Genomic DNA, 57671 nt, shown 5'->3' with positions numbered 1-57671 from the left:
GCGCTATATGTGCCCTTCCACGACGCCATTCGGGGGCTGATCCGCGACCGGCGGGCGAGGGGACAGGACAGCATCATCGTAACGATGCACAGTTTCACGCCGGTCTATCATGGCCGGCAACGCGCCGTCGAACTCGGCATATTGCACGACGAGGACAGTCGGCTCGCTGACCGGATGCTTGATGCCGCGGCCGATGCGCCGCTTTACAGGACTGAACGCAACCAGCCTTACGGGCCCGAGGACGGCGTGACCCACACGCTGATCCTGCACGGGCTTTCGAACGGCTTGCGCAATGTGATGATCGAGGTCCGAAACGACCTCATCGCAGACGATAGCGGCCAAGGGGTCATGGCAGACTATCTGACAGGGCTTCTCCAACAAAGCCTGGAAGCCTGACATAAAAAGAAGACCTAAGGGAGCAGTTATCTGCGGACGTCCGCATGGCGAAAATGCCGCGGGCAATTGGTACTGAACAGGCCGCAATCCCGCGGCCATCGTCAACAGGGGGAAGTCATGTCGGATTATACCGAATTGGACAAGAAGCAGGATGTTCACATCCTGCATTCGATGGGCTATGCCCAGGAACTCGAACGGCGAATGAGCTCATTCTCGAATTTCGCCGTATCGTTTTCCATCATCTGCATTCTCTCCGGCGGCATCAATTCGCTGGCGCAGGCGACCGCCGGTGCCGGCGGAGCGGCGATCGGCATCGGCTGGCCTGTGGGATGCTTCATCTCGCTCGTCTTCGCCGTCGCCATGGCACAGATCAGCTCCGCCTATCCGACGGCCGGCGGCCTCTATCACTGGGGTTCGATCCTCGGCAACCGCTTCACCGGCTGGCTGACCGCCTGGTTCAACCTGCTCGGTCTCGTCACCGTGCTCGGCGCCATCAACGTCGGCACTTATTATTTCTTCATGGGGTCCTTCGGCACCACTTATCTCGGTCTGACGGACACGATCACGGTGCGGATCATTTTCCTCATCATCATCACCGGTGCGCAGGCGCTGGTAAACCACATGGGCATCGGATTGACCGCGAAGCTGACCGATTTTTCGGGTTATCTGATCTTCGCGACCTCGATCGCGCTGGCGGTCGTCTGCCTCATCGCGGCCCCTTCCTATGAAATCGGCCGCCTCTTCACCTTCGCCAACTATTCCGGCGAAGCCGGCGGCAATGTCTGGCCGTCCACCTCCGGTGCCTGGGTCTTCCTTCTCGGCCTGCTGCTGCCGATCTACACCATCACCGGCTATGACGCCTCGGCGCATACGTCTGAGGAGACGGTCAAGGCCGCCCATTCCGTCCCACGCGGCATGGTGGCCTCGGTCCTGTGGTCAGCGCTATTCGGCTATATCATGCTGTGCGCCTTCGTGCTGATGCTGCCGAACATGGACGATGCGGCAAAACAGGGCTGGAACGTGTTCTTCTGGGCGATGGACAGCCAGGTGAACCCGGTCGTCAAGGATCTCCTATATCTTGCGATCTTCGTCAGCCAATGGCTGTGCGGCCTTGCGACCGTCACCTCGGTCTCCCGCATGATCTTCGCCTTCTCGCGTGACGGCGGCCTGCCGGCCTCCAAGGCGCTGTCAAAGGTCAGCCCGCAGTACCGTACCCCGGTGGCCGCGATCTGGACGGGCTCGATCCTGTCGGTGCTGTTCGTCTGGGGCTCATCGCTGGTTACGATCGGCGACACGCCGGTTTACACGATCGTCGTCTCGTGCACGGTCATCTTCCTGTTCTTCTCGTTCGCGATACCGATCACGCTCGGCCTCTTCGCCTGGGGCACGTCGAAGTGGGACAAGGTGGGCCCGTGGAACCTCGGAGAGGGCGTCTTCAAGCTCTTCGCGGTGCTGTCGATCATAGCGATGATCCTGATCTTCATTCTCGGCATCCAGCCGCCGAACCAATGGGCGCTCTATATCACCGTCGGCTTCCTCGTGGTCACCGGCATCGTCTGGTTCGGCTTCGAGAGCCGCCGCTTCAAGGGACCGCCGATCGGCGCCGACGTGGCGAAGCGCCAGGCCGAAATCGCAGCAGCCGAGGCGGCCGTCGGCGAAAGCGGCGAACGCTAAGCATCGAGGCTTCCCTCTCAACCGGCGGGGCCGCATCCTGCGGCCCCATCACCGGTTCAACGAAAAGGCATCGGGCCACGGTTCCGGCCGAGCGTATGCGATTTCGTTGCCCCGATTTTCTTCAATTCCAATCTCAGGCGGATCAATCATGAGCAGCAGCTACACAATCGACGATCTCAGGAAGGACGTTGCCGAAGGGCGCATCGATACGGTTCTCGCCTGCCAGGTGGACATGCAGGGCCGGCTGATGGGTAAGCGCTTCCAGGCTGAATATTTCGTCGAAAGCGCCTGGAAGGAAACGCACAGCTGCAACTACCTGCAGGCGACTGACATAGAGATGGAAACCGTCTCCGGCTACAAGGCAACGAGCTGGGAGAAGGGATACGGCGACTATACGATGAAGCCGGATCTTTCGACACTGCGCCGCATTCCCTGGCTCGAGGGTACCGCGCTGGTGCTCTGCGACGTGCTCGACCATCACACTCATGAAGAGGTCGCCCATTCGCCACGCGCGATCCTGAAGAAGCAGGTGAAGCGCCTCGAAGACATGGGCATGAAGGCCTATATGGCCTCGGAGCTCGAATTCTTCCTGTTCGACCAGAGTTATGAGGCCGCGCATGCTTCGGGCTACCGCAATCTGAAGCTCGCCAGCGCCTATAACGAGGACTACCACATCTTCCAGACCACCAAGGAGGAAGAGGTGATGCGGGCGATCCGCACCGGCCTGCAGGGTGCCGGCATTCCGGTCGAGAACTCCAAGGGCGAGGCCTCGGCCGGCCAGGAGGAGATCAACGTGCGTTACGCCGATGCGCTCGCCATGGCCGATCGGCATGCGATCATCAAGAATGGCTGCAAGGAGATTGCCTGGTCGAAGGGCAAAGCCATCACTTTCCTTGCCAAGTGGAACTACAATGCCGCCGGTAGCTCCTCCCATATCCACCAGTCGCTGTGGAGCCTTGAGGAAAAGCCGCTATTCTTCGACCATACCGGCAAATACGGCATGTCGCCGCTGATGCACAATTACGTTGCCGGACTTCTCGCCCATGCGAGTGAGATCACCTATTTCCTGGCGCCTTACATCAATTCCTACAAGCGCTTCATGGCCGGCACCTTCGCTCCGACCAAGGCGATCTGGAGCAAGGACAACCGTACCGCCGGCTATCGCCTTTGCGGCGAGGAGACGAAGGGGATCCGCATCGAATGCCGCGTCGGCGGCTCCGATCTCAATCCCTATCTCGCATTCGCAGCGCTGCTCGCCGCCGGCATCGACGGGATCGAGAACAAGCTGGAACTCGAAGCCCCCTTCGTCGGCGACGCCTATGGCGGCAAGGACATTCGGGAGATCCCGCGCACGCTGCGTTCGGCGGCGATTGCGATGACGGAATCGGCAATGCTGCGCAAAGCCTTCGGCGACGAGGTGATTGACCATTACACCCGCGCTGCCGAATGGGAGCAAGAGGAATACGACCGCCGCATCACCGATTGGGAAGTGGCGCGCGGTTTCGAAAGAGCTTAATAGGCATTTGCGGGGTTGCCCCTCACCCTAACCCTCTCCCCCGTAAAAAACGGGGAGAGGGGACTTGCCATGCGAGACGTTGCGGGGGAACCGAAAGGTTGCGGCATATCCCCTTCGCCCCGTTTGCGGGGAGAAGGTGCCGGCAGGCGGATGAGGGGCTGTCGCCCACCAATTTTGAAATGATACGAGGACAGGAAATCGATCATGGCAATGATCCAATGCATTTCACCGGTCGACGGATCGGTTTACGCGGAGCGTCCGGCGCTTTCGCTCGATGCCGCCAAGGATGTGGTGGCGCGCGCCCGCAAGGCGCAGAAGGCCTGGGCGAGGCGGCCGCTTGAAGAGCGCGTTCAGCTCGTGCTGAAGGGCGCCGCGCGGCTGAACGAGATGTCGGACGTCGTCGTGCCGGAGCTTGCCTGGCAGATGGGGCGGCCGGTGAAGTACGGCGGCGAATACAGGGGCTTCAACGAGCGCTCCAACTATGTCGCCTCGATCGCGGCTGACGCGCTGGCCCCGCTCGTCGTCGAAGAAAGCGACCGTTTCGAACGCCGCATCGAGCGCGAAGCGCATGGCGTCGTCTTCGTCGTCGCGCCGTGGAACTATCCCTATATGACGGCGATCAACACGATCGCGCCGGCGCTGATGGCCGGCAATACGGTCGTTCTGAAACACGCCTCCCAGACCTTGCTCGTCGGCGAACGGCTGGTACAGGCCTTCGTCGAGGCGGGTGTTCCGGACGAAGTATTCCAGAACGTCTTTCTCGATCATGAAACGACGTCGGCACTAATTGCTGCCGGCAGCTTCAACTTCGTCAATTTCACCGGATCGGTCGAAGGCGGTCGCTCGATGGAGCGGGCCGCCGCCGGCACCTTCACCGGCCTCGGCCTCGAGCTCGGCGGCAAGGATCCGGGTTACGTCATGGAAGACGCCGATCTCGATGCGGCCGTCGACACGCTGATGGATGGCGCCACCTATAATTCCGGCCAGTGCTGCTGCGGCATCGAGCGCGTCTACGTGCATGAATCGCTCTACGACGCTTTCGTCGAGAAATCGGTTGCCTGGGTGTCGAACTACAAGCTTGGCAACCCGCTCGATCCCGAGACGTCGCTTGGGCCGATGGCGAACAAGCGTTTCGCCAAGGTGGTGCGCGAGCAGATCGCCGATGCGGTCTCCAAGGGCGCCAAGGCGCTTGTCGATCCCAAGCTTTTCCCTCAGGACGATGGCGGCGCCTATCTCGCACCGCAGGTCCTCGTCGATGTCGATCATTCCATGGCCTTCATGCGCGAAGAGACTTTCGGTCCGGCAGTCGGCATCATGAAGGTGAAAAGCGACGAGGAGGCTCTCGCTTTGATGAATGACAGCCAGTACGGGCTGACGGCCTCGCTCTGGACCAAGGATGTCGAGCGGGCTGCGCGTCTCGGCCGCGACATCGAAACCGGCACCGTTTTCATGAACCGCGCGGACTATCTCGATCCGGCGCTCTGCTGGACCGGCGTCAAGGAGACCGGCCGCGGCGGCTCGCTGTCGATCATCGGCTTCCAGAATCTGACGCGTCCGAAATCCTTCCACCTGAAGAAAGTGACAGCATGAGCAGCAGCAACATCACAGCAAACTGGAGCTATCCGACATCGGTCAAGCTCGGCCGGGGCCGCATCAAGGAACTGGCCGATGCCTGCAGGAGCCTCGGCATCAAGAAGCCGCTGCTCGTCACCGACCGTGGCCTCGCCTCAATGGCAATCACCAAGAATGCACTCGACATCCTCGAGGATGCCGGTCTTGGCCGGGCGATCTTCGCTGACGTCGATCCGAACCCGAACGAGAAGAACCTCGAGGCCGGCGTCAAGGCTTTCAAGGACGGCGGCCATGACGGCGTCGTGGCCTTCGGCGGCGGTTCTGGCCTCGATCTCGGCAAGTGCGTGGCCTTCATGGTCGGCCAGTCGCGGCCCGTCTGGGATTTCGAAGATATCGGCGATTGGTGGACGCGCGCGAGCGTCGAGGGCATCGCGCCGATCGTCGCCGTGCCGACGACGGCCGGTACCGGTTCGGAAGTCGGCCGCGCCAGCGTCATCACCAATTCCGAAACGCATGTGAAGAAGATCATCTTCCATCCGAAGTTCCTGCCGGGCGTCGTCATCTCCGATCCGGAACTGACGGTCGGCATGCCGAAGATCATTACCGCCGGCACCGGCATGGACGCTTTCGCGCATTGCCTGGAAGCCTATTCCTCGCCCTTCTATCATCCGATGTCAGCCGGCATCGCGCTCGAAGGCATGCGGCTCGTCAAGGAATTCCTGCCGCGCGCCTATCGGGAAGGCACCGATCTCGAAGCTCGTGCCAACATGATGTCTGCTGCTGCCATGGGCGCGGTCGCCTTCCAGAAGGGGCTCGGCGCCATCCATGCGCTGTCGCACCCGATCGGCGCCGTCTACAACACTCATCACGGCATGACCAATGCGGTTGTCATGCCGGCGGTGTTGCGCTTCAACCGCGCCGCGATCGAGGAGAAGATCGGCCGGGCGGCTGCTTATCTCGGCATTTCAGGTGGTTTCGACGGTTTCTATGACTATGTGCTGAAGCTCCGCTCCGATCTCGGCGTGCCGGAGACGCTGACGGCGATGGGAATCGCGCCCGACCGCATCGACGAGTTGTCTGCCATGGCGATCGAGGACCCAAGTGCCGGCGGCAATCCGGTGCCGATGACGCTGGAAAATACCAAGGGGCTTTTCAGAGATTGCTTCTGACGATTTGAAATCAGACCTGCAGGTAGGCCCGGAAAGTCTTCTCTTTCCGGGCCTTTTCATATCCACGCATCGCCAATTTTAGGGATATGAAAAATACCGGCTGCAATTTCGCCGCGCGCGTTTGGAATTTGTTAACCATGATTGTAAAGGATGGATTAACCGCACGATGCTCCGAAAGTGCGCTAAAGAGCGATACCGGCTCGCGCCATTCCCCTCCGAGGACCGAACATGCCAGTCATTACATTCGCAAACACCAAGGGCGGCGCCGGCAAGACGACAGCTGTTCTCCTGCTCGCCACCGAGCTTGCTCGCAAGGGTTACCGCGTCACCATTCTCGACGCCGATCCGCAGCACTGGATTTCACGCTGGCACGAAATATCGGGTCATGTCCCCAATGTTTCGGTGATCGATTTCGTGACCACTGCGTCGCTGCCCCAGCATATCAGCGAGAACAAGCACAATACCGACTATTTTATCGTCGACCTGCCAGGCGCTCGCAACCCGCTGCTTGCCACCGCCGTCGGCCTCTCCGACCACGTGCTGATCCCGATACAGGGCTGCGCGATGGATGCGCGCGGCGGCGCGCAGGTGCTCGAACTGCTGCAGTATCTGGATGAGAAGGCGGGCATCAAGATCGGCCATTCGGTGGTTTTAACCCGCGTCAACTCGATGGTGACGACGCGGGCGCTGCAACTCGTCAAGTCGCTGCTCAGCGAGCGGCACGTGCCGGTGCTGGATACCGCGATCATCGAACGCTCGGCCTTCCGCGATATCTTCGACTGTGGCGGCACGCTGCACACGATCGACCCCACGCGTGTCAGCAATCTCGACAAGGCGCGTGAGAACGCAACCTGTTTTGCCGAGGAAATGATGCGTAAATTGCCGGTCAGGCCGACGGCTTCCGCCCGCATGGCGACGGCGGCCTGACAGTTTCCTGCATTCTCGAATGAAATGCGTCCGGTCGGCCCGCGACGCATTTTGTTTTTTCAGGTGATTGCCGTGCGGCCGCCATCATCGAGCGAATGAGCCAGAAGGGCGGAAAGGCGCCTTTTGACGATAGCCAATTCGTCGGACATGCGATTGCGTTGCCGCGGGAGCTTTACATCGACCACCTCAAGAATGCGTCCCGGCCAGGGGCGCATCACGACCACGCGATCCGCCAGAAAAGCCGCCTCTTCGATGTCGTGCGTGACCAGCAGCATCGTCGTGGCATTCGCACGCCAAAGGTCGATCAAATGATCCTGGAGCTCGACGCGCGTCATCGCATCGAGCGCGGAGAAAGGTTCGTCCAACAACAGCACGGCCGGTTTTGTCACGAGGGCGCGCGCCAAGGCCACACGTTGAGCCTGGCCGCCGGACAGTTCTTTGATCCAGCGTCGTTCGTAGCCGCGAAGGCCGATCTTTTCCAGGGCGGCCGATACCTGCTCATCCCGCTCGCCGCCTGGGAGATGGCGCAGGCCGAAACCGATATTGTCGGCGACCGTCAGCCAGGGAAAGAGGCGAGGTTCCTGGAAGACGATGTTCACCAGCGGGTCCGGTTCCGTCAGGCGCCGCCCCTCCAGGCTGATGTCGCCTTGTGTGGGGGCTTCCAGCCCCGACAACAGCCTCAGAAGAGTACTCTTGCCGCAACCCGAGCCGCCGATGACTGCAACCAGCTCCCCCTTTCCGATGCTTAAGGAAAAGTCTTGCAGCGCATGCGTTCCGTTGGGATAGATCTTGGATAGAGAACTTACATCGAGCATGTCAGATCCCGCTCGTATGGCTGTCGCGCCAGCGCAGGAACCGCGCGGTGGTAATCAGAAGCAGGCTGTCGGTCGCCTTGCCGACAACGGCAAAAATCAAGATGGCAGCCAGAATCTGATCCGGCTTTCCGAGCTGCTGGCCATCCACAAGCAGATATCCGAGCCCTTCCGAGGCGCCCATAAATTCCGCCGCGACGACGAACATCCAGCCGAGACCCAGACCTGCGCGCAGGGCCAGGATAAAGTCCGGGAGGACAGCCGGCAGCAGGATGAGACGAATGAGCTCGAAGCCGGAAAGGCGAAAGACGCGGCCGACCTCGACGATGCGCCTGTCGACGCCCGTGACGGCGCCATAGACCCCGAGATAAACAGGGAAGAAGACCCCGACGGCAATCAGTGCGACTTTGGAGCCCTCGAAGATGCCGAACCACAAAATGAACAGCGGCACCCAGGCAATTGACGGAATGGCTCTCAAGGCCTGCAGCGTCGGATCGAGCAGGCGCGCGAGCAGTTTGGAGTAGCCGGTCAGCGCCCCGAGCACCGTCCCGGTCAAAGAGCCGAAGGCAAACCCGATCGCCACTCTGCGCAGCGTCGCACCGACATGCGTTGACAGATCGCCTGATGCCGCGAGCGTATAGACAGCATAGAGAATTTTCGAAGGCGGGGGCATCAGGCGGCCACCGATGATTCCCTCATGGACGAGGATTTCCCAGGCGGCAAACAACGCAACCGGAAACAGGAACCCAACGATCGGATGATCGAAAGGCGAAACCCGGCGCTGCCGGGTCTGCCTTGCTGTTTCTGTATTGCGCCATGACAGCGCGATGTCGACCAACGACATGGGACTATGTTTCCTATCGCGTCACTGGCCGAGAGCGGCGGCGTAGCTGGGATCGATGAGCTCGGATACGGCCTTGCTGACATCGACATCTGCCTTGATGACATCGGCTTTTTGCAAAGCGAGGCCTGCGGCTTGGATCGTCTCGCGCTGCGCATCGCCGATCACGGAGTAGCCGAGGTTCGTGCGCTCCAGCTGGCGATCGATTACGGTTTCGGGCAGCTTGGTGGCGGCGACGAGGGCGGCTTTGAGCTTGGCCGGATCTTGCAGAGCTTCACCGCGTGCCTTCTCGTAGGAGACAAGCACGCGTTTGATGATATCGGGATGGGCGGCGGCAAACTCTTCGCGCACGTTGAGAACGCCCCAGCTGTTGTTGTCGGGCTTGCGATAAAAGAGCACGTCACCATCTTCAGTCTCGGCGGAGGCCATGATCGGATCGAGGCCGGCCCAAGCGTCGACATCACCGCGCTTCAATGCAAGGCGGCCATCCGCATGCTGGAGCAGAACAAGCGAAACATCCTTTTCGGTCAGACCTGCATCAGCGAGGGCGCGGACCAGGAAAATATGCGGATCTGTGCCGCGCGTCACGGCGATCGACTTGCCCTTAAGGTCCTCGACCTTGGCAATGCCGGTGTCCTTGCGTGTGACGAGCGCGGTCCATTCCGGGCGTGAATAGACATAGACGGATTTGATCGGGTTGCCGTTGATACGGCCGATCAGGGCAGCCGCGCCCGCAGTCGAGCCGAAGTCGAGCGAGCCGGCATTCAGGAATTCCAGCGCCTTGTTGGAGCCGGCGGACTGGACCCAGGTAACCTTGATCCCGTCCTTTTCGAACTCTTTCTCGAGGATGCCTTCATCCTTCAGGATGAGGCTGACGGGGTTGTAGGTCGCCCAGTCCACCCGAATTTCCGAGACGTCGGCGGCTTGCGCGGTTCCGACCACGACCAGACCTGCCAAAGCGCTCAAAGCTAAACGAACAAATAATTTCATGGTGCCCTCCAAAAGGTTATGAAGGGAAACTACAGATTTAATAGATTTTGGCGTGTTCTCAGGTTCCAAACTTTGGGACCCGAGAAGCAAATTTGTACTGCCGCCGTGGGCCGAGCTAGATTGTTGTGTCAAATGACGGGGGGTGCCGACCCGCCGGTGTCCTCGTCAATCAACGAATTCCACCGTCACCCCTGGTTTGACCATCTTGGCAAGCTCGGTGGCATCCCAGTTGGTCAAGCGGATGCAGCCGTGGCTCTGGGTGCGGCCGATCTTGGAAGGATCGGGCGTGCCGTGAATGCCGTAGGTGGGCTTGGAGAGCGCCATCCAGACGGTGCCGACCGGGCCGTTCGGGCCAGGGGGAATGTTGAGAATCTTGTCGTTGGCACCCTGCTGGAAATTGATCTTCGGGTTGTAGGTATAACCGGGATTGAGGGCGACGCGTTCGACTGTCACCGTGCCTGACGGCGAGGGCGTGTCGGTGGAGCCGATGGATGCCGGATAGGCGGCCAGCAGATTGCCGGCGCCATCATAGGCGAAGACCTGCTTGCGACCCTTGTCGGCGATGATGCGGGCAACCTCGCCGGATTTCGGTTCGCCGGGATTGACGACCTTGATCACCGTACCGGGAACGCTGAAATCGGCGCCCGGGTTCATTTCCTTGAGGAAGGCCTCATCCATGTGGAAGCGCTCGGCGAGCATTTCCGTGGTCGAGGTGTAGGCGAGCGACGGCAGCAGCGCCTTCTGCGAATAATCTTCTGGGATCTGGGCGACGAAGGGGCCGGCCGCATCTGCTGGGGTGATCGTGTAGCTGACCACGGGCAGACCGCCGTTCATGCGCAGCTCTTCCAGAATGGCATCGGTGTCATTGGGGTCGAGATTTGACCCCGTCATCTGATTATAGGCATAAATGCCCTTGGTGACGTTCGAACCCATGTGCCCGTCGATGACGCCAGGAGAGATGCCGGCGCGGTCGAGGAAGACCTGCAGCGCGACGATCTCGGGCTTCGACTTGTTCTTCAGCGTGATCACCGGTTCGTCAGGCGCGGCCTTCGGCGCGTCGGCGGGCGGGATCTGCTGATCGGGATCGATCGAAGCGTAATCGTCCCCCGACGAAGGATTGCCGATGCTGTTGTCGTCCGGATAAGGCTCCTCGCCGAGCGGCAGGCGTTCGATCGCCGCATCGCGCGGAATTCCGCCGGTGACGGCGCCCCGCTCGGAATAACGCGTATCGCCGTAGGGATTGTCATCGGCATAGTAGGGATCATTGCCGCCCTCGTCGGAGTAGACTTCGCGAGGACCGGGGCGGGGTGGGTAATAACCTCGGGCACGCATTTCGGTGGCGACGATATTCCCATAGGCGTCGATCAACACGCGATTGCCGCTGCGGTCGCGGGCATAGGCAAAGCCGCGTGGGACATAATCGAGGATTTCGCCGTTGGGCGTGACCAGCACGATGTCGCTCTGGCGGCGGTCGCGGAACTGCTGTGCGCCTGCCTCAGGGGATATGACGGCAAAGGCTGCCAGCACGGCCGCAAGCGAAAATGCCGACTTCAAAAAGCGATTCACGTCTCACACCTCGAACAGTGACTGGGCCGACACACACCCGCGAATCTTGACGCTAGTGTGGAATTTATGAAAGCGTGCTGAACAAAATATGAAAATCACTAAGATTTCCTTTTACTCATAAACGTTTGCGTCTCGGCGTCAGTTCCGCAAAATCCACGGTTGCAGCAAAAGCGCAAGAGGGGAATGGGGCCGATTGACGAAAGACGGCGCGAAACCTAACGCTACCGCGGCCGACAAATCCCCGAGGAGACCCGATATGATCGAATTTGCCGCTGCAAGCGGGCCGCGCCTGATGCTCGATGAAATATCGGTGCTGGATATCGGCGGATGCATCGTTGAAGGCGTCGACATCGCGCCGAAGCGCGCCATTCCCGACGACGGCGACCTGCGAATCGATCACTCTCTTGAAGGCTTTCTCTTTACCTGCGGGCCGGACCATATTCGCCATCGCCAGCCGATCGCCGGCCGGAGCGACGGCAAGGTCTATCCGCTGCACGGATCGGCCTCCGGTCATGCGGCAAAGGTGCTGTGGACGAAATACGAGAACGGCAATGCCGAATGTCGCGCCGACATCGACATCGTGACCGTCGAGGGACTGCCGCAGTGCATCGAGCGCCTGTGGCGGATCGACGGGGCGACCGGCGAGATCCGGCTCGAGGATCGGGTCGTCAATACCAGTGACCAGACCGTGCCGAGCTTCCTGATGTATCACATGAACATCGGCGGCAAATGGCTGGACGAGGGCACACGGCTCGAGGGCCGGATGCTGGAGAATGGCGGTTTTCCCTGGACCTTCGGCGAAGAGCCGGGCGGCATCTTCTGTGTTCCGGCTCCGGCGACGGAAGAGGGCTTCGCGGAAGTCCGGCTCGGCCCGATAGCCGCGATCGGCGGCAGGACGCTCCGCGTGCGCTTCCGGGCCGATACGCTGCCTTATCTGCAGGTCTGGCGAAACCAGAAAGCGCCGGCCCATATTATCGGCATCGAGCCGGTGTCGCATCGCTGGATCACCCGCGACGAGCTTCAGGCGGCCGGTGAGTTCACCATGCTCGCACCCGGCGAGAGTCGCAGCTATGTCCTGACCTTTGCCTTCCTGTGAGCGAAGTCTTGTTGACGCTTGCCGGCCTCCCGTCGTAGACCTTCAGCCCACGCTATTGCAGGAGACAGGACGATGGATATTCGCCAGATCGACGATGAATATTCGGTTTCGGGCCAGATCACGCTCGAGGACCTCGATGAGATCAAGGCGATGGGCTTCAAATCGATCGTCTGCCACCGCCCCGACCACGAAAGCCCGGACCAGACATCATTCTCGGTGATCGAGGCGCGTGCCAAGGAGCTCGGACTCGATATCGCTCATGTGCCGGTCGGACCGATGGGGGTGACCGAAGAGGCGGTGCAGGGCATGGTCGACGCGCTCGACGAATTCCCGCGGCCGATGCTCGGCTATTGCCGCTCCGGTGCGCGCTCGACGGCGATCTACCAGAAGACGCACCATATCCGCGGCTAAGCCGCCATTGGGCTGATTTTCCGGCGCTTCGCTTTTAGCGCTGCCACCTTCCATTCACTCAGGAGACTATGATGAGCATTAAGCGTATCGACGTCGGCGCGCGCATGAGCGGCGCTGTCATTCACGGCAACACGGTTTATCTCGCAGGCCAGGTCGGCGAAGGCGAAAGCGTCACCGATCAGTGCAAATCCTCGCTTGCCGAAGTCGACCGCCTGCTGGCTGCATCAGGCAGCAACAAGTCGAAGATCCTGCAGACGATCGTCTATCTCTCCGACATCGCCTATTTCGCCGAGATGAACGCCGTCTGGGAAGCCTGGATCGACCCGGCCAATCCGCCGGCCCGCGCCACCAGCGAAGCCAAGCTCGCCGCGCCGAAATATAAGGTCGAATTCATCGTCACGGCTGCGCTCGACTAAGGTCTCGTCATTTCCGATGCTTGAAGCCGGTGGGTCTCTCACCGGCTTTTTGTTTGCGCGATTTCCGAAAGCGTGCGGGCCGGCGTGATCGCCTCGGGATCGAGCTTGACTTCGATGATTGCCGGCTTGCCGCTCTCCCGCGCCCGCTGGAAGGCCGGTGCGAATTCATCCGTGCGCTCCACGGTCTCGCCATGGCCGGCATAAGCGCGGGCGAGGGCCGCGAAGTCGGGATTGGTGAGATCGGTGTTGCTGACGCGGCCGGGATATTGCCGCTCCTGATGCATGCGGATCGTGCCATACATGTCGTTGTTGACGACGATTGCGATGATCGGCAGGCCGTAGCGGATGGCGGTGGCGAATTCCTGTCCGTGCATCAGGAAGCAGCCGTCACCGGCAAAGCAGATGACCTCGCGCTCGGGGAAGAGCCGCTTGGCGGCGACGGCGGCCGGCAGGCCGTAGCCCATCGAGCCGGAAGTCGGGGCGGCCTGGGTATTGAAGCGGCGGAAACGATGGAAGCGATGCAGCCAGGTGGCGTAGTTGCCGGCGCCGTTGGTGAAGATCGTCTCCGGTCCGGTACTGGCTTCCAGCCACTCCATGATCGGTCCCATGTGGACGGCGCCCGGCCCCGTCGCCGGCGGTGTCGACCACGAAAGATAGGCTTGGTGCATCTGCTCCGTGTGCTCAGCCCAGCGCGCCTCGACTGGCGCTTCCAGATCGGCGAGCGCTGCGACGAAGTCGGCAGGGGCGGCGCAGATGGCAAGATCCGGGCGGTAGATGCGACCGAGTTCGGAAGCGTCGGGATAGACATGTACCAGCGTTTGCTGGGGGTAGGGGATATCGATCAGCGTGTAGGAGGAGGAAGGCATTTCCGACATGCGGGCGCCGAGCAGGATCAGCAGATCGCTCTCCTTGATCTCCTTTGCCAGAGTAGGATTGATGCCGATGCCGACATCGCCGGCATAGCAGGGGTGGAGATGATCGAAGAGCATCTGCCGGCGGAAGGAACAGCCGACCGGCAATTGGAAACGCTCGGCGAAACCCTGAAAATCGGCGACGGCATCGGGATCCCAGCGCGTGCCGCCGAGGATCACCATCGGCCTCTCGGCCTTCAAGAGGCGCAGATAAAAATCGTCGATCTGGCGGCGGCCGGGATGCGCCTCGACACCGACATAGCGCTTGGCGCGGGGCGCCTCGACCTCGTCTCTCAGCATGTCCTCCGGCAGCGTCAGTACGACGGGGCCGGGGCGGCCGGAAGTAGCGACCGCAAAGGCGCGGGTGACAAACTCAGGTATGCGGGCGGCATTGTCGATCTCGCCCACCCATTTGGCGAATTCGGTGAAGGCGCGGCGGAATTCGACCTCCTGAAAGGCTTCGCGCTCTCGCGCTTCCCGCTGCACCTGGCCGATGAACAGGATCATCGGGATCGAATCCTGCTTTGATATATGCAGGCCGGCCGAGGCATTTGTGGCGCCGGGGCCGCGGGTCACCATGCAGATGCCGGGTTCGCCGGTCAGCCTGCCCCAGCAATCCGCCATCATCGCCGCTCCGCCTTCCTGACGGCAGACGATGACATCGATATCACTGTCGCGCAGCGCGTCGAGAACGGCGAGGAAACTTTCGCCCGGCACGCAGGAGAGGCGCTTGACGCCGTTTGCCCTGAGTGCCTCGACGATCAGTTCCCCGCCGGTCTTCTTCATGACGATGCCTTCCTCTCGAGCTCGGCGAGTTCCGCCAGGATTTCTTCCCTGTGTTCGCCGAGGCGCGGGCTCGGCCTGATGTAATGCAACGGCGTCTCGGACAGCACCACCGGTGTCCTGACGCCGGGAATGAGAGTGCCGGCGGCATCGGCAAGGTCGATGCGCAAACCGCGGGCCTTGACCTGCGGATCGGCGAACATTTCCTCGATCGTATTGATCGCGCCCGCCGGAACGGCATTCTCCTCGCAGGCCTTCAGGAGGTCGGCCTTCTGCCATTTCAGCGTCTGGGTGGAGACGAGCCTGCGCACATCGCCCCGGTTGGCGACCCGGGCCTTGTTGGTGGCGAAACGCTCGTCGCCTGACATCGTATCAAGGCCGAGGATGGCGCAGAGGCGACGGAACTGGCCGTCATTGCCGACAGCGAGAATGAGATAACCATCGGCCGCCGGCACCACCTCATAGGGCGAGATATTCGGATGGGCGTTGCCGAGGCGGGTCGGCGGATGGCCGGAAACAAGGTAATTCATGTTCTGATTGGCGAGCACGGCAGATTGCACGTCGAGCAGGGCCATGTCGATCAGCTGGCCTTCGCCTGACTTGAGCGCATGGATCAGGGCGGCCTCGATTGCCGAGACGGCATAGATGCCGGTGAAGATATCGGCGATCGCCACCCCTGCCTTCATCGGCTGGCCGTCCGGCTCGCCGGTGATCGACATGAAGCCGGACATGCCCTGGACGATGTAGTCGTAACCGGGGAGGCTGGCATAGGGGCCAGTCTGCCCGAAGCCGGTGATCGAGCAATAGACGAGCTTCGGATTGAGCTTGCGCATGCTGTCGTAATCGAGCCCGTATTTGGCAAGGCCGCCGAGCTTGAAATTTTCGATCACCACGTCGGCGGTGGCGACAAGGCGGCGAACGAGATCCTGGCCCTCCCGGCTCTTCAGATCGGCGGTAATGGAGCGCTTGCCGCGATTGGCGGCGTGGTAATAGGCGGCCGAGAGGTTTTCGCCGTCCGCACCTTCGACGAAGGGCGGGCCCCATTGGCGCGTATCGTCGCCGCCGTCGGGATTTTCGACCTTGATGACGTCGGCGCCGAGATCGGCGAGCATCTGTGCGGCCCAGGGGCCGGCCAGCACGCGGGCAAGCTCGATTACCCGAATGCCGGCAAGCGGCGGCTTTTTCGTCACGGTCCCGGTCATGGTCCTCCCGACAATGTTTACGGCGCCAGCGTCACCTTAGATGTATCGGATACAGGATTTGAAGCAAAGCGGCGCTCGCGCCAGAGGATGTACAAGCCCGACGCTATGATGATCATGATGCCGAGCCATTTGAGCGCATCCGGAAAATCGCCGAAAACAAGCCAGGCGAAGATCGTCGCCGAGACGATCTCGAAATATTGCAGCGGCGCCAGCGTCGAGGCCGGGGCGGCGCGATAGGCATAGACGCCGAAGATGCCGGCGATCGCCGCCATGGCGCCAACGCCGGCGACGTAGAACCAGGCGCTGCCGACCGGCATGACGGGGTCGAAGAGATCGGAGCCGCTTCCTTCGCCGATAAAAAGCAGGATGGCGCAGAAGAGCAGGCCCCAAATGCCCATCTGGAACTGCATCGACCAGGGGTCTTCCCTGTGCGAGAGGACGCGGGTCATCAGCACGAAAACGGCAATGCAGAGCGCGGTGACAACGGGCAGTAGCGCGATGTAGCCGACTTCTTCGAAACTCGGCTGGATGATCAGCATTGCTCCGAAGAAGCCGACGCCGCAGGCGGTATAACGCCGCCACCCGATCGTCTCTTTCAGGAAAAGGCCGCCGAGGATCGTTACGATGATCGGCTCGACGAAGAAGATCGCGATCGCGTCGGCGACCGCCATGTATTTCAGCGTGGTGACGAATGAGATCATCGAGACGGTGATGATCAAGCCGCGGATGGCATGGAACAGGCTCTGGCGCCAGGAGAAATCGGTAAAGCTGCGCCGCCATATCACGATCGGCAGCATGAAGAGCGCCTGCACGATGAACCGGCCTGCGGTGACCTCGGCGGACGGCACCGTGACGACGGCAAGCTTGGCAAAGATATCGATGAGCGGCGAGACCATGACAGAGAGAAACATCAGCGCAAGGCCCGTCGTCACCTCGGAGGAAGGCGATGCGGGGTGAACAAGGGTGCTGCGCATGATGAAATCCCTGTGGCTCAGGCTCTTGCGATGACGGTGTCGCACCAATCCGCGAAGGCTGCGATAACCGCGTCCGCGCCGATCTCGTTCAGCGTTTCATGCCGCATGTCCTGATATATCTCGGTGCTGATACGGGAGAAGCCACGACCTTTCAAATGGTTTGACAACCAGAGTACGGCTTTTCCACGTTCGGTTGCGGGATCCGCTGCGCCGCCGACCAGATGGATCGGAATATCGCGCCGCAGCCGATCGAGATGAAGCTTCTGCGGCGCCCGAAATGTCAGTTCGAAAAGATCAAGCCAGAGCGAGACCGAAGCATCGAAACCGCAGAGCGGATCGGCGACATATTTGTCGACTTCGTCGGGAAGGCGCGACAGCCAGTCGAACTCGGTGCGGCGGCCCGCAATCGATTTTCCCCAGGCTGCGAAGGTGAGCTTCGGCAACAGGCCGCTCGGCACGTCCGAGCCCTTCAGCATTCGTTCGGCAATCAGGATCGCCTGGGCGGCGCGGCCGGCGATGCCGACGGCGAAATTGGAATTCCAGACGGCGACAGCGTCGAAGTCGGCCGGAGCGGTGATGGCGGCATTGAGCGCGATCAGGCCGCCCATCGAATGGCCGAACAGGACCACCTTCAGCCCGGGGTGGCGCGAGGCCGCATGGGCGCGCATCGCGATGACGTCGCCGATCACCCGTTCGATGCCATTCCGGCGGGCGAAACGGCCGATCGGCGCGTCGGGCGCCGTCGTTTCGCCGTGGCCGCGGTGATCGTGGGCATAAACGTGATAGCCGCGCGCCGCCATCACCTCGGCAAAGCGACGATATCGCTTCGAGTGCTCCGCCAGGCCATGCGATATCAACAGGATGCCGCGTGCCCGGCCGGCCGCCTCGGCGTGATGATAAGCAAGCGACGCTCGCCCTATGGCGAGCCTCTGCGTTTCAGAAAACATCCAGATTCTCCCTGCGCAACAGAGCAGATCGCTACTGCATAATTCCTTAAAGCGGAATCGATTTAGGGAATTATGCAGCAACTCCAGCTACGAGGGCGTTGCCTGCGTTGTTCTGAAGCGGGCGTTCCCGGGCAGCCGATAACAAAATCCGGGCTTGTTGCGATTCAGGGTTGCTGCTGTTTACTCTTTGTGCTTATCTGTTCCCGCATTGTTCTTATTTGGGGGTTAAAATGATCAGCATACAGTTGCGTAGCTTGACGTTCGCCGTGTCGATGGTCCTTGCAGGCGCCGCCGTGGCGCAGGAGGCCGAAGGGCGTACCCGTTTCATTCTCGCCGCGAGCTGGCAGCCCGCCTTCTGCCAGACGAACCAGAAGAAGGCCGAATGCGCAAGCCAGACCGGCGAGCGCCATGACGCGACAAACTTCTCGCTGCATGGCCTTTGGCCGATGCGGCAGGATTATTGCGGCGTCAGCGACGACCAGAAGGCCGCCGACAAGGACGGCAAATGGGGCACATTGCCGGAGGTCACGCTTTCGGCCGAGACCCAGGCAGCGCTTGCAAAGGCGATGCCCGGCACCCAGTCCGGCCTCGAACGGCATGAATGGATAAAACACGGCACCTGCACGAAAATGAGCGCGGAAGACTATTTCGGCGTCGGCATACATCTCGTGGGTACGCTCAACGCATCGGCCGTGCGCGATCTTTTCGCTGCCAATATCGGCAAGACGATCAAGGCCGAGGCGATCAAGGCGGCTTTCGACAAGAGCTTCGGGCCGGGTGCGGGCGACCGCGTCAAGATGAGCTGCCGGCGGGCCGGCAATGTCAGGGTGATCAGCGAGTTGACGATCGGCCTGTCTGCGGATGCGGGCGCGGCATCGGCGAAAACCGCTGGCCTTGCCGATCTGATCAAAGGAGCGGGAAAAACCTCGTTTGGCTGCGATGAGGGCGTTGTCGATGCGGCGGGCTTCTGACCGGAATCCTGCCTAAACGGGGTTTCGGCGTTGCTCACAGGCGCTGTTTCGCCTACATAGCGGCACGAAACGAAGTTTCCCGCCCGGAGCAGCGCAGCATGGCACGTCAATTCATCTATCACATGTCCGGCCTCAACAAGGCCTATGGCAACAAGAAGATCCTGGAGAACATCCACCTTTCCTTCTACCCGGATGCCAAGATCGGCATCCTCGGGCCAAACGGCGCCGGTAAATCCACTGTGCTGCGCATCATTGCCGGCCAGGACAAGGAATATACTGGCGAAGCCTGGCTGGCCGAGGGTGCTACTGTCGGCTATCTCGAGCAGGAGCCGCGCCTCGACCCGAACAAGACCGTTTTCGAGAATGTCATGGAGGGCGTTGCCCCGAAGACGGCGATCCTCGATCGCTACAACGAGTTGATGATGAACTATTCCGACGAGACCGCGGAAGAGGGGGCGAAGCTCCAGGACATCATCGACAGCCAGAACCTCTGGGATCTGGAAAACCAGGTCGAGATGGCGATGGAGGCGCTGCGCTGCCCGCCGCGCGACGCCGATGTTACCAGCCTTTCCGGTGGCGAACGCCGCCGCATCGCACTCTGCCGTCTGCTGCTCTCGCAGCCGGATCTGCTGCTGCTCGACGAACCGACCAACCATCTCGACGCCGAAACCATCGCCTGGCTCGAAAAGCATCTGCGCGACTATCCGGGCGCCGTGATGATGATTACCCACGACCGCTACTTCCTGGACAACGTCACCGGCTGGATCCTCGAACTCGACCGTGGCCGCGGCATTCCTTACGAAGGCAATTATTCGGCCTATCTTCAGGCCAAGGCCAAGCGCATGGAGCAGGAAGGTCGCGAGGAAGCTTCGCGCCAGAAGGCGATCAGCCGCGAGCGGGAATGGATCGCTTCCAGCCCGAAGGCCCGCCAGGCCAAGTCCAAGGCGCGTATCAAGTCCTATGAGCAGCTGGTGGATGCCGCCGAGAAGCAGCGTCCCGGCGACGCGCAGATCATCATCCCGGTCAGCGAGCGCCTGGGACAGGTGGTTATCGAGATGGAAGGCATCACCAAGGGCTTCGAGGGCCGCACGCTGATCAACGACCTGTCGATCAAGCTGCCGCCCGGCGGCATCGTCGGCGTCATCGGCCCGAACGGCGCCGGCAAGACGACGCTGTTCAAGATGATCACCGGCCAGGAAAAGCCGGACAGCGGTTCGATCCGCATCGGCGAAACCGTGCATCTTGGTTATGTCGACCAGAGCCGCGACGCGCTGGCCGCTGACAAGACGGTATGGGAGGAAATCTCAGGCGGCGCCGAAATCATCAAGCTCGGCAAGTTCGACATGAACTCGCGCGCCTATTGCGGCGCCTTCAACTTCAAAGGCGGTGATCAGCAGCAGAAGGTCGGCAACCTCTCCGGCGGTCAGCGCAATCGCGTTCACCTTGCCAAGATGCTGAAGGCGGGCGGCAATGTGCTGCTGCTCGACGAACCGACCAACGACCTCGACACCGAAACGCTTGGTGCCTTGGAAAATGCGCTGGAGAATTTCGCCGGCTGCGCCATCATAATCAGCCACGACCGCATGTTCCTCGACCGTCTGGCGACGCATATTCTCGCCTTCGAGGGCGATGGCCATGTCGAGTGGTTCGAAGGCAACTTCGAGGATTATGAAGAGGACAAGGTCCGTCGCCTCGGCCCCGACGCCCTCAATCCCGGCAGCCAGGCCCACAAGCGCCTGACGCGCTGATCGCAGCCGTCTTGTTTGCGAAAAGCCCCGGTTCAGCCGGGGCTTTTTCATGTCCGCTGCTGTCGCAATGGGAGCAGGCAATTTCGCAGAGAGTGCGAATTGTCGCTTGTCACCGCCTGTCAAATCACATAAAGATATCTTTATATGTTGATTGAGCTGGCGATGAGCGAACCCTTGAAGCTAGGACTGGATGGGCTGGTGGACGTGTTGAAGGCGGCCGGCGAGCCTACACGTCTGCGCCTTTTGGCGCTTCTCGACGGCGGCGACCTGACTGTGACCGATCTTACCGAAATCCTCGGCCAGTCTCAGCCCCGCATTTCTCGCCACCTGAAGCTGCTCGGAGAGGCCGAACTGATCGAACGCTACCAGGAAGGCGCCTGGGCCTATTTCCGGCTGAAGCAGGACGGTAAGGCGGCGCTGCTGGTGCGGGCGCTGCTGAAGCACGTCTCCGAGAATGACCCGACCGTCCTACGCGACGGCGAGCGGCTTTCGGCGGTCAAGCGCCAGCGGGCCGAGCGGGCGCAGGCCTATTTCAGCCGCAACGCCGCCGAATGGGACGAGCTTCGGCGCCTGCATGCCGCCGACGAGGAGGTCGACGCCGCCGTCATCCGTCTGCTCGGCAGCCAGCCGATCGATTCCCTGCTCGATCTCGGCACCGGCACTGGCCGCATCCTCGAGCTTCTGTCCGGGCTCTACCGGCGGGCAATCGGTGTAGACGCCAGCCGCGACATGCTGAGCGTGGCGCGCGCCAATCTCGACAAGTCTCGCATCACCAAGGCGACCGTACGCCACGCGGATATTCTGAACCTGCCGTTCGAAGGGCAGGATTTCGATCTGGTCACAATCCATCAGGTGCTGCATTTCTTCGATCAGCCGGAGGTCGCGATCGCGGAAGCTGCGCGCATGCTGCGGCCGGGCGGCCGGCTGGTGGTCATCGACCTTGCGCCGCACGCGCTCGAATATCTCCGTGACGAGCATGCTCATGTACGCCTCGGCTTTTCGCATCAGACGATGTCCGACTGGCTGCGCAAGTCCGGGCTCGATGTCGAGCAGGTCGTCGATCTTCATCCGGGTCAGCAGGGCGGGCAGGGACTGACGGTCACCGTCTGGCTCGCGCGCGATCCAAGGCGCCTCATTGCTTCGCAGGCGAGCGAGGGCGCCGAACCTACATTTGCCGGGAGAGTATGACATGGCTTTGAAAAACGAGGCACGCGGGCGCAACTTCGGGATCTCCTTCGAATTCTTTCCGCCGAAATCGGAGGAAATGGAAGGGCAGCTTTGGGACACCGTCAGCAAGCTGCAAGACTGGGATCCGGATTTCGTGTCGGTGACCTATGGCGCCGGCGGCACCACCAAGGCGCCCACGCTCTCCGCCGTCACCCGCTTCCTTTCGCAGACACCGCTTGCCACGGCTTCGCACCTGACTTGCGTCGGCGCGACGAAGGAGGAAACGCATCAGATGATCGATACGTTTCGCAAGGTCGGGGTAAGGCATTTCGTGGCGCTGCGCGGCGATGCGCCGGGGGGCGCCGGTGCACCTTATCAGCCGCATCCGGGTGGTTACGCCAATGCGGCGGAGCTGGTGGCGGGCCTCAAGTCGGTCGGCGATTTCGAGATTTCGGTCTCCGCCTATCCGGAAAAGCACCCGGAAAGCCGCGATACGGCCGCCGATATCGACATGCTGAAGCGTAAGGCCGATAATGGCGCCGACCGGGCGCTGACGCAGTTCTTCTTCGACAATGACAATTTCGAGCGTTATCTGGAGCGTGTGCGCGCCGCCGGGATCTCGATCCCGATCGTGCCCGGCATCATGCCGATCCAGAATCTGACGCAGCTGAAGCGTTTCGCCGGCGCCTGCGGCGCGGTCATTCCCGCTTTCCTCGACGAGCGCTTCGCGGGTTTCGACGACAAGCCCGAGGAGCGGGCGAAGGTCGCGGCCGACGTTGCCGCCGAGCAGATCGAGGATCTCGTGCGGCGCGGCCTCGATGAGTTCCATCTCTATACGATGAACCGCGCGCCGTTGGTTTCCGCCGTCCTCGACAATCTCGGCTTCTCCCGCCGGACGCCAAAGAGCGCGGGCGCCGCGGCCTGATCTTTTCAGACATTCAAAAGTAAAAAAGCGCATGTCGGGCGGGACATGCGCTTTTTCGTTGGCGGATTGATCAGGGGAGTTTAGGCACTATCAGCATTGCCGGTCCGTTGTCTCGCCTCAGATAAAGAGCATCGACAGGACGAAAGCAAACGCTGCACTGACCAACAGAACATTCAAGGATTGCGTGAGTCCCATGTCTGTCTCCTCGCGTTAACCGGCTGATATTATGTCTGAAATATGTCGGTTGGAAAGCGGATTCTATGCTGCAGTGCCGAACCCGTCAGTGCATAAGTCGAAAACCGATTCGATAAGCTATTGAAGAAGCGTAATAATTTCGGGTTAATTTTTGTTCACAGAATTTAACATGCCGTTAAATCGGGCGATTACTGGTTTACCTATGCGCCCAAAACATGGCGGCGCCGCAAGCGGTTGAAAACATAAGGAAACTGCAACCGGCATTCAGGCTGTTCTCACCAGCCGGCGATAGGCGCGGCCGTCGAGGATGACGAGTCCACAACCGATGAGGGCCATGCCGGCGAATTCGGCAAGGCTGAGCGTTTCGCCGAGAAAGAGTACCCCGAGAAGGATGGCGCTCGGCGGTACCAGAAGGGTGACGAGAGAGGCATTGGTGGCCCCCGCCGCGGCCATGATCCTGAAGTAGAGGATATAGGCGAAGGCGGTCGACAGCAGCGCCAGCGCCAGAACGGCGAGGACCGCATCGAGCGGCGGTGCGGCAAGCGTCCAGGGGCGATCGGCCAGCAGCGATAGGGGTAGTGCGATCAGCGAGGAGGCCGTCAGTTGGCCGGCCGATGTGACAGGGGCGGGAACGTCCCTAAAGCGTTTGCCATAGGTGGCGGCAAAACCATAGGAGACGGCGGCAAGCACGGGAAGCAGCAACGCCCAGAGCGGCGCCTCGCTGCCGGCTGAAATGCCGGGGCCGATCAGCACGATCGTTCCGGCGAGGCCGACGAGGCAGCCGGCGAGTTTTGCCGAGGACAGCTTCTCGTCCGATGTGAGGTAATTGGCGACGAGCACTGTCCAGATCGGCGTCGTCGCGTTCAAAATCGCCGCAAGGCCGGCGCCGATGCGGGTCTGGCCGAAGAAGATCAGCGCGTGCGGGAGCGCATTGTTGATGAGGCCGAGGACCAGGAACTCGCGCCAGCGGGCCCGAAGGGTCGAATAGATGTCCAAACGGCCGGCAATATAGACATGCAGCGCGAGTGCTGCGAGCAGCAGCCTGAGGAAGACGAGGGTCAGTGGCGGCACGTGCTGGACGGCGATGCGGGCAAAGAAGAAGGAGCCGCCCCAGATCAGGCCGAGCAGAACCAGCAAGGCCCAGGTCCAGGCATTCATTCTGCTTTCCACGCCGCTTCCTCCGCAAATCGCGTCGCCGCCGGATCGTTCGTTGAAACCGGCGGCGGCTATTCGCCACGAAGCTTTAGCGCAAGCGGAAAAGGGTGCCACCCGTTTCTTGTCAAACGGACTGCGGGAGGGTGTCGCTGATCAGAGAGCGTTGAGAAGGGCAGGCGTCGCCCAGCCGTCGGCCGGCATGCCCAAGCGCTGCTGTTCCTTCTGGATCGCGACGCGGGTGCCGGAGCCGAGAATGCCGTCGATCTCGCCGACATCATGACCGAGCGACTGCAGCTTGCTCTGCAGCGTCTTCATCTGGTCGCTGGCGAGCCCCTGTTCCGGCGTGCCCTTGAGGTAGGTCGGAGCTCCGGACAGACGGGTCGCGAAATAGGCGGCCGAGGTCGTGTAGATGAACGACTTGTTCCACTCGAGATAGATCTTGAAATTCGGATAGGCGATGAAGGCCGGTCCCATGCGGCCCTGCGGCAGCACGAGATCGCCTTCGAGATCGCCGAAGCCCGTGTTGCCGTCGCGCGGCTTGACGCCGAGCGCGAACCACTCGCTGGCCTTCATCGTGCCGCCAAGGCCGGATTTCTCCCAGGGCAGGTTGTCGGGCAGGGTCACTTCCTGCAGCCAGGGCTGGCCGCGCTCGAAACCGAGATGCTGGATGAACTTCGCCGCCGTCAGAATGGCGTCCGGGCTGCTTTGTTTCAGACGGACGTGGCCGTCGCCGTCGCCGTCCATGCCATAGGCGATGATGTCGCGCGGCAGCATCTGCACCTGGCCGATCTCGCCGGCCCAGGCGCCGGTGTTGGTGGCAGGGTCGAGGTCGCCGTGCTGGACCATCTCGATGAGAGCGATCAGCTGCGGGCGGAAGAGTTCCGGACGGCGGCAGTCGTGCGACAGCGTCACAAGGGCATTGCGGGTATTGAAATCGCCCTGAACGGCGCCGAAATCGGTTTCCATCGCCCAGAAGGCGGTGATGACGCCGGGTGGAACCCCGAACTCCTGTTCGGCGCGGGCGAAGACGTCGGCATATTGCTTCATCTTCTGGCGGCCGATGTCGAGGCGAGCCTGGCTGACGGTGCGCTGGGAGAATTCAAGGAAGGTCTGCTTGAAAACGCCCTGAGCGCGATCGCGGCTCAGGACTTTCGAATCGATCTCGGCACCGGCGAGCGCCTCGTCCGCGGCTGCAGCGCTGGCGCCCGCGGCTGTCGCATCGGCCTTGACGCGCTCAAGGAAGGTGGACAGGTCGCCGCCGCAGGGCGCTGCCGACGGGGCGGAGGCCGCGGGCGCCTGCTGGGCGGCGGCGGCGCCTGCACAAGTGAGAGCAAACAGGAGGGCGAGTGCAGAGCGGCTTGTGAGCGAGCGGTGCATAAAGGCGGTCCTTAGATCAAAAATATTGCCGTCGCTTTCACAGACGAATGTGACGGAAGCAAGAAACATCGCAAGACGTTACTAAGAATTTCCATCCTTGGAAACGGCCGCGACCCAATTGTTCCAGTTCTTCGCGCTGCCGGCGAAGACATTGATATCGGTCGCTCCGCTGATGCCGGGAACGACGCCGGTCGACGTATATTGCCAGAAGGCCCAGCGACGGTCGGAATAGGTCACTTCGGGGTGTTTCGCCACCGAACGGACCCAGAAATGATAATCCTGGAAATGGCCGGCGAGATTGTCGCGATGGAAATCGACCGAAGTGTAGATGATCGGCCGTTTGCCATAATATGCCTCCAGTCGGTCCATGAAACGCTGCATCTCGGCGCGCACCGTTTCCGGATCGGGACGGTAGCGACAGGTCTTCGATTCGGCGTTCCATTCGACATCAAGCACCGGCGGCAGGCGCATCGCATCCTTCGGCACGTTGCGGATGAACCAGTCGGCCTGCTGGTCGGCCGAGGAACAGAAATAATAGAAATGATAGGGGGCGTGCGGGATGCCTGCGGCACCGGCCTCGCGCCAGTATTCGTCGAATCGGGGGTCGACCCTGTCCTTGCCTTCCGTCGCCTTGATGAAGGCGAAGGCGACGCCGGATTTCTTCACCGTGGCCCAGTCGATATCGCCCTGCCACTTGGAGATGTCGATGCCGTGCACCGGGTTCTGTTGCGGATGCTTTGCGCCGAAATCCTGCGGGTCGGTGTCTTTGAAGCGCGTTTTTGGCTTTATCGAAGCGGTTTCGAGATAGTCTTGGCCGGAAGAGGAGCAGCCTGCCAGGAGGATGGCCAGGGGCACAACGCAAAACAAAAGCCGGCGCATGGGTATCCCGTCGTGAACCGAGTGATTTCTTTGCCCCACAGCCTGGCCTTCGAAAAAGACGAGTCCCGCAGAGGGAATAACCCTCTTTTCACCATATCAACGTGAAAAATCGGTTAGTTTCAAGCGAATTATGAGCGCCTGCTGATAATGGCCGCTTGCCAGGCGTAACCGCCGCCGACTGTTTCGAAGGACAATCGGGCATTGTGTTCCTCAGCCTGCGCTTCCAAAACCTCCCGCAGATCGGCGCGCGGGGTGACATGGAATTTCGCGAGCCAGGCCTGCAGCATGCGCCGGAACCAGCGCGGCAGGCCTTCCTGCTGGCCGAAATCGACGATATGCAACTGGCCGTCGGGATTGAGCGCAGCGATCGATGCGTCGACGGCGCGCTCCCAGTCGGGGATCATCGACAGAGCATAGGATATCAGGATGCGGTCGAAGCCGCTGACGCCGAATTCGCGCGGCGTAAATGCCGTGGCGTCGGCGACGCGGAACTCCGGAATCGTCGCCTTGGTGGCGAAGGTCTTGCGCGCCGAAATCAGCATTTCCTGGGATATATCGAGGCCGAACAGCTTGGCGGTCGGGAAATGTCGATGGGCGAAGGCCAGGTTCCGCCCGGTGCCGCAGCCGACTTCGAGCAGGGTGCCGTTCTCGGGTACGTCGAGATTGCGGATCGAGCTGTCCCGGCCAAGAAGGTAATATTTGCGGGTGAGGTCGTAGATGTGGCGCTGGTAGCGGTACATGCCATCCATCAGGCTGGCATGTTGATCGCTCTTTCCTGCCGTCTCAGTGCCGACCTTGCTCACGCCTTCTTCCCGTAAATGTGGAAACCGCCGTAGATCGCCGAACGATCGAGCGCCGTCAGCTCGCGCGACTTCTCCTCGAAATACTCCCACTGGTCGCGGATCGAGGATGACAGGCGGCCTTCAATAATGCTCTTTTCGGCGGCGGTGCGGAAGATCACCCGGGCTCCGTCGCGCGCCGTGCGGGTGATTTCCCGCCAGACGTCGTTCAGCTGCGCGTCGGTCATCCAGTCCTGCGCGTCGAGCAAGATATAGCGGTCACGCGAGGCGGCCGGTTCGCGGGCCAGAAGCTCGGTGAAGCTTGCATGGTGGACGTTGACGCGGTCCACATTGGCGCGGATCACCTCGTAGTGCTCGGATTTCAGATAGGTCGGCAGCGGGCCTTCCCCTTCGGTGCCGTAGCGGCGGCCGAAGGCCTGCCAAGCGAAATAGTTGTCGCGCATCGGGAAATGACAGGCGAGTTTTTCCAGGCGGTGCTTGAGAACGGGCGCGATGGAATGATCGGCGGCAAGGCTTGCGAGCTCGTCATATTGCTGCGGCGGAATTCCGAGACCGAAGAGTGAGCTTTTGCGGCCGGTGATCCAGCGTACGACCGGCTTTTCGAAGAGCGGTGCGATCTGCTCGTCGAAGAACTGGCGCTGCTCGCGGATCGAGCGGGTCTTGGTCATCTCGCGCAGCTTGACGCCGTGCAGGCGGGCAAGAAGATGGGCTGCGCCGATGAAGCGGCCGAGCAGGCCGGTTTCATAGATATTGCGATCGAAGACGGTGACGCGGCGGCGACCGAACTTGCGGCCGTTCCAGTAACTGCGTGTCGCCTCGTCGAGCTTGGTGGCGAGATGCTGGTCGTAGGCGCGGCTATTCGATTTCTCGTTCGGCATCGCGAGGAAGCGGACGAGATCGGCATGGCCGGGAAGATGCTTGAACGCGGCGAGCTTCAGGCGATTCAGCGCGATATGGTGCGGGTTGAGGTCGACGACGTCGATCGAGGCCGGCGCCTTGGAGAGATAGGCGAGCATGTTGCAGCCGCCGGAGCCGATGGTGACGATGCGATGGTTGGGCTTCAGCTCCATCGCCTGCATGTCGAGATCCGGATCTTCCCAGATCTGCGGATAGACGAGGCCGGAGAAGAGAAGGCCGAAGAGACGCTCGGAAAAGCCATCCTTCGAAAACGCCTTGTGGCGGAGAAGGGCGTCCTTGAGTTTCCGGTTCTTGCGGAAGCCGGCATCCGGTGCAAATTCTGACATGAGTCTGTCACCTTTTTAGCGTTCAGGGCGTGTAGCGCGCCACTGCTACAGTTTGATGACGCGGGCTGTGGGTGCTGTTGCGGGAGATTGCGATCTCGGGAAAGCGACCGGCCATCCTCCTCGGAAAGTGATCGCAATCGGCAGCCTTCTTTGCCGCGGCCCCTTTCGGGCGCGCGCGATTCCTGCTTCTCTCCCGGCATTGGAGGAATGCCATGCGATTTGTCCTGCGTGTTCTGAAGGCGCTTGCTCTCCTGCTCGTTCTCGTCATCACCGCCGCCGCGGGCTGGCTTTTCGTTTGGCCGCCGGAACTGCTCCGCGTCGGCGATGGCTATGCCGCCAAGATCGTCTGCTCCAATGTCTTCATCGCCGGCCGGAACGCCGACGAGGTGCTTGAAAACGACGTCCAGGCGCCAGGAAATCCGCTGCTGCGGCTCGTCCGCGTCAGCGTCGACCGCGACAACAACCGCGTGACCGCGCGCTTCATGGGGCTGTTTGCTTCGAGTTATGCGCTCTATCGTGGCGCATTCGGCTGCACGAGCGTGCCTGACGGCAATTTCGAGGCGGCGGCGGATGCCGTGCCTTTCGATGCGCCCGGCAAAATGGAGGCGAACGCAGCGCCGTGGCCGGAAGGCGAGAGCGTCGGCGATCGGGACGAAAGGATCGCCGCGGTGCTTAACGATACAGGGCTTGCCGGCCTGGTCATGCGAGCGATCGTGGTGGTGCGCGATGGCCGTATCGTCGCCGAGGCCTACGGTCCCGGATTTTCCGCGAAGACGCCGCTGATCGGCTGGTCGATGACGAAGACCGTGAATGCGGCCATCGTCGGCCGGCTGATGCTCGACGGCAAGATTTCCTTCGACGATGATCATCTGCTGGCGCAGTGGAAGAACGATCGGCGCGGCGGCATCAAGGTTTCCGACTTGCTCGGCATGGAGAGCGGCCTTGCCTTCAACGAGGACTATGGCAACGTCGCCGATGTGACGCGTATGCTCTATCTCGACCCCGACATGGTGTCGCTGCCGGCCAATGCGCCGATGGAGGCGGCGCCGGGTCAGCGCTTCCGCTATTCGAGCGGCACGGCGGTGCTCTTGTCGCGCATCTGGATGGACAGGATCGGCAATGCGCAGGCGGCCTTTTCCTATCCGCACGATGCGCTCTTCTCCCCGCTCGGAATGACGAGCGCCGTTTTCGAACTCGACGCGCGCGGCACCTTTGCCGGAAGCTCTTATCTCTACGCGACGGCGCATGATTGGGCGCGCTTCGGACAGTTCCTACTGCAGGACGGCGTGTGGAACGGTCAGCGGCTGTTGCCGGAGGGTTTCGTCGGCGCCATGCGCACGCCGACGGCGGCGTCGAACGGCCGGTATACGCAAGGCCAGGCTTGGCTCGCGCCCGGTGGCTCAAACGCCGCGTTCGGGCTGCCGGAGGATACGTTCTGGCTGACGGGGCATGACGGGCAGAGCATGGCGATCGTACCGTCCGCCAAGCTGATCGTCGTCCGGCTCGGCCTGACACCCGGCTGGCTCGGCTATCAACCGCAGACGCTTCTCAGGGCGATCCTGGCGGCGTCGCCGCAATCGGGTGCGCCGCAACAGCAGGCCGGATCGCAGCAACCGACGCAAGCGCAGCCATAGACAGGCGCTTGCGCGTCTAAGCCTTCAATCGTCGGTGTCAGTAATTGCCTTGGGCGATGTCGTTCATGCCCTTGCGCTTGGCGTCGTAGTAATAACCGCGCGCATAGAGGCGGACGGCATCGTCTTCCTTGTTGTCGGAGACGAGCCAGGCGCCGCGCAGATATTTCGCGGCATATTTGATGTTGGTCTCGGCATCGAACAGGCCGCCCGGCGCACCGTCATAGCCCATCGATTTGGCCGTATTGTACTTGATCTGCATGAGGCCGAAATAGCCCCGCTTGTTGTAGGCCTTCGGATTGTAGCGGCTTTCGCGATGGACGACGCGGTGCAGCAGCGTCTCGGGAATAGCGTAAATCTTCGAATATTTCTGGATGAGTTTGGTGACGAAGCTCTTCTCGACGGTCGGCGCGTCGTCCCTGTCGTCGTCGCTGAACATCGGGGGAGCGGTCGGCGGATCGACCGGCCCGGATTCGTCGAAGCCGTAATCCATGGAGCGTGGCGTGGTGTCGACTGCGGCAAGCGCTGCAAGCGCGCTGTTCTGCGGTGTGGCGGCAAAGGCAAGCTGCGTCGCCGGCTGTGCCGGCGTACCCGGGCGCGGCGTCGGCACGACGGACTGGATCGCCGTCATTTCGGGCGTCAGCGGGATCTGCGCATAGGCTGCCGGCTGGATGCCTGGCTGCATGATAAGATCGGCGGGCTGGGATGCGGTTACCGCCGGCATCGCCGTTGCGGTGAGCGACGGGGCTGTCTGCGCCTGGGGAAGGACCGCGCCTGCGATTGCCTGGCCGGCCGCGCCGTCTGCGGTCTGGATCGCGGCGAGTGTGGCGTCTTCACCGGGCTTAGGTGTCGGCACCACGGTCTGCACAGCTGTAAGTTCGGCCTGAGAGGTGTATTCGACGCTCGTGCAGCCGGTGATCACGCCGCAGCAGAGCACCATAGAAACGACAAGACTGCGTTTCAGGCCGGACAATCCGATCGCTACCATTCCGTCACTTTCGTGAAATCGCGCCGCCCCGGCAGCGTTATAAAAGTTACTAAAAAGCTTAAACCTGACGACCCCATTAACCTATTCGTGGCATTCCGGCAACCACGGAATATTTTAGAGCCTTTCCCGGTAAGATTGCAGCATTCTGTTGGCGACCGCCGGCGCGCGTCGTAGCCCGGCTCTACGGCAAAGCCGGCCGGCCGATCAGCCGGCCCGTTTCAGCCAACCCTCCCGCAGATTTGCCTTGCAAATCTGCAAGCCTTTAGAATCGCCGGACGCACTTATCGCTTCGCCATGGGCAGTGCGGCCGGTGGGCCGGGCATCTCTAGCCAGGATCAAAGGCGATCGGCTCGGACGTACCTTGGGGTATGCCCGTCGCCAATCGCCTTTGCCCTGACGAAAACCTGCCCCGGCAGAATGCTGCTATCTGACCGGGAAAGGCTCTAAGCTGCAACAGGACGAGACCTGGCTTTCTAAGCCGCAATCCGGCGATATCCGGCCGTTACGGCGCCTGCAGCGATCAGCAGGGTACCGCCGGTGCGGTTTACAGCGCGCTGGACGCTCGCCTTTCGAATCAGTCCGCGAGCGGAATGGGCGAGAAATGCGTAGGCGGCGGCGTTGAGGATCGCCAGCACGAGGAAGGTCGCTTCCATAATGGCCATCTGCCCGAAGAAGGGGAGGGCCGGATTGAGAAACTGCGGTACGAAGGCGACGAAGAAGACGATGCTTTTCGGGTTGAGAGCGGTGACGGCATAGGCGTGGAGGAAGATCTTGAGGGATTTTTCCTCCGGCAGATTGTCGTTATCGGCGACGGGCCCGCCGATCACCGGAGCCCGCCAGAGCTTGATTCCCAGCCAGATCAGGTAGGCGCCACCGATCCACTTCAGGACTGTGAAGAGGGCGGCGGAGGTGGCGAGCACCGCACCGAGACCGAAGAGGGAAGCCGTCATCGCGGTGAAGTCGCCGAGCGCCACACCGCTGACCGTTGCAAGCGCCGTCCGGCGGCCATGGCCGAGCGCATAGGAGACGACGAGCAGTATCGTCGGCCCCGGTATGGCCAGCATGATGGCGGATGCGGCCGCAAAAGCGAGCCATGCTTCAAGCGACATGGTGTCTCCTCCTATTCCTCAGGAAGAAGCAAAGACATCATATTAACGATCCGTCAATCACGCTTCTTTGTATTTCTGCCCTATATTGTCCATGACTTCCGCAAACCATGCCGTAGACAGGTCGAAAGCCTTCCCGCCCTTGATGCGCGGGAATTCTATAGTGCGCAATTTACCGTTCTGCGCTTCATCGTGGCCGGTGACGCCGGACACTTTATTGAGCGCGCTTTCGACGGCAAGATCGACCATGCTCTGGATCAGTCTGAGGTCGTCGCCGTTGGCCGGCGCCGAGCGTGCGAAATAGCCCGACTTCTGCACCAGGGAACGCTCTGCATTCAGGAGATTGGCGAACTGCTTCTGGAACCAGGCGCCGACATTGATCGTGTCGATCTTCACATGGCCGAAAGCGTCGCGTTTGACGGTCTCGCCGGCAGCTTCGCGCTCGGCGACGATGGCGTCGAGGCAGGCGCCTTCCGACACGAAAACGGTGGCGTGGCCGGTGCGGTCCATGATGTCCTTCAGGCGGGCGGCTTCGGCATCGAGGTCGAAGGCCATTTCGGGCAGGTAGATTGCGTCGATGCTCTTCAGATGCGCGTCCATCATCAGGCCGTCGACATATTGGTTACGGCTGGTGCGCTGAAGATAGGCGCGGGCGGTGGCGGCCGTCAGCCAGCCGCAATGGCGGCCCATCACCTCGTGGATGACAAGGGTGCGGGGGGCGGCCGTCTGTTCGTTGCTGACATTGTCGAAGAAATGCGCGCCGACTTCGGCGGCCGTCCAGGCGCCGAGCGACTGGCGGATCGGCACGACGTCGTTGTCGACGGTTTTCGGCAGGCCGACGACGGTGAGATTGTAGCCGTTGGCGGCGAGATAAGCGGCAAGGTCGGCGGCAGTGGTGTTGGTGTCGTCGCCGCCGATTGTGTGGAGAATGGTGATGCCGTCATCTGCAAGACGCTCGGCGGCAACCCTCAGCGGATTCTCGCCTTCCTTGACCAGGCCGCGCTTGACGCAGTCGGCAGCATTGGTGAGCTTGACGCGGCTGTTTCCGATCGGCGAGCCGCCGTAGCGGTGCAGGAGCGGTGCCTTCTCGCGCATCTCGCGGCTGATCTCGATGCGGTCGCCGACCAGCACGCCCTGATAGCCGGACTTGTAGGCGACGATATCAATCTCGGGCGCGACGTCGCTGTAGCGTTCGATGAGGCCGCCGACGGCAGAGGAAAGACAGGGTGCGAGGCCTCCGGCGGTCAGCATTGCGACTTTCTGTTTGGCCATGATCCCTCCTATGGTGTTTCAGTGCGGCAGCGTTAGCTAGCTCATGGATGCGGCAGGGAAAGGGCCCTGTAAAGTAAAGAATTTACGAAAAACGCCGCCTTCTGCCGAGTTGAGCGGCAAAGGCGGTGCGAACCGTCGATATAATCGTTTCAAGCCCGATCTTTGTATCGGGAACAATTTGTGGAAATCGACGTCAAGTTTTGAGTGAAGGTGAGGTGGTGTCTCTCTCGCGGCGGATCCGGCGAAGCGGATCGATCGCTTGCTGCGCTGCAATAATTACCGAATCGTGAAAACTGTTTTCGATCTTACGACCAATAGTCGCCTTGCAAAGGCTACGATTCTTTGGTCAAGCTGCTTTCTCATACTTGACTGGCGTGCGAGAGATTTTCGATGTCCTTCTGGGAAAAACTGTTGAATGCCATTGGCAACACCGCGGGCAATGCGCTCTCCGCGGTGGTCGAGGCTATCCGAACGGTTTTCGAAGGCGATCCCGAGACCCGGCGCAAAGTGGCTTTCTCCGTGGCGATCATCGCCCTTTCGGCCAAGATGGCCAAGGCCGACGGCATCGTCAGCGAGAAAGAGGTCGAAGCCTTCCGCGAAATTTTCGAGTTTCCGGAGGACCAGGCCAAGAACGTCGCCAGACTCTATAATCTGGCGCGCCAGGACGTTGCCGGCTACGAAGCCTATGCCGAACGGCTGTCTACGCTCTGCGTCACCTGTGCGGCTAATTGCCCGGTACTGGAAGACGTACTCGACGGCCTCTTCCACATCGCCAAGGCCGACGGGCTGATCCATGAGAAGGAACTGAGTTTCCTCGCCCATATCGCCGAGATCTTCCAGATGAGCGAGACCCGCTTCGAGCAGATCGCCGCCCGCCATGTCTCGTCCGGCGGCGATCCCTACAAGGTGCTCGGCGTTTCGCCGTCTGACGATTTTCCGACGATCCGGCGCCGTTACCGTGGCCTCGTCAGTGAACATCATCCCGATCGGCTGATTTCGCGTGGCGTGCCGAAGGAGTTTCATGTGATTGCCAACGAGCGGATGGCGGCGTTGAACGCAGCCTACGCGGCAATCGAGAAGGAACGCCGCGCAGCATGACCTCCTTCGAGGCGGATTACGAGGGCGCTTGCGTGCGGCCGTCGCCCAATCACGGGGAGCGGGTGGATGGGCGCCGCCCCGACATGATCCTGCTGCACTATACCGGCATGCCGACGGCAGACGGCGCGCTCGACTGGCTCTGTCGGGACGAGAGCCAGGTTTCCAGCCATTATTTCGTGCATGAGAATGGCGAGGTGATCCAGCTCGTTCCGGAGGCGCGGCGCGCCTGGCATGCGGGCAAGAGCAGCTGGCACGGCGAGAACGATATCAATTCGCTGTCGATCGGCATCGAAATCGCCAATGCGGGCCATCCCGGCGGCCTTCCCGACTATCCGAAAGAGCAGATCGCCGCGGTCATCGAATTGTGTCGCGACTGTGTCAAACGTTGGTCGATCGCGCCGGAAAGGGTGCTCGGGCATTCCGATGTCGCGCCGATTCGCAAGGTCGATCCGGGGGAAAAATTCCCATGGGCCGAGCTTTACAGAGCTGGCGTCGGGCATTGGGTGGAGCCGGCGAGGATCACTGGTGGGCGCTTCTTCCAGAGCGGCGACGCCGGTCAGCCGGTGGAGGCGCTGCAGTCGATGCTGTCGCTCTATGGTTACGGCACTGAAATTACGGGGAAATTCTCCGAAAAGACGGCCGGTGACGTGGAAGCTTTCCAGCGCCATTTCCGGCCCGAGCGGGTGGACGGGATCGCCGATTTTTCGACGATCGACACGCTGCACCGGCTGCTGTCGGCGCTGCCGCGTTATTCCTGATTCTCGGCAATTACTGAAACGCCGAATTTCGCATTGCAGCGCGAAATTCGGCCTGCCACATCATTTCCCTATTATCTCCTCATTGCGATGGTCTAAGAACGTCCGCCCAGCGGTTCTCGGGGTTGTTTTCGAGTTAAAGCATGGGCGATATGTGAAACGATAAGAATTACCGTGAATCTAGATCGGTCCTTGATCTGGTATTCATTATGACAGCGAGGCGCGCCGTCCGGAAATTCTTTGGGTCGGAGTGTTCAAGACTACATGAGAAAACTGATTGTTGTTGCTGCAACATGCGTTGGCATGGTGCTGGCGGGGAATAGCTTTGCGTTTGCGAATGATTGGGGTGTGCGAGCCGATGCGCCGGTGAAGAAAGTCGAGCGTCCTTCGAAGAAGGCAGAGCGTCCGTTGAAGAAAGCGGAACGTTCGGTCAAGCCGGCGAAGCGTCCGCTCAAGACGGCGGAACGCCCGCTGAAGACGGTCGAGCGCCAGAGCGGTTATCCCGTCGCCAATGTTTCCGGCAATTCCTATTCCGCGCTGATCAGCAAATATGCGAACCAATATGCTGTACCGGTTGCGCTTGCGACCGCGGTCATCCGCGTGGAAAGCAATTTCAATCCGAATGCACGCGGCAGCCACGGTGAAATCGGCCTGATGCAGATAAAGCCTGCAACGGCCCGCATGATGGGTTATTCCGGCAGCGCCAAGGGCCTGTTCGATCCGGAAACCAACATCAAGTACGGCATGAAATACCTGGCTGCTGCCCATGATCTCGGTGGTGGAGAGACCTGCAACACCATCCTCAAATACAATGCCGGCCATGGCGCAACGCGCATGAACCCGGTTTCGAAGACCTATTGCGGCAAGGTCCTGGCGATGCTGGACTGAGCCGCCGAGCGGACGGAAGGAAAATCCTCCGCCGCTGTTTTTGCGATATGAATCGGGACGCGCGCCGTGATATCCCACCTCGAAACGAGGTGGGCCACCTCGAGATGAGGTGAGATATGGCAGTCGATTTCAGGTTCATCGTCATCGGGCGCGGCATGATGGGGGCGGCGGCCGCGCGGCATCTCTCCTCCATGGCCGACGGCGTTGCGCTGATCGGCCCGCCGGAGCCCGAGGAGCGCAAGACCCATCACGGCGTCTTTGCCAGCCACTACGACGAAGCGCGCATTACCCGCACTTTCGACGGCAACCTCGCCTGGGGAACCTTCGCTGCGCGGGCGCTCGGGCGCTACCGCGACATTGAGGCGAAGAGCGGCATTTCCTTCTTCTCGGAGGTCGGCTGCCTCTTTGCCGGTCCGCCGCCCAAGGACGAGCAGGACTTTGTTCTGAGGGCGCAGACCGTCAGCCGGACGCTCGGCAGCGAGATCGAGATCGTCGCGCCGGCGGAACTCAGGCAGCGGTTTCCCTATCTTGTCGTCGGCCCTGATTTCACCGGATATTTCGAGCGCAAGCGCGCCGGGTACATCAATCCGCGGACGCTGGTGCGCGCGCAAGCCAAGCTCGCCGAACAGACCGGCGCCTCGCTGATCGAAGCGACCGTGTCATCGGTGCGGGACGCGGGCTCCCATGTCGAAGTGACGGCCGGCGACAGAAGCTACAGCGCCGAGCGCGTGCTGGTCGCGGCCGGCGCTTTCAGCAATTTCCATGCCCTGTTGCCGCGTCCCGTCGATTTGAGAGTCATGGCGCGTACGGTTGCCTTCTACGAAATCGGCGAGCGCGAGATGGCAATTTTCGGTGACATGCCGTCGACGATCGTGCTTGGCGACCGGGAGGAAGATCACATCTATATCCTTCCGCCGGTGCGCTATCCCGATGGCAAGACCTATTTGAAGCTCGGCGGCGATACCGAAGCGCTTTCCTTCAGCCGGCTGGAGGATGCCGGCGCGTGGTTCCGTTCCGACGGCAGTGCGGCCGAGCGTGATCACCTCTCGCGCATTGCCCTGCAACTGATGCCGCAGCTTGCCGGCTGTCCCGTCACCTCGGCTCCGTGCGCGGCGAATTTCACCCCGACCGGTTATCCCTATGCGGGGTTCGCGCAGTCGCCGCGTATTGCGGTGCTGACCGGCGGCAATTTCGTCGCTGCCAAATCCTCCGACGAACTCGGACGTCTGGGCGCCGTGCTCCTCAAGGAGGGGCGGCTCGGGGAGGAGGATTTCGGCCGCGAACTGACGCCGGTTTTCGCTTGAGAGGGATATCATGCCAGTCGATTTCAAATATATCGTCGTCGGCCGCGGGCTGATGGGAGCTGCCGCCGCGCGGCATCTGGCGCGCCAAGCGGAAGGCGTCGCGGTGATCGGCCCGGACGAGCCTGCCGACCGCAAGGCGCATGACGGCGTCTTCGCCAGCCACTACGATGAGGGCCGCATCACCCGCACCATCGATCCCGATCGCAACTGGGCGCTGCTCGCCAATCGTTCGATCGCCTGTTACGGCGAGATCGCGCGCGAGAGCGGCATCGACTTCTACCGCGAAGTCGGCTGTGTCGTCGTTGCTCCTGATGGAAGCGACTATCTGGAGAGAACCCGGCAGGCCGCGGTCTCTCTCGGCGTCGAGACCAGCCATCTGGACGGGCGCGGACTGAGGGCGGCGTTTCCTTTCTTCGCCTTTCCCGACGCAGCGGCTGGCGTCTTCGAGCCGAAAGGGGCGGGACATATCAGCCCGCGCAAACTGGTGAAGGCACAATCTTTGCTGGCGGAAAAGGCAGGCGCGACAGTCATCCGTGACCATGCCGTTTCGATCCGCCAGGAGGGCGCACTCGCGACCGTCGAAACCGCAGGTGGAACGACTTATCGCGCTGAAAAGGTGCTGCTGGCGGCGGGCGGATTTTCCATTGCCCGGAATCTGTTGCCGCAGCCCGTTGCCATGACGATTTATGGTCGGACGGTCACGCTTTTCGAGGTGAGTGAGGCCGATGCGCTTCGCTTGGCCGCGATGCCGTCTCTCATCCTCGACGTGCCTGATATCCATATCTATCTGCTGCCGCCGATCCGGTATCCCGACGGCAAATACTACCTGAAGATCGGCGGCGATCCGGATGATCTCGTTTTGAACGACGATGCCGAAATGCGCGCCTGGTTCAGGACCGAGGGACGCGAGGCCGTGCGCGCCTATCTGCAGCGCATCGTCGCCGACATCGTTCCCGATATGGCGCCGCTTTCGATCTCGACGGCCGCCTGCGTCGTCTCGCACACCGAAAGCAGCTATCCGATGATCGGCTATACCTCATCGCCCGGAATTGCTGTGCTGACGGGCTGCGCCGGAACCTCGGCCAAGAGTTCGGACGAAATCGGCAGGCTGGGCGCGGAGCTGCTTTTGTCAGGCAGAATCAGCGAACAGGGCTACTCCACGGATTTCACACCTTATTTCCGTTAAGGCTGCTACCTATATTTCGGTGGTAATTGCGGGCTCTCTCGTTTATGGGAGCCCTGCCAGTTGGCCGGGCAGCCGCGCTTTACCAATGCCGAAAGGCGGTAGGGTGAGGAAAGTCCGGGCTCCACGGAAACACGGTGCCGGATAACGTCCGGCGAGGGCGACCTCAGGGAAAGTGCCACAGAAAGCAAACCGCCTGTCATGACAGGTAAGGGTGAAAGGGTGGGGTAAGAGCCCACCGCATCTCCGGCAACGGAAATGGCACGGTAAACCCCACCGGGAGCAAGACCGAATAGGGATGACGCGGCGGGCCGAAAGGCCCATCGGCCGGTTTCCAGGCCAGTCATCCGGGTGGGTTGCGTGAGGCAGCGTGCGAGCGCTGTCCCAGAGGAATGGCTGCCACGTTCCGGTTCACGCCGGAGCCATACAGAACCCGGCTTACAGGCCAACTGGCGATTACCTTCCGAGCTGCAAGAGGGCTCGGATTTTTACCTTAAGCCCTGAAACAAAGCGTTTTCAAGCCGGCATTAATGCGGCTATTGGATGTATTTTGATTCGGCACTACCACTGCGTGTCCATTGTTAAATGGCGATGCTAACCCTTTGTTAAACTTAACAGCTTATAAATGATTGATCATGCGCCCGTTGCGAAATGGGTGTATCCCATTGACGCCCATATGGTCCCATGCTATCCCAAATGCGCACTGCATCAGGGCAATCATTTGCCCATTTATCGCAAAGCAAAGGCGCCTTCCTCTCCGGAAGCGTCGGGTGGGGTTTGGCTCATCCGGCTTGCGAAGCTGTGCCTGATATTGGGAGTTTCGGGCGTTTCCATGATGTCCGGATCCCTGCGGGAACGGATGTTTCGTGTCATGAGCCGCTTCCTATCGAGCGCGACCAACAGGATCGATGCCAAGGGCAGGGTTTCCGTGCCTTCGGCATTCCGTTCCGTGCTGGCGCAGCGCAACGTCCAGGAGCTTTACTGCTTTCAGGACTTTGTGTTTCCGGCGATCAGCGTCGGCGGTCCGGATCTTCTCGAAAGGTTCGAACGGCAGATTGCTGCGGAAGATCCGTTTTCGCCGGATGCGAACGCGATGTCGCTTCTGATCCACGGAGGCGGTGTCTTCATGAAGCTCGACGCCGAGGGGCGGTTGATGGTGACGGATTTCATCCGCGACTTCACCGGCATCTCGGACGAGGTGGCCTTCGTTGGTCGGGCGGATCATTTTCAGCTTTGGCAGCCGCAGGCATTTCAGGCTGCGCAGGCGCAGGCACGAGGGGAGCGCAAGCTGGCGGGCAAGCGTTCCTGAAAGGACGAGGGAACGGAATGGCGGCGAATCCTGGCGGAGGTTCAACTGATGCCGGTGGCGGACCGGTTCGTCACATTCCGGTTCTTCTCGATGAAGTCGTTGGAGTACTGGCTCCCGCACCCGGCAAGCTCATCCTCGATGGTACATTTGGCGCGGGCGGCTATAGCTCTGCCATCCTTGCAGCCGGCGCCGACGTGATCGCACTCGATCGCGACCCGACGGCGATTGCGGCAGGGCAGGCGATGGTCGCCGCCCATGGCGGCCGACTTCGGCTCATCCATTCGCAATTCTCGCATCTGGCCGATCATGCGCCGAAGGGCGGGCTCGACGGCGTCGTGCTCGATATCGGCGTCTCTTCCATGCAGATCGATGAGGCCAAGCGCGGCTTCTCCTTCCAGAAGAACGGACCGCTCGACATGCGCATGTCGGCGGCCGGCGTTTCCGCCGCCGATGTCGTCAACCGTGCCAAGGTCGCCGATCTCATCCGCATTTTCCATTTTCTCGGTGAAGAGAATCAGGCGCCGCGCATTGCCCATGCCATCGAGAAGCGGCGCGAGGAAAAACCCTTCGAAACCACGCGCGATCTTGCCGGTCTCATCGAGCTGGTCACGCCGCGCAAGATGAAGGATAAGATCCATCCGGCAACGCGCGTCTTCCAGGCGCTCCGCATCTTCGTCAATGACGAGCTCGGGGAACTGGCGCAGGCGCTGTTTGCGGCGGAGCGGGCGCTGAAGCCCGGCGGGCGGCTCGTCGTCGTCACGTTTCATTCGCTCGAAGATCGCGTCGTCAAGAAGTTCTTTTCCGACCGCGCCGGCAAGGCATCAGGTTCGCGCCACCTGCCGGCCGCGCATGAGCGGCCGGCGACTTTTACGGCAATCGGCAAGCCGATGGTTTCGGCAAGCGAGGCGGAGGCCGAGGCCAATCCGCGCGCCCGCTCCGCCAAGCTGCGTGCCGGCCTCAGGACGGATGCCGCCGCCGAGGCGGCGGACATGTCGCTCTTCGGGTTTCCCAATCTTGCCACTCTCGGAAAGCTTGGAGGTTGATATGCTGAAGACGTTCGATCTCATGCTCATCGGCGTCATGACGGCAGCTGCCGCCGTGACCTACACCATTAAGCATCGGACTGAATTGAAGCTCGAGGAGGTGCATCGCCTCGAAGCCGAGATCAAGCTCGAGAAGGATACAATCGACCTTCTCAAGGCCGACTGGGCGCTTCAATCGCAGCCGAACCGGCTGGAGCGGCTGGTCAAGGCTTACAATGAAGAGCTGCAGCTGCAGCCGACGGAATCGACGGCGCTCGTGCATGCCAAGGAGTTGCCGATGCTGAAATCGGAGGTTCCCGTGCCTGATGTGACGGAGGCCAAGGCCAGCGCCAAAGGCGCGACCGAGGCCGATGCCAAGGACGCGACCGTGGCCAGCGCCAAAGGTGCTGGCGGTGCCGCCAAGGCGCAGCCCGTTCCGACGCCCGCCCCGCGCGGTGGCGTACAGCAGCATGGCGTTGTGGAAGGCGAGGCAGACGAGATCGAAACGGGGTCGGTGGAATAATGTCGTTTCTTTCCCGCATCATGGTCCTGAAGAGCCAGGCGCATTTTTCCGCCGGCGTCTATAACCGCTTCGGCGGCCCATCCGCCGGTCTGGCGATCGAGGGCTCGCGCAAGAAAAAGTCCGGGCAGGCGAAAAGCCGTGTCGGTCTGCTGATCATGGGTTTCATGGGCGTCTACGCCGTCATCGGCGGCCGCCTGGTCGAATATGCGATGAAGGATCAGGAGGTCGTCTCCAGCATTCTGCCGCCCGATCGGCTGATGGCCTCGCGCCCCGACATTCTCGACCGCAACGGCGAGGTGCTGGCGACCGACATCCGTACCGTCTCGCTGTTTGCCGAGCCGAACAAGATCGTCGATCCCGACGAAGCGGTCGAGAAGCTTGCAACGGTTCTACCCGAGCTCGACGTCAAGGACACCTACAAGAAGCTCTCGGTCAAGACATCGCATTTTGCCTGGCTGCGCCGGCAACTGACACCGAAGCAGCAGAGCCAGATCCTGGCGCTCGGGATTCCCGGCATCGGCTTTCGTCCGGAAAAACGCCGTTTCTATCCCGGCGGGGCGACCGCCGCGCACATCCTCGGTTATGTCAACATCGACAACCGCGGCGTCGCCGGCATGGAGAAATTTATCGACGATCAGGGGCTCGCCGATCTCGCTTCGGTCGGCATGACCAGCGACCAGCCGCTGGAGCCGGTGCGGCTGTCGATCGATCTGCGGGTGCAGAACATCGTCCGGGACGCCGTCGTCAACGCCGTCAACAATTTCCAGTCCAAGGGCGCTGGCGCCGCTGTTATCGACGTCCACACCGGGGAAGTGCTGGGCATGGCATCGGCGCCGGACTTCGATCCGAACAATCCGCAGGAGGGCGCCAAGGAAGGCTGGCTCAACCGGATGACCAACGGCACCTTCGAAATGGGGTCGACGTTCAAGACCTTCTCGCTGGCGATGGCGCTCGACAGCGGCAAGGTGAAGATGTCCGACACCTTCGATGCCAGCAAGCCGATCTATATCGGCGGCTTCACCATCCATGACTTTCACGGGCAGCGCCGGTGGCTGACTGTTCCCGAAATCTTCCAGTATTCCTCCAACATCGGCACTGCGCGGGTCATCGATCTCGTCGGCATCGATTCGCAAAAGGACTATCTGACCAAGCTCGGCCTTCTCACAAAAATGCAGACCGAACTGCCCGAAGTAAAAATGCCGAGCCAGCCGCGCGTCTGGAAGAAGATCAATTCGATCACGATTTCCTTCGGCCACGGTGTTTCGACGACCGCGCTGCAGACCGGCGTGGCGGCGGCGGCTCTCGTCAACGGCGGCAAGCTGATCGAGCCGACATTCCTGCCGCGCACGCGCGAACAGGCCGATCAGATCGCCACGCAGGTCCTTAAAAAGTCGACCAGCGACGCGGTTCGCTATCTCCTCGATTTCAACGGCTATAAGGGTTCCGGGCGCGTGGCCCGCGTGCCGGGCTTCGGCGTCGGCAGCAAGACCGGCACCGCCGACAAGGTGGTGAACGGGCGCTATTCCTCGACGCTGAACTTCAATTCCTTCATCGCCGCCTTCCCGATCGACAACCCCAAATATGCCGTCATCACCTTCTGCGACGAGCCGAAAACCGGCGAAAAGCAGTATGGCGGAACGATATCCGCCGGTACTGCCGGCCCGATCGCGCGCGAGATCATCCGCCGCGCCGCGCCCATTCTCGGCATCGAGCCGAAATTTGGGGAGGGCGGATCGGCCTTGCTGGTGTCTTATTGAGCGTGAATGAATATCGGCGCCGATTCGCGAGGGGTGAACCGGCTTCAAGAGAGAAAAGTGCATTCGATGAAATTGCGAGATCTGGCCGGAGATCAGTTTCCGGAACTTGAAGCACAGCTCGAAGGCCCGGCAGGCTTGCTTGATATTTCAGGCCTGTCTTCGGACAGCCGCAAAGTGGAGCCGGGCAATGCCTTCGTCGCCGTCGCCGGCACCAAGGCGGATGGCGCGGGCTTTATTGCGGACGCTGCCGGCCGGGGTGCGGCCGTGGCGATCGCTTCCCAAGCCGTCGAGGCTTCGATCCCGGTGGTTGTTGTCAAGGAGCCGCGCCGCTTCCTGTCCGTCGCCGCCTCGCATTTCTACGGCAGGCAGCCCGAGATCATGGTCGCCGTCACCGGCACGGCGGGCAAGACTTCCGTCGCTTCTTTCACCAGGCAGATTTGGGCGCATGCGGGCCATGCGGCCGCGATGATCGGCACGACAGGCGTTGTTTCACCGACACGCAACGAATATGGCGCGCTGACGACACCGGATCCGATGTCGCTGCACAAACTGCTGGCGGAGCTTGCCGACGAAGGCGTGACGCATGCATCGATGGAGGCTTCGAGCCACGGTCTCGACCAATCCCGGCTTGACGGCGTGAAGCTTGCGGCGGCCGCCTTCACCAATCTCGGCCGCGACCACATGGATTATCATCCCACGATCGAAGACTATATGGCCGCCAAGATGCGGCTTTTCGATAAGCTTCTGCCGAAGGGCTCGCCGGCCGTCATTTTTGCCGACGACCCATGGTCCGTGCAGGCGATCCAGGCGGCGGCCGACGCCGGCCATGACGTCCGCACCGTCGGACGCAAGGGCGACTATCTCGCGCTGAAACGGGTCGAGCATTTCCGCCATAAGCAGACGGCAGAGATCCATATCGGCGACGAGATTTTCGAGGTGGACATCCCACTGGCTGGCGATTTCCAGGTTGCTAACGCGCTGGTCGCGGCAGGCCTTGCCATGTCGACCGGCGTCGAGCCGAAGGTTGCGATGGCCGCGCTCGAGAAACTCGTCGGCGCGTCCGGCCGTCTCGAACTCGTCGGCCACAGCAAGGACGGCGCGCTCGCCTATGTCGATTATGCCCACAAGCCGGATGCGCTGGAAAACGTGCTGAACTCGGTCAGGCCCTTCACGACGGGCCGCGTCGTCGTCGTCTTCGGCTGCGGGGGCGACCGCGACCGCGGCAAGCGGCCGATCATGGGCGAAATCGCCTGCCGCCTTGCCGATGTCGTTATCGTCACCGACGATAATCCGCGGTCGGAGGAGCCGGCTTCGATCCGGGCGGAAATCATGGCGGCCGCACCTTGTGCCTCGGAAATCGCCGATCGCGCCAAGGCCATTCGCGAGGCGGTCGGCATGCTGAAATCAGGCGATACGCTGATCGTCGCCGGCAAGGGACATGAAGAAGGGCAGACGATCGGGAGCGTCACATTGCCGTTCTCCGATCACGCGGAGGTACGCAAGGCCTTGGAGGAATTGAAATCTTGAGCTGGCTCTGGACGACCGAAGACATGATCGCAGCTATGGCGGGGCGCCCCTTCGGCACGCCGCCTGAAGGCATCACCGGCATTTCCATCGACAGCCGCTCGATCAATCCGGGCGAAGCCTTCTTCGCAATCAAGGGCGATCGCGTCGACGGTCACGACTATGCGTCGATGGCAATGGCGAACGGCGCTGCCCTTCTCGTCGTCAGCGAAGCGAGGCTTCCCGCCATGGGCCGCCTGACGGTGCCGATGATCGTCGTCGACGACGTGCTCGCAGCACTCGGGCGTCTGGGTCAGGCGTCCCGCGAGCGCTCGCGTGCAAAGATCATCGCCGTCACCGGTTCGGTCGGCAAAACGACAACCAAGGAGATGCTGCGGCATGTGCTGTCGCCGTCGGGAAAGGTGCATGCCTCCGTCGCCTCCTTCAACAATCATTGGGGCGTGCCGCTGACGCTGGCGCGCATGCCTGACGATACGGATTACGGCGTCTTCGAAGTCGGGATGAACCATCCCGGCGAGATCCGGCCGCTGGTGGCGATGATCCGTCCCGATGTTGCCGTGATCACGACGATCGCCCCGGCCCACCTCGGCAATTTCAAGAGTATCAAGGAGATCGCTGCCGCCAAGGCCGAGATCTTCGAGGGGCTCGAACCCGGCGGCCATGTCGTGCTCAACCGCGACAACGACCAGTTCAATTTCCTCGACCGCACGGCACAGTCGCTCGGCATCGAGCATATCCATTCCTTCGGCCAGCATGCCAAAGCCGAATACCGGCTCGCGGAATTCAACGGCTCCGACGAGAATTCGACGCTGTGGCTGACGATCGACGGCGAGACACTGGAGGTGGCGCTCGGCGCTCCCGGTCGCCATATCGCCGAAAACGCGCTGGCGGCACTCGGAGTCATCAGGATCGTCGGCGCCGACATGCAGAAGGCGATCGAGGCGCTTGCGACGCTGAAGCCGGAAAAGGGCAGGGGCAAACGCCACCGGCTCTCAGTCGGCGGCGGTAACGGCAACTTCACGCTGATCGACGAAAGTTACAATGCCAACCCCGCTTCGATGCGCGCGGCGATCGCGCTGCTCGCGGCCGCCGAGCCGACCGGCCGCGGACGGCGCATCGCCGTGCTCGGCGATATGCTGGAGATGGGCGAATATTCGCAGAAGGTTCACACGGATCTCGCTGGTCCGCTTCTTGCTGCCGGCATCGAACATGTCTGGCTCGCGGGAGCCGAGATGGCTGCCCTAAAGGAATCATTACCGGAAAGCGTCCATGTCGAATATCGCGAGAACACGGACGATTTGGCGAAATACATACTGGATTCGGTCGCACCTGGCGACGTGTTGATGGTGAAATCGTCTCTGGGCATCGGTTTCGGCAAGATCGTCGCCGCGCTCCTTGACAAGTTCCCGGCATTTTCCGACACGCAACGCGAACTTTGACCGGGTAATAAGGGGCCCTGAATGCTGATCTGGCTTGTCGAACTGTCGGAATATTTCAAATTTCTGAACTTGTTCAGATATATCACCTTCCGCACGGGCGCCGCTCTCTTCACCTCCGCACTGATCGTCTTCCTGTTCGGGCCGACGATCATCAATTCGCTGCGCATCCGCCAGGGCAAGGGCCAGCCCATCCGCGCCGACGGGCCGCAGACGCATTTCAAAAAGGCCGGCACGCCAACGATGGGCGGGCTGATGATCCTTGCCGGCATCGTCGGCGCGTCACTTCTCTGGGCCGATCTTTCCAACGTCTATGTCGTCGCGACGCTGCTGGTGACGCTGGGCTTCGGCGCAATCGGCTTCTATGACGATTATCTCAAGGTGACGAAGCAGAGCCATAAGGGCTTTTCCGGCAAGGCGCGGCTCGGCATCGAGTTCGCCATCGCCGGCATTGCCGTCTATTTCATGATGCGCACCGCTCTTGCCTCGGGGGCGGCCGGCTCGACTTTTGGTTCCTCGATCGCCTTTCCCTTTTTCAAGGACTTCCTGATCGATATCGGCATCATGTTCGTCGTCTTCGGCGGTTTCGTGATCGTCGGCGCTGGCAATGCCGTCAATCTGACGGATGGTTTGGATGGGCTTGCCATTGTGCCGGTGATGATCGCCGCCGCCTCGTTCGGTGTCATCGCCTATCTCGCCGGCAATGTCGTGTTTGCAAACTACCTGCAGATCAATTTCGTCCCCGGCACCGGCGAACTTGCCGTCGTGCTCGGTGCCGTCATCGGCGCCGGCCTCGGCTTCCTTTGGTTCAACGCGCCGCCGGCCGCCATCTTCATGGGCGACACCGGGTCGCTGGCGCTCGGCGGCACGATCGGCACGGTCGCCGTCGCCACCAAGCACGAAATCGTCATGGCGATCATCGGCGGTCTGTTCGTCATGGAGACGCTGTCGGTCATCATCCAGGTCGGGTTCTTCAAGATGACCGGCCGGCGCGTCTTCCTGATGGCGCCGATCCATCATCACTTCGAGAAGAAGGGCTGGACCGAGAGCCAGGTGGTGATCCGCTTCTGGATCATCGCCGTCGGCCTTGCCATGCTTGGCCTCTCGACGCTGAAGCTCAGGTGAGGCCGCGATGATTCCGGTCACGACGCTCAAGGACAAGAAGGTCGCGCTCTTCGGGCTCGGCGGCTCCGGTTTTGCCACCGCCCGCGCGCTGATATCAGGCGGCGCCGACGTGACCGCCTGGGACGACAATCCCGACAGCGTCGCCAAGGCTTCGGCGGAAGGCATCCGAACGCAGGACCTGCACAGCATCGACTGGAGCGAGCAGGCGCTGTTCGTGCTGTCGCCCGGCGTGCCGCTCACCCATCCGAAGCCGCACTGGACGGTGGATCTGGCACGCGCCGCCGGCGTCGATATTGTGGGCGACGTCGAGCTTTTCGTGCGTGAGCGACGCGCCCATGCGCCGGATTGCCCGTTCATCGCCATCACAGGCACTAACGGCAAATCGACGACGACGGCGCTGATCGCCCATATCCTGAAATCGTCAGGCTACGATACGCAGCTCGGCGGCAATATCGGCACGGCGGTGCTGACGCTCGATCCGCCAAAAGCGGGGCGTTATTTCGTCGTCGAGTGTTCTTCCTATCAGATCGATCTGGCGCCGACGCTGAACCCTTCGGCCGGCATCCTGCTCAACCTGACACCCGATCATCTCGACCGTCATGGCACCATGCAGCATTATGCCGACGTCAAGGAAAGGCTGGCTGCCGGCAGCGATGTCGCGGTCATCGGCATCGACGATAGCCATTCGGCGCTGATCGCCGATCGCATCGAGCGGGCAGGCGTCAAGGTGGTCCGCATCTCGCGCCGGAGTGTGGTGGCCGAGGGGATCTATGCCGAGGGCGCCAGGCTGATCCAGGCCGCCGGCGGCGCCATGCTGCCCTTTGCGGATCTCGACGGAATCCAGACGCTGCGGGGCAGCCATAATGCTCAGAATGCCGCCGCCTCAGTCGCCGCCTGCCTTGCGGTCGGCGTTTCCGCCGACGACATCCGCGCCGGTCTTGCCTCGTTCCCCGGCCTCAAACACCGCATGCAACCGGTCGGCAGGCGCGGCCGCGTCGTCTTCGTCAACGATTCCAAGGCGACGAACGCCGATGCGGCAGCACCCGCCCTTTCGAGCTATGATCGCATCTACTGGATTGCCGGCGGCCTGCCGAAATCCGGCGGCATCACGACGCTCGCGCCCTATTTCCCGCGCATCGCCAAGGCCTATCTGATCGGCGAGGCGGCGGCGGAATTCGCAGCGACCCTCGGCGAAGCCGTGCCCTATGAGATCTCCGGCACGCTGGAGCGGGCGGTTGCGCATGCGGCAGCCGATGCCGAGCGCGACGAGGCTGCCGCTTCCGCCGTGATGTTATCCCCGGCTTGCGCAAGCTTCGACCAGTATAAGAACTTCGAAGTCAGGGGCGATGCCTTCGTCAGCCACGTGGCCGCACTTGACGGAATAGCGATGCTGATCGGTCCGGCAACAGGAGAGATATGACATGGTAAGCCGCGCGGAACGTGGGCCTCTGGCCGATTGGTTCTGGACCATCGACCGCTTCTTCCTGGCAATGTTCATCTTTCTGATGGGCATCGGCTTCATGCTGTCGTTTGCCGCATCTCCCGCGGTTGCCGAACGTATCGGGCTTGAGCCGTTCCATTTCGTCAAGCGCCATGCGGCCTTCATGATCCCCTCGATCGCCGTGATGCTCGGGCTGTCGTTCCTGACGCCGCGCCAGGTGCGGCGCACCGCGATCCTGCTGCTGATCATCTCGCTCGCGATGATGGTGCTGGTGCTGTTCGTCGGGCAGGAGGTCAAGGGCGGCAGGCGCTGGATCTGGATCGCCGGGCTTTCCATCCAGCCGTCGGAATTCATGAAGCCGGCTTTCGTCGTCGTCTGCGCCTGGCTGTTTGCCGAGCATGCACGCCAGCCGGAAATTCCCGGCAATCTCTTCGCCATCATCCTGTTCGGCATCGTCGCCGCCCTTCTCGTTGCGCAGCCGGATCTCGGCCAGACCATCCTGACGACGGCCGTCTGGGGCGGCATGTTCTTCATGGCCGGCATGCCGTGGATCTGGATCATGCTGCTCGGTATCGGCGGCGCCGGCGGTCTGCTCAGCGCCTATTACGTCTTTCCGCACGTTGCCGGCCGAATAGACAAGTTCATGACCGGCGAGGGCGACACGTTCCAGATCGACACTGCGCGCGAGGCGATCATCCGCGGCAGCTGGTTCGGCCAGGGACCGGGCGAGGGCGTCGTCAAGCGCATCATCCCTGATGCCCACACCGACTTCATCTTCTCGGTCGCGGCCGAGGAGTTCGGCATCGTCTTCTGCATGGCGCTCGTTGCGCTGTTTACGGTGCTGGTGCTGCGTGGTCTGTCGCATGCCTATCGCGAGCGCAACGATTTCAACCGCTTTGCCGTCGCCGGCCTGGTGCTGCAGATGGGCATCCAGTCGATCATCAATATCGGCGTCAATCTTGAGCTGCTGCCGGCCAAGGGCATGACGCTGCCGCTGATTTCCTATGGCGGTTCGTCGATGGTGGCGATCTGCGTCACCGCCGGCTTCATCCTGGCGCTGACGCGCCATCGACCGGAAAAGCGCGCGCAGGACCGGAGCCTCTTCCGCGTCCCGCACGGCATGCCGGCGGAGTAGAAGATTATGGGCAAAGGCATCGTGCTGCTTGCCGCCGGGGGAACCGGCGGCCATGTGTTCCCGGCGGAGGCACTGGCCTTCAAGCTGAAGGAGCGCGGCTATTCGGTGCATCTCGTGACCGACAGCCGCGCCGAGCGTTATGCCGGCAAGTTCCCGGCCGAGGAAATTCATGTGGTGCCGTCGGCGACGATCGGTTCGAAGAACCCTGTTGCCGTTGCCCGCTCGCTCTGGACGCTCTGGAGCGGCATGCGCGCGGCTAAGAGACTGATCCAACAGCTGAAGCCGGTCGTCGTCGCCGGCTTCGGCGGTTATCCCACCGTGCCGCCGCTGCTGGCCGCCACCCGGCTGGGCGTGCCTGCGATGATCCATGAGCAGAATGCCGTTATGGGCCGCGCCAACAAGGCGCTCGCGACCCGCGTGCAGGGCATTGCCGGCGGATTCCTGCCGGAGGGGGGCGCTATCTACCCCGACAAGACGGTGACGACGGGCAATCCGGTCCGCCCGGCGATCATTGCCGCGGCCGAGGTGCCTTATACGCCGTCGCATCCGGGCGAGGCTTTCAATCTCGTCGTCTTCGGCGGCAGCCAGGGGGCGCAGTATTTCTCCAAGGCGCTGCCGACGGCGATCAGCCTGCTCGATGATGCGCTGCGCGTGCGCCTGCGCATCACCCAGCAGGTGCGCCCCGAGGATATGGAGATGGTCAGCGGCTGCGTCGCCAAGCTGGAGATGGGAGCCGATATCGCGCCCTTCTTCACCGATATGGCGGAGCGGCTGGCGAAGGCGCATCTGGTGATCTGCCGCTCCGGCGCCTCTACGGTCTCGGAAATCTCCGTCATCGGGCGCCCAGCCATTCTGGTGCCCTATCCGCATGCGCTCGACCATGATCAGGCGGCGAATGCCGCTTCATTGGCTGCGACCGGTGGGGCGAAGGTGATTCCTCAATCCGAACTTTCGCCTGAGCGCATCGCCTCTATACTGGGCCATGTGATGAACGATCCGGAGAAGCTCTCGCACATGGCGGCGGCGGCGAAGCTCGCCGGGAAACCCGATGCGGCGAACTTGCTTGCCGATATGGTTGAGGCTATTGCCGCAGGCAAGACAGTCTCAGAATTCAAGAGGACACGCGCATGAAACTGCCGAAGGCGATCGGTCTCGTCCATTTCATCGGCATTGGCGGCATCGGCATGAGCGGCATTGCCGAAGTGCTGCACAATCTCGGCCATAAGGTGCAGGGATCGGATCAGTCAGACAGCGCCAATGTCCAGCGCCTTCGTGACAAAGGCATCGAGGTCTTCGTCGGCCACCGAGCCGAAAACCTGGGTGACGCGGAGGTCGTCGTCGTTTCGACGGCAATCAAGAAGAGCAATCCAGAGCTTATCGCCGCGCGTGAAAAGCTGCTGCCAGTGGTGCGCCGCGCCGAAATGCTCGCCGAGCTGATGCGTTTCCGCAATGCGATCGCCATCGGCGGCACCCATGGCAAGACGACGACAACCTCGCTGGTCGCAACGCTGCTCGAGGCCGGCGGGCTTGACCCGACCGTCATCAATGGCGGGATCATCAATGCCTACGGCACCAATGCCCGCATGGGCGAGGGCGAGTGGATGGTGGTCGAGGCCGACGAATCCGACGGCACCTTCCTGAAGCTTCCGGCGGATGTCGCCGTCATCACCAATATCGATCCCGAGCATCTCGATCACTACGGCAATTTCGATGCGGTGCGCGCCGCCTTCCGTCAATTCGTCGAGAACGTGCCGTTTTACGGCTTCGGCGTCATGTGTCTCGACCATCCCGAGGTGCAATCGCTGGTCGGCCGCATCGAGGACCGTAAGATCATCACCTATGGCGAGAACCCGCAGGCCGATGTGCGCTTCAAGAATGTGCGCATCGATGGCACGCGCTCGATCTTCGACGTGGAAATCCGCCGCCGCCGCACCGGTCAGGTGATTGAGCTCAAGGGGCTGGTCATGCCGATGCCCGGCCGCCACAATATATCAAACGCGACGGCGGCGATCGCGGTCGCCAACCGGCTCGGCATATCGAGCGCCGATATCGCCAAGGGGCTTGCCTCCTTCGGCGGCGTCAAGCGCCGCTTCACGCTGACCGGCGAATGGAACGGGGTGCAAATCTTCGACGACTACGGCCACCACCCCGTCGAGATCAAAGCGGTGCTGCGCGCGGCCCGCGAAGCGTGCAAAGGACGTATCATCGCCGTCCATCAGCCGCATCGCTACAGCCGTCTTTCGAGCCTGTTCGAAGAATTCGCCGCCTGCTTCAATGATGCCGACAGCATTTTCCTGGCGCCCGTCTATGCGGCAGGTGAGGATCCGATCGAAGGCACGGATTCGATGTCGCTGGTTTCGCGCATCAAATCCGGCGGTCATCGCGACGCCCGGTTCCTCGCTTCGGCGGAGCTTCTGCCGCAGATGGTTGCGGAGGTTGCAAAGCCTGGCGATTTCGTGGTTCTGTTGGGGGCTGGAAGTATCACATCCTGGGCGGCGGCGCTGCCCAAGCAACTGGAAGGCCTATCGGGAAAGTCCGCATGAAACAGGTGAATGGGGAAAAGCTTCTCGCGTCTCTCGGAGACGGTGTAAAGGATATCCGCGGCCGTATCACGCCGGATGCCCCCATGGATCGCGTCACTTGGTTCAGGGCCGGGGGCTTGGCCGAGCTGATGTTCCAGCCGCATGACATCGACGATCTCATAGCCTTCCTGAAGATCTTGCCGGAAGAGGTACCGCTGACGGTGGTCGGCGTCGGCTCCAACATCCTCGTGCGCGACGGCGGCATTCCCGGCGTCGTACTACGCCTGTCGGCCAAGGGGTTCGGCTTCGTCGAGCTTGCCGGAGAAAACCGCATCCTCGCCGGCGCCATCTGCCCTGACAAACACGTAGCGGCGATGGCGATGGACAACGGCATCGGCGGCTTCCATTTCTTCTACGGCATTCCGGGCGGCATCGGCGGCGCTGCACGCATGAATGCCGGCGCCAACGGCGTCGAGACGCGTGAGCGGGTCATCGAGGTCAATGCCGTCGATCGCAAGGGCAACAAGCATGTGCTTTCCAATGCGGAGATGGGCTATTCCTATCGGCATTCAAAGGCGCCCGCCGATCTGATCTTCACCTCGGTGCTTTTCGAGGGCTATCCGGAAGATCGCGCCCAGATCCGCGCCGAAATGGACGCGGTGCGCAGTCACCGCGAGACGGTGCAGCCGATTCGCGAAAAGACCGGCGGCTCGACCTTCAAGAACCCGCCCGGCCATTCGGCCTGGAAGCTGATCGACGAGGCAGACTGCCGCGGCCTCGTAATCGGCGGCGCGCAGATGTCTTCGCTTCACTGCAACTTCATGATCAACATGGGGCAGGCGACCGGCTACGATCTCGAATATCTCGGCGAACAGGTGCGCCGCGAGGTCTTCGAGAAAAAGGGCATCAAGCTCGAATGGGAAATCAAACGTCTGGGCGTCTTCATGCCCGGCCGCGAAGTCCGCCCGTTCCAGGGGGTCACCAGCGAATAGCGATTACTTCACTGCCAGTTCCAACCCCTCGCGCGAGGTGACGATGGGCGACCAGCCGAGAACGTTCCGCGCCTGGGATATGTCGACCTGCAGCGAACAGCAAAGGCGCTGGTAGACGGCTTCCTTCCCGACCGCCTTCGCCGCCATGTGCAGCAGCGCGGGCGGGAGGGGGACCAGCATCGGCTTGACGCCGAGCCCCGCGGCAATTCCTCTGATGAGCTCCGGCGTCGAGAGATCCTCACCGTCTCCGGCAAGGAATATCTCGCCTTCGGCTGCGGGATGGGCCGTGCAGGTGATGATAAGATCGACGAGATTTTGCACCGCGACCAATGTGCGGCGGTTTTTCAGCGAAGCGAATGGGAGCGGGAGTTTCTTGCGGACAAGGTTGACGAGCAGGGCGAAATTACCGCGTGCGCCGGGGCCATAGACCAGCGGCGGGCGGATGATGACCACCTCCAAGCCAGTGCGTGCTGCGATCTCACGCAGGCCGATTTCGCTTTCCAGCTTCGAAATGCCGTAGGGATCGATCGGCTTCGGCGCGTCGTCGTGGCGGAACGGCCGATCATTCTCTTCCCCGTTGACCTTGATGGTGCTGACGAAGACGAATCTCTTCACGCCCGCGCGGGCCGCCTGTTCGGCGAGATTGAGCGTCGCGGCGGTGTTGACCCGGCGAAATTCCGCAAGCGGATCGGCTGCGTGGTCATTCATGATGTGAACGCGGGCGGCGAGATGGATGATGACGTCGACGCCTTCAAGTGCTGCTGCCCAGTCGCTGCTCTCGGTTATTTCAATCGGAAAATGCCTGATATCGGGCGGAAAGGCGGAGGTCTGGGATCTCGTGGTGACCACAAGGTCGCAAATCTTCTCTGCCTGCAGCCGTTTGACAAGCGGACTACCGACGAAGCCGGCGGCGCCGGTGACGAGGCATCGCATGATCTTCTCCCTGCTCATCCATGGGCCTTCGCTAACCGGAAGTGGCGTTGGCATCAATAAAAAAGCGGCGACGGCCGGGTGCTTGACGCTCTCGCATTAATCAAATCGAGGTGCCGTCCGCCGCCTCACTGTTGCCCGTATCCGGCTGAGAGATGGCATTCGATTCGCTGGCGGATTCCATCGCGGTTGAGCGCGATTCGATATGTCATTGAACGCATGGGATTTTTCGCCTGCGCTCGGGCTGATTTCCGGGCGGCGCGTCGAAATGGTGGCACAATGAGCAAAAGGTAAAGGCCGGCGGAGTTCCGGGCCAAGAGTTAACGAAAGTAAACACTTCATTAACCATAATGATGCTCTAATGCATGCGAGGTCGGATAAAGGCCGGAAACGGCGCGGACAGCTTCGCGCAAGCGTCGATTTCGAAAGTGGAAGTTATTTTTGGGGGTGTTGATGAGTCGCAAGCATGTTGCTGTCCTGATGGGCGGATTTTCCTCGGAAAGGCCTGTCAGCCTTTCCTCGGGAAAGGCTTGCGCAGAGGCCCTCGAAGCCGAAGGCTTCCAGGTGACGGCGATCGACGTCGCCCGCGACGTTTCCGAGAAGCTTGCGGCACTGAAGCCCGACGTCGTCTTCAATGCGCTTCATGGGCCCTTCGGTGAGGATGGCACCATCCAGGGCATCCTCGAATATCTCGAGATCCCTTACACGCATTCGGGCGTGCTCGCTTCGGCGCTGGCGATGGACAAAGACAAGGCGAAGCGTGTTGCTGCCGCTGCTGGCATTCCGGTCGCCGAATCACAGGTGATCAATCGGTTCGTCTTTCCCTCGGTGCATCCGATAAAGCCGCCTTATGTGGTAAAGCCGGTGCGTGAGGGGTCCAGCTTCGGTGTCGTCATCGTCACCGAAGATCAGGCGCATCCGCCGCAGGTCGTGAGCTCCCCCGAGTGGCGCTATGGTGACGAAGTGCTTGTCGAACGCTATGTCTACGGCCGCGAACTGACTTGCGGCGTCATGGGCGACACTCCGCTCGGCGTGACCGAGGTGGTGCCGCAGGGACACAATTTCTATGATTACGACTCCAAGTATGCTGCGGGTGGTTCAAAACACGTCATCCCGGCAAAAATTTCACCGAATATTTACCAAAAAATACAAACATTGGCCCTAAGGGCGCATCAGGCAATCGGTTGTCGCGGCGTCAGTCGGTCCGACTTTCGTTACGACGATCGTTTCTCCGAAGACGGCGAAATCATCTGGCTGGAGGTCAACACCCAGCCCGGCATGACTCCAACCTCGCTCGTGCCCGAAATGGCCGGTCATGCCGGCTATTCCTTTGGTCAATTTCTCCGGTGGATGGTGGAGGACGCGTCTTGTTTGCGTTGACGGTCAAGAGGATAGGGCGCCCCAGCGTGCTTCCGGTCATGGAAGCCGAAGAGCGGTTCGTGCTGCCGCGTCCGCTGCGCCGCATCACGCGTTTCCTGATCAGCCTCGGCAGCGGCCGCATCTACATTCCGGCGCATACGGGCACGGTCTCGGCACTCGCTTTCCTGACTGCGACGGGCCTCTACGGCATGTCGCTCGGCGGCCATACGGAAGCGGTCGCGCAGGCCACGACGACGGCCGCCGGCTTTGCGATCGAGGACGTCAAGGTCTCCGGCAATTCCGAAACTTCCGAAATCGAGATCCTGCAGCTGATCGGCCTCGACGGCACGACCTCGCTGGTCGCGCTCGATGTCGATGCGGCTCGTCGGAAGATCGCGCATCTGCCCTGGGTCGAGAATGTCGAGGTCCGCAAGGTCTACCCGAAGACGATCGAAGTGAAGCTGAAGGAGCGCCAGGCCTATGCGATCTGGCAGCACGGCCAGGAGCTCTCTCTCATCGAAAAGAACGGCAGCGTCATTGCGCCGCTGCGCGACAATAAGTTCTCGGCGCTGCCGCTCGTTGTCGGTCGCGATGCGGAAACGGCGGCGGCTTCGCTTGATGACGCCTTCTCGAAATGGCCCGATGTGAAGGCCCGCGTGAAGGCCTATGTCTGGATTTCGGGCCGCCGGTGGGATTTGCACATGGATAACGGCGTCGTCGTCAAGCTGCCGGAAGACGGCATCGACCAGGCGCTGGCGACGCTTTCGAAGTTCGACAAGCAGCATCAGCTGCTGGAGCGGGATATCGCCGCGGTCGACCTGAGATTGCCTGACCGAACCGCGATCCAGCTGACGCCGGAAGCGGCGATCCGCAGGCAGGCGGCGGTGACGGAGCGTACGAAAGAATTGAAGAAGTCGGGGCAGAATATATGAGCTTGTTCGGTTCATCCCATTTTGGACTGCCGCGCCTGAAGCCGCTTTCGTCGAAGCGGTCACATATCGTTTCGGTGCTCGACATCGGCTCGACCAAGGTCGTCTGCATGATCGGCCGGCTGACGCCGCGCGAGGAAAGCCAGATCCTGCCGGGCCGCACGCACAATATCGAGATCATCGGCATCGGCCATCAGCGCTCCCGCGGCATCAAGACCGGCGTCATTGCCGATCTCGACGCTCTGGAAGGCGTCATTCGTCTCGCCGTCGATGCGGCGGAGCGCATGGCGGGGCTGACCGTCGAAAGCCTGATCGTCAATCTGACGGCCGGCCGCCTCGGCAGCGACATCTATACCGCGACGATCGATCTCGGCGGCCAGGAAGTCGAACTCAACGATCTGAAAAAAGTACTGTCGGCTGCCTGCCAGCAGTCGCTGCGCCAGGACCGTTCGGTACTGCATTCACTGGCGACCGGCTTCTCGCTCGACGGCGAGCGCGGCATCCGCGATCCGCTGGCGATGTACGGCGATGCACTCGGCGTCGACATGCATGTCGTCACAGCGGAGCGTTCGGCGCTGAAGAACCTCGAGCTCAGCGTCAACCGCGCGCATCTGTCGGTCGAGGGCATCGTCGCGACCCCTTATGCGTCGGGCCTTGCCGCTCTCGTCGATGACGAGGTTGAGCTCGGCTGCGCCGCGATCGACATGGGCGGCGGCACGACCACGATCTCGGTTTTTGCCGAGGGCAAGCTCGTTCACACCGACGCCGTCGGCCTCGG

At 61.7% G+C, this 57671-nt stretch carries 51 protein-coding genes and 1 other RNA gene (2 of these 52 cut by a window edge); 35 read left to right on the top strand and 17 right to left on the bottom strand.

Annotation, left to right across the window (positions count from 1 at the left end):
• The 6 genes from J0663_RS01975 to J0663_RS01950 all read left to right on the top strand — a co-directional run.
• On the top strand, positions 1-396 hold the 3' portion of the coding sequence (locus J0663_RS01975; RefSeq protein WP_207242808.1) for an N-formylglutamate amidohydrolase. The gene continues 375 nt to the left of window position 1, outside the view; 396 of the gene's 771 nt are visible here — the last part of the coding sequence; its start codon lies off the left edge, out of view; it ends in the stop codon at positions 394-396.
• Positions 397-513: 117 nt separating this feature from the next.
• Positions 514-2070: an amino acid permease gene (locus J0663_RS01970; RefSeq protein WP_207242807.1), complete on the top strand. Its 1557-nt coding sequence runs from the start codon at positions 514-516 to the stop codon at positions 2068-2070.
• Between the two features lie 148 nt (positions 2071-2218).
• The gene (locus tag J0663_RS01965) at positions 2219-3586 is read left to right on the top strand and encodes a glutamine synthetase family protein (RefSeq protein WP_207242806.1); all 1368 of its coding nucleotides are present in this window, start codon (positions 2219-2221) and stop codon (positions 3584-3586) included.
• 204 nt (positions 3587-3790) lie between these two features.
• Complete coding sequence (locus J0663_RS01960; protein ID WP_207242805.1) at positions 3791-5176, top strand: aldehyde dehydrogenase family protein; 1386 nt, start codon at positions 3791-3793, stop codon at positions 5174-5176.
• Positions 5173-6327, top strand: coding sequence for an iron-containing alcohol dehydrogenase (locus J0663_RS01955; protein WP_207242804.1), 1155 nt, complete (start codon positions 5173-5175; stop codon positions 6325-6327). Before J0663_RS01960 ends, J0663_RS01955 begins: the two co-directional genes overlap by 4 nt.
• A 228-nt stretch (positions 6328-6555) precedes the next feature.
• A complete protein-coding gene (locus J0663_RS01950; RefSeq protein WP_207242803.1) occupies positions 6556-7254 on the top strand; it encodes a ParA family protein in 699 nt (232 codons plus the stop codon).
• 59 nt (positions 7255-7313) lie between these two features.
• Here the strand turns inward: J0663_RS01950 and J0663_RS01945 are convergent, their stop codons facing one another.
• The 4 genes from J0663_RS01945 to J0663_RS01930 all read right to left on the bottom strand — a co-directional run bounded on the left by J0663_RS01945 (position 7314) and on the right by J0663_RS01930 (position 11463).
• On the bottom strand, positions 7314-8069 hold the full coding sequence (locus tag J0663_RS01945) for an ABC transporter ATP-binding protein (RefSeq protein ID WP_207242802.1): 756 nt from the start codon (positions 8067-8069) through the stop codon (positions 7314-7316).
• 1 nt (position 8070) lies between these two features.
• Positions 8071-8910, bottom strand: coding sequence for an ABC transporter permease (locus J0663_RS01940; RefSeq protein ID WP_207242801.1), 840 nt, complete (start codon positions 8908-8910; stop codon positions 8071-8073).
• 21 nt (positions 8911-8931) lie between these two features.
• Positions 8932-9897 carry an aliphatic sulfonate ABC transporter substrate-binding protein gene (locus tag J0663_RS01935; protein WP_207242800.1) on the bottom strand — a complete coding sequence of 322 codons (966 nt, stop codon included), beginning with the start codon at positions 9895-9897 and terminating at the stop codon, positions 8932-8934.
• 165 nt (positions 9898-10062) lie between these two features.
• A complete protein-coding gene (locus J0663_RS01930; RefSeq protein WP_207242799.1) occupies positions 10063-11463 on the bottom strand; it encodes a L,D-transpeptidase in 1401 nt (466 codons plus the stop codon).
• A gap of 256 nt (positions 11464-11719) precedes the next feature.
• Between J0663_RS01930 and J0663_RS01925 the strand changes: the two genes are divergently transcribed.
• The 3 genes from J0663_RS01925 (at position 11720) to J0663_RS01915 (ending at position 13386) form a co-directional block, all read left to right on the top strand.
• Complete coding sequence (locus J0663_RS01925) at positions 11720-12559, top strand: DUF4432 family protein (protein WP_207242798.1); 840 nt, start codon at positions 11720-11722, stop codon at positions 12557-12559.
• 72 nt (positions 12560-12631) lie between these two features.
• The gene (locus tag J0663_RS01920) at positions 12632-12970 is read left to right on the top strand and encodes a protein tyrosine phosphatase family protein (protein WP_207242797.1); all 339 of its coding nucleotides are present in this window, start codon (positions 12632-12634) and stop codon (positions 12968-12970) included.
• A gap of 71 nt (positions 12971-13041) precedes the next feature.
• Positions 13042-13386: a RidA family protein gene (locus tag J0663_RS01915; protein WP_207242796.1), complete on the top strand. Its 345-nt coding sequence runs from the start codon at positions 13042-13044 to the stop codon at positions 13384-13386.
• A 38-nt stretch (positions 13387-13424) separates the two neighbouring features.
• Here the strand turns inward: J0663_RS01915 and J0663_RS01910 are convergent, their stop codons facing one another.
• From J0663_RS01910 to J0663_RS01895, 4 genes are read right to left on the bottom strand one after another with little or no spacing between them, the layout of a single operon-like run.
• The gene (locus J0663_RS01910) at positions 13425-15083 is read right to left on the bottom strand and encodes a thiamine pyrophosphate-binding protein (RefSeq protein WP_207242795.1); all 1659 of its coding nucleotides are present in this window, start codon (positions 15081-15083) and stop codon (positions 13425-13427) included.
• The gene (gene caiB, locus J0663_RS01905) at positions 15080-16282 is read right to left on the bottom strand and encodes a succinate--glutarate CoA-transferase (RefSeq protein ID WP_207242794.1); all 1203 of its coding nucleotides are present in this window, start codon (positions 16280-16282) and stop codon (positions 15080-15082) included. Before caiB ends, J0663_RS01910 begins: the two co-directional genes overlap by 4 nt.
• 17 nt (positions 16283-16299) lie before the next feature.
• Positions 16300-17256 (bottom strand): DMT family transporter, encoded by a 957-nt coding sequence (locus J0663_RS01900; protein WP_207242793.1) that lies wholly within the window; start codon positions 17254-17256, stop codon positions 16300-16302.
• A 17-nt stretch (positions 17257-17273) separates the two neighbouring features.
• Positions 17274-18203, bottom strand: coding sequence for an alpha/beta fold hydrolase (locus J0663_RS01895; RefSeq protein ID WP_207242792.1), 930 nt, complete (start codon positions 18201-18203; stop codon positions 17274-17276).
• 230 nt (positions 18204-18433) lie between these two features.
• On the opposite strand from J0663_RS01895, the gene J0663_RS01890 reads away from it, so the two are divergent.
• From J0663_RS01890 to metF, 4 genes are all read left to right on the top strand, one after another.
• Positions 18434-19174 carry a ribonuclease T2 family protein gene (locus J0663_RS01890; protein ID WP_207242791.1) on the top strand — a complete coding sequence of 247 codons (741 nt, stop codon included), beginning with the start codon at positions 18434-18436 and terminating at the stop codon, positions 19172-19174.
• Between the two features lie 98 nt (positions 19175-19272).
• Entirely contained in the window at positions 19273-20922 is a 1650-nt protein-coding gene (gene ettA / locus J0663_RS01885; protein ID WP_207242790.1) for an energy-dependent translational throttle protein EttA, read from the top strand.
• A gap of 162 nt (positions 20923-21084) precedes the next feature.
• Positions 21085-22110: an ArsR/SmtB family transcription factor gene (locus J0663_RS01880; RefSeq protein ID WP_207244401.1), complete on the top strand. Its 1026-nt coding sequence runs from the start codon at positions 21085-21087 to the stop codon at positions 22108-22110.
• A gap of 1 nt (position 22111) precedes the next feature.
• Entirely contained in the window at positions 22112-23014 is a 903-nt protein-coding gene (metF, locus tag J0663_RS01875) for a methylenetetrahydrofolate reductase [NAD(P)H] (RefSeq protein ID WP_207242789.1), read from the top strand.
• A 459-nt stretch (positions 23015-23473) separates the two neighbouring features.
• Here the strand turns inward: metF and J0663_RS01870 are convergent, their stop codons facing one another.
• The 5 genes from J0663_RS01870 to J0663_RS01850 form a co-directional block, all read right to left on the bottom strand.
• A complete protein-coding gene (locus tag J0663_RS01870) occupies positions 23474-24379 on the bottom strand; it encodes a DMT family transporter (protein WP_207242788.1) in 906 nt (301 codons plus the stop codon).
• A 138-nt stretch (positions 24380-24517) separates the two neighbouring features.
• Positions 24518-25741 carry a lytic murein transglycosylase gene (locus tag J0663_RS01865; protein WP_207242787.1) on the bottom strand — a complete coding sequence of 408 codons (1224 nt, stop codon included), beginning with the start codon at positions 25739-25741 and terminating at the stop codon, positions 24518-24520.
• An 81-nt stretch (positions 25742-25822) separates the two neighbouring features.
• Positions 25823-26620: a glycoside hydrolase family 25 protein gene (locus tag J0663_RS01860; RefSeq protein WP_207242786.1), complete on the bottom strand. Its 798-nt coding sequence runs from the start codon at positions 26618-26620 to the stop codon at positions 25823-25825.
• Positions 26621-26748: 128 nt separating this feature from the next.
• Positions 26749-27423: a class I SAM-dependent methyltransferase gene (locus J0663_RS01855; RefSeq protein WP_207242785.1), complete on the bottom strand. Its 675-nt coding sequence runs from the start codon at positions 27421-27423 to the stop codon at positions 26749-26751.
• Positions 27420-28664 carry a BtaA family protein gene (locus tag J0663_RS01850; protein ID WP_207242784.1) on the bottom strand — a complete coding sequence of 415 codons (1245 nt, stop codon included), beginning with the start codon at positions 28662-28664 and terminating at the stop codon, positions 27420-27422. Before J0663_RS01850 ends, J0663_RS01855 begins: the two co-directional genes overlap by 4 nt.
• A 212-nt stretch (positions 28665-28876) precedes the next feature.
• On the opposite strand from J0663_RS01850, the gene J0663_RS01845 reads away from it, so the two are divergent.
• The gene (locus J0663_RS01845) at positions 28877-30298 is read left to right on the top strand and encodes a serine hydrolase domain-containing protein (protein WP_207242783.1); all 1422 of its coding nucleotides are present in this window, start codon (positions 28877-28879) and stop codon (positions 30296-30298) included.
• 37 nt (positions 30299-30335) lie between these two features.
• Here J0663_RS01845 and J0663_RS01840 read toward each other — a convergent pair whose 3' ends face one another.
• From J0663_RS01840 to J0663_RS01830, 3 genes are all read right to left on the bottom strand, one after another.
• Positions 30336-31283 (bottom strand): lytic transglycosylase domain-containing protein, encoded by a 948-nt coding sequence (locus J0663_RS01840; RefSeq protein ID WP_207242782.1) that lies wholly within the window; start codon positions 31281-31283, stop codon positions 30336-30338.
• A 473-nt stretch (positions 31284-31756) separates the two neighbouring features.
• On the bottom strand, positions 31757-32392 hold the full coding sequence (locus J0663_RS01835) for a LysE family translocator (protein WP_207242781.1): 636 nt from the start codon (positions 32390-32392) through the stop codon (positions 31757-31759).
• 57 nt (positions 32393-32449) lie between these two features.
• Positions 32450-33661 carry a pyrophosphate--fructose-6-phosphate 1-phosphotransferase gene (locus tag J0663_RS01830; RefSeq protein ID WP_207242780.1) on the bottom strand — a complete coding sequence of 404 codons (1212 nt, stop codon included), beginning with the start codon at positions 33659-33661 and terminating at the stop codon, positions 32450-32452.
• A 390-nt stretch (positions 33662-34051) separates the two neighbouring features.
• On the opposite strand from J0663_RS01830, the gene J0663_RS01825 reads away from it, so the two are divergent.
• The 18 genes from J0663_RS01825 (at position 34052) to murB (ending at position 53675) form a co-directional block, all read left to right on the top strand.
• Positions 34052-34759: a J domain-containing protein gene (locus J0663_RS01825; RefSeq protein WP_207242779.1), complete on the top strand. Its 708-nt coding sequence runs from the start codon at positions 34052-34054 to the stop codon at positions 34757-34759.
• The gene (locus J0663_RS01820; RefSeq protein ID WP_207242778.1) at positions 34756-35517 is read left to right on the top strand and encodes an N-acetylmuramoyl-L-alanine amidase; all 762 of its coding nucleotides are present in this window, start codon (positions 34756-34758) and stop codon (positions 35515-35517) included. The genes J0663_RS01825 and J0663_RS01820 overlap by 4 nt, the downstream gene beginning before the upstream one ends.
• Positions 35518-35778: 261 nt before the next feature.
• Positions 35779-36402, top strand: coding sequence for a lytic transglycosylase domain-containing protein (locus tag J0663_RS01815; protein WP_088681326.1), 624 nt, complete (start codon positions 35779-35781; stop codon positions 36400-36402).
• A gap of 116 nt (positions 36403-36518) precedes the next feature.
• Positions 36519-37706: an NAD(P)/FAD-dependent oxidoreductase gene (locus J0663_RS01810; RefSeq protein ID WP_207242777.1), complete on the top strand. Its 1188-nt coding sequence runs from the start codon at positions 36519-36521 to the stop codon at positions 37704-37706.
• A gap of 10 nt (positions 37707-37716) precedes the next feature.
• Positions 37717-38892 carry an NAD(P)/FAD-dependent oxidoreductase gene (locus J0663_RS01805; RefSeq protein WP_207242776.1) on the top strand — a complete coding sequence of 392 codons (1176 nt, stop codon included), beginning with the start codon at positions 37717-37719 and terminating at the stop codon, positions 38890-38892.
• Positions 38893-38948: 56 nt separating this feature from the next.
• An RNA gene (rnpB, locus tag J0663_RS01800) (RNase P RNA component class A) lies at positions 38949-39346 on the top strand.
• A 414-nt stretch (positions 39347-39760) separates the two neighbouring features.
• Positions 39761-40198: a division/cell wall cluster transcriptional repressor MraZ gene (gene mraZ, locus J0663_RS01795; protein WP_221107089.1), complete on the top strand. Its 438-nt coding sequence runs from the start codon at positions 39761-39763 to the stop codon at positions 40196-40198.
• Positions 40199-40215: 17 nt separating this feature from the next.
• Complete coding sequence (rsmH, locus tag J0663_RS01790) at positions 40216-41241, top strand: 16S rRNA (cytosine(1402)-N(4))-methyltransferase RsmH (protein ID WP_207242775.1); 1026 nt, start codon at positions 40216-40218, stop codon at positions 41239-41241.
• A 1-nt stretch (position 41242) separates the two neighbouring features.
• Positions 41243-41743: a cell division protein FtsL gene (gene ftsL / locus J0663_RS01785; RefSeq protein ID WP_207242774.1), complete on the top strand. Its 501-nt coding sequence runs from the start codon at positions 41243-41245 to the stop codon at positions 41741-41743.
• Positions 41743-43500, top strand: a complete 1758-nt coding sequence (locus J0663_RS01780; RefSeq protein ID WP_207242773.1) for a peptidoglycan D,D-transpeptidase FtsI family protein — start codon at positions 41743-41745, stop codon at positions 43498-43500. Before ftsL ends, J0663_RS01780 begins: the two co-directional genes overlap by 1 nt.
• A 6-nt stretch (positions 43501-43506) precedes the next feature.
• Entirely contained in the window at positions 43507-45027 is a 1521-nt protein-coding gene (locus J0663_RS01775; RefSeq protein ID WP_207242772.1) for a UDP-N-acetylmuramoyl-L-alanyl-D-glutamate--2,6-diaminopimelate ligase, read from the top strand.
• Positions 45024-46463 (top strand): UDP-N-acetylmuramoylalanyl-D-glutamyl-2,6-diaminopimelate--D-alanyl-D-alanine ligase, encoded by a 1440-nt coding sequence (locus J0663_RS01770; RefSeq protein WP_207242771.1) that lies wholly within the window; start codon positions 45024-45026, stop codon positions 46461-46463. Before J0663_RS01775 ends, J0663_RS01770 begins: the two co-directional genes overlap by 4 nt.
• 21 nt (positions 46464-46484) lie before the next feature.
• Complete coding sequence (gene mraY / locus J0663_RS01765; RefSeq protein WP_207242770.1) at positions 46485-47585, top strand: phospho-N-acetylmuramoyl-pentapeptide-transferase; 1101 nt, start codon at positions 46485-46487, stop codon at positions 47583-47585.
• A gap of 7 nt (positions 47586-47592) precedes the next feature.
• Entirely contained in the window at positions 47593-49005 is a 1413-nt protein-coding gene (gene murD / locus J0663_RS01760) for a UDP-N-acetylmuramoyl-L-alanine--D-glutamate ligase (protein ID WP_207242769.1), read from the top strand.
• Position 49006: 1 nt separating this feature from the next.
• A complete protein-coding gene (ftsW, locus tag J0663_RS01755) occupies positions 49007-50161 on the top strand; it encodes a putative lipid II flippase FtsW (protein WP_207242768.1) in 1155 nt (384 codons plus the stop codon).
• A gap of 6 nt (positions 50162-50167) precedes the next feature.
• Positions 50168-51292, top strand: a complete 1125-nt coding sequence (gene murG / locus J0663_RS01750) for an undecaprenyldiphospho-muramoylpentapeptide beta-N-acetylglucosaminyltransferase (RefSeq protein ID WP_207242767.1) — start codon at positions 50168-50170, stop codon at positions 51290-51292.
• Entirely contained in the window at positions 51289-52704 is a 1416-nt protein-coding gene (gene murC / locus J0663_RS01745; protein WP_207242766.1) for a UDP-N-acetylmuramate--L-alanine ligase, read from the top strand. The genes murG and murC overlap by 4 nt, the downstream gene beginning before the upstream one ends.
• The gene (gene murB, locus J0663_RS01740) at positions 52701-53675 is read left to right on the top strand and encodes a UDP-N-acetylmuramate dehydrogenase (protein ID WP_207242765.1); all 975 of its coding nucleotides are present in this window, start codon (positions 52701-52703) and stop codon (positions 53673-53675) included. Before murC ends, murB begins: the two co-directional genes overlap by 4 nt.
• 3 nt (positions 53676-53678) lie before the next feature.
• Here the strand turns inward: murB and J0663_RS01735 are convergent, their stop codons facing one another.
• On the bottom strand, positions 53679-54608 hold the full coding sequence (locus J0663_RS01735) for a UDP-glucose 4-epimerase family protein (RefSeq protein WP_207244399.1): 930 nt from the start codon (positions 54606-54608) through the stop codon (positions 53679-53681).
• Positions 54609-55058: 450 nt separating this feature from the next.
• Here J0663_RS01735 and J0663_RS01730 point away from each other — a divergent pair, with 450 nt between their 5' ends.
• The 3 genes in view from J0663_RS01730 to ftsA are tightly spaced (each overlapping or abutting the next) and all read left to right on the top strand, a layout consistent with a single transcriptional unit that may run on beyond the window.
• Entirely contained in the window at positions 55059-55985 is a 927-nt protein-coding gene (locus J0663_RS01730; RefSeq protein ID WP_207242764.1) for a D-alanine--D-alanine ligase, read from the top strand.
• Entirely contained in the window at positions 55973-56896 is a 924-nt protein-coding gene (locus tag J0663_RS01725; protein ID WP_207242763.1) for a cell division protein FtsQ/DivIB, read from the top strand. The genes J0663_RS01730 and J0663_RS01725 overlap by 13 nt, the downstream gene beginning before the upstream one ends.
• A protein-coding gene (gene ftsA, locus J0663_RS01720) for a cell division protein FtsA (protein WP_004668807.1) crosses the window boundary here: on the top strand, positions 56893-57671 show its 5' portion. Its footprint extends 553 nt past the window's final position; only the first 779 of its 1332 coding nucleotides appear in the window; it begins with the start codon at positions 56893-56895; the stop codon falls past the right edge of the window. The genes J0663_RS01725 and ftsA overlap by 4 nt, the downstream gene beginning before the upstream one ends.

It is taken from the genome of Rhizobium lentis (assembly GCF_017352135.1).
In the GTDB taxonomy this organism is placed as follows: Bacteria; Pseudomonadota; Alphaproteobacteria; order Rhizobiales; family Rhizobiaceae; genus Rhizobium; species Rhizobium lentis.
This window is presented reverse-complemented; position numbering and strand designations above follow the sequence as displayed.

Excerpts from the sequence above, each read along its gene's own strand:
- J0663_RS01960 (WP_207242805.1), top strand. The coding sequence starts at position 3,791 with ATGGCAATGATCCAATGCATTTCACCGGTCGACGGATCGGTTTACGCG.
- J0663_RS01835 (WP_207242781.1), bottom strand. The coding sequence starts at position 32,392 with ATGTCGCTTGAAGCATGGCTCGCTTTTGCGGCCGCATCCGCCATCATG.
- J0663_RS01775 (WP_207242772.1), top strand. The coding sequence starts at position 43,507 with ATGAATATCGGCGCCGATTCGCGAGGGGTGAACCGGCTTCAAGAGAGA.
- J0663_RS01840 (WP_207242782.1), bottom strand. The coding sequence starts at position 31,283 with ATGGTAGCGATCGGATTGTCCGGCCTGAAACGCAGTCTTGTCGTTTCT.
- J0663_RS01865 (WP_207242787.1), bottom strand. The coding sequence starts at position 25,741 with ATGCACCGCTCGCTCACAAGCCGCTCTGCACTCGCCCTCCTGTTTGCT.
- murG (WP_207242767.1), top strand. The coding sequence starts at position 50,168 with ATGGGCAAAGGCATCGTGCTGCTTGCCGCCGGGGGAACCGGCGGCCAT.
- J0663_RS01890 (WP_207242791.1), top strand. The coding sequence starts at position 18,434 with ATGATCAGCATACAGTTGCGTAGCTTGACGTTCGCCGTGTCGATGGTC.
- J0663_RS01820 (WP_207242778.1), top strand. The coding sequence starts at position 34,756 with ATGACCTCCTTCGAGGCGGATTACGAGGGCGCTTGCGTGCGGCCGTCG.
- murD (WP_207242769.1), top strand. The coding sequence starts at position 47,593 with ATGATTCCGGTCACGACGCTCAAGGACAAGAAGGTCGCGCTCTTCGGG.
- J0663_RS01850 (WP_207242784.1), bottom strand. The coding sequence starts at position 28,664 with ATGTCAGAATTTGCACCGGATGCCGGCTTCCGCAAGAACCGGAAACTC.
- ftsW (WP_207242768.1), top strand. The coding sequence starts at position 49,007 with ATGGTAAGCCGCGCGGAACGTGGGCCTCTGGCCGATTGGTTCTGGACC.
- rsmH (WP_207242775.1), top strand. The coding sequence starts at position 40,216 with ATGGCGGCGAATCCTGGCGGAGGTTCAACTGATGCCGGTGGCGGACCG.
- J0663_RS01920 (WP_207242797.1), top strand. The coding sequence starts at position 12,632 with ATGGATATTCGCCAGATCGACGATGAATATTCGGTTTCGGGCCAGATC.
- murC (WP_207242766.1), top strand. The coding sequence starts at position 51,289 with ATGAAACTGCCGAAGGCGATCGGTCTCGTCCATTTCATCGGCATTGGC.
- J0663_RS01965 (WP_207242806.1), top strand. The coding sequence starts at position 2,219 with ATGAGCAGCAGCTACACAATCGACGATCTCAGGAAGGACGTTGCCGAA.
- J0663_RS01810 (WP_207242777.1), top strand. The coding sequence starts at position 36,519 with ATGGCAGTCGATTTCAGGTTCATCGTCATCGGGCGCGGCATGATGGGG.
- ftsL (WP_207242774.1), top strand. The coding sequence starts at position 41,243 with ATGCTGAAGACGTTCGATCTCATGCTCATCGGCGTCATGACGGCAGCT.
- J0663_RS01950 (WP_207242803.1), top strand. The coding sequence starts at position 6,556 with ATGCCAGTCATTACATTCGCAAACACCAAGGGCGGCGCCGGCAAGACG.
- J0663_RS01945 (WP_207242802.1), bottom strand. The coding sequence starts at position 8,069 with ATGCTCGATGTAAGTTCTCTATCCAAGATCTATCCCAACGGAACGCAT.
- metF (WP_207242789.1), top strand. The coding sequence starts at position 22,112 with ATGGCTTTGAAAAACGAGGCACGCGGGCGCAACTTCGGGATCTCCTTC.
- murB (WP_207242765.1), top strand. The coding sequence starts at position 52,701 with ATGAAACAGGTGAATGGGGAAAAGCTTCTCGCGTCTCTCGGAGACGGT.
- mraZ (WP_221107089.1), top strand. The coding sequence starts at position 39,761 with ATGAGCCGCTTCCTATCGAGCGCGACCAACAGGATCGATGCCAAGGGC.
- ettA (WP_207242790.1), top strand. The coding sequence starts at position 19,273 with ATGGCACGTCAATTCATCTATCACATGTCCGGCCTCAACAAGGCCTAT.
- J0663_RS01830 (WP_207242780.1), bottom strand. The coding sequence starts at position 33,661 with ATGGCCAAACAGAAAGTCGCAATGCTGACCGCCGGAGGCCTCGCACCC.
- mraY (WP_207242770.1), top strand. The coding sequence starts at position 46,485 with ATGCTGATCTGGCTTGTCGAACTGTCGGAATATTTCAAATTTCTGAAC.
- J0663_RS01825 (WP_207242779.1), top strand. The coding sequence starts at position 34,052 with ATGTCCTTCTGGGAAAAACTGTTGAATGCCATTGGCAACACCGCGGGC.
- J0663_RS01780 (WP_207242773.1), top strand. The coding sequence starts at position 41,743 with ATGTCGTTTCTTTCCCGCATCATGGTCCTGAAGAGCCAGGCGCATTTT.
- J0663_RS01910 (WP_207242795.1), bottom strand. The coding sequence starts at position 15,083 with ATGAAGAAGACCGGCGGGGAACTGATCGTCGAGGCACTCAGGGCAAAC.
- J0663_RS01895 (WP_207242792.1), bottom strand. The coding sequence starts at position 18,203 with ATGTTTTCTGAAACGCAGAGGCTCGCCATAGGGCGAGCGTCGCTTGCT.
- J0663_RS01880 (WP_207244401.1), top strand. The coding sequence starts at position 21,085 with ATGAGCGAACCCTTGAAGCTAGGACTGGATGGGCTGGTGGACGTGTTG.
- J0663_RS01970 (WP_207242807.1), top strand. The coding sequence starts at position 514 with ATGTCGGATTATACCGAATTGGACAAGAAGCAGGATGTTCACATCCTG.
- J0663_RS01815 (WP_088681326.1), top strand. The coding sequence starts at position 35,779 with ATGAGAAAACTGATTGTTGTTGCTGCAACATGCGTTGGCATGGTGCTG.
- J0663_RS01925 (WP_207242798.1), top strand. The coding sequence starts at position 11,720 with ATGATCGAATTTGCCGCTGCAAGCGGGCCGCGCCTGATGCTCGATGAA.
- J0663_RS01940 (WP_207242801.1), bottom strand. The coding sequence starts at position 8,910 with ATGTCGTTGGTCGACATCGCGCTGTCATGGCGCAATACAGAAACAGCA.
- J0663_RS01730 (WP_207242764.1), top strand. The coding sequence starts at position 55,059 with ATGAGTCGCAAGCATGTTGCTGTCCTGATGGGCGGATTTTCCTCGGAA.
- J0663_RS01900 (WP_207242793.1), bottom strand. The coding sequence starts at position 17,256 with ATGCGCAGCACCCTTGTTCACCCCGCATCGCCTTCCTCCGAGGTGACG.
- J0663_RS01935 (WP_207242800.1), bottom strand. The coding sequence starts at position 9,897 with ATGAAATTATTTGTTCGTTTAGCTTTGAGCGCTTTGGCAGGTCTGGTC.
- caiB (WP_207242794.1), bottom strand. The coding sequence starts at position 16,282 with ATGACCGGGACCGTGACGAAAAAGCCGCCGCTTGCCGGCATTCGGGTA.
- J0663_RS01860 (WP_207242786.1), bottom strand. The coding sequence starts at position 26,620 with ATGCGCCGGCTTTTGTTTTGCGTTGTGCCCCTGGCCATCCTCCTGGCA.
- J0663_RS01735 (WP_207244399.1), bottom strand. The coding sequence starts at position 54,608 with ATGCGATGCCTCGTCACCGGCGCCGCCGGCTTCGTCGGTAGTCCGCTT.
- J0663_RS01805 (WP_207242776.1), top strand. The coding sequence starts at position 37,717 with ATGCCAGTCGATTTCAAATATATCGTCGTCGGCCGCGGGCTGATGGGA.
- J0663_RS01955 (WP_207242804.1), top strand. The coding sequence starts at position 5,173 with ATGAGCAGCAGCAACATCACAGCAAACTGGAGCTATCCGACATCGGTC.
- J0663_RS01915 (WP_207242796.1), top strand. The coding sequence starts at position 13,042 with ATGAGCATTAAGCGTATCGACGTCGGCGCGCGCATGAGCGGCGCTGTC.
- J0663_RS01845 (WP_207242783.1), top strand. The coding sequence starts at position 28,877 with ATGCGATTTGTCCTGCGTGTTCTGAAGGCGCTTGCTCTCCTGCTCGTT.